Origin of the sequence: Serratia sp. MF1(2023) (assembly GCF_030954545.1) — a bacterium.
GTDB lineage: Bacteria > Pseudomonadota > Gammaproteobacteria > Enterobacterales > Enterobacteriaceae > Serratia > Serratia sarumanii.
The window spans coordinates 172,076-229,746 of the sequence record NZ_JAVHUX010000008.1; the positions used below are offsets into that span (position 1 = coordinate 172,076).

A 57,671-nucleotide genomic window follows, 5' to 3' on the forward strand; every position below is an offset into this window, starting at 1 on the left:
CAAATCGTTCCTGGGCCACTACCTGGGCGCGCGTGAAGGCTTCAACGGCCTGGTTGCCAAGTCGATGAAGAGCCGCGGCAAAACCGTCAGCACCGCCAAGCTGAACCGCATGACCGCTATCTTCATGCTGGTGACCACCTGGATCGTCGCCACCCTGAACCCAAGCATCCTGGGCATGATCGAAACCCTGGGCGGCCCAATCATCGCCATGCTGCTGTTCCTGATGCCGATGTATGCCATCCGTAAAGTGCCTGCCATGCGCAAGTACAGCGGCCACATCAGCAACGTGTTCGTGGTTGTGATGGGTCTGATCGCCATCTCTGCTATCGTGTTCAGCCTGCTCGGCTAATCACGTCCGGCCGGCGCCGCTGCGCGCCGGCCCTCCCGCACTCCCCCATTTCCCGTATTCACCGCCTGAAACCTGAAGAAGGAGGCGAGACCATGGTCAGCGTTTTCGATATTTTCAAAATTGGCATCGGCCCATCCAGTTCCCACACCGTTGGCCCGATGAAAGCCGGCAAACAGTTCGTCGACGATCTGATCGCCCACCAGCAGTTGCAGGACACCACCCGCGTGGTGGTCGACGTGTACGGTTCGCTGTCGTTGACCGGTAAAGGCCACCACACCGATATCGCCATCATCATGGGCCTGGCCGGCAACCTGCCGCACGACGTGGACATCGACAGCATTCACGGCTTTATCCGCGACGTCGAACAGCGCGGCCGCCTGCCGCTGGCCAACGGCCATCATGAGGTGGATTTCCCGCAGCACGGCGGCATGAATTTCCACAGCGACAACCTGCCGCTGCACGAAAACGGCATGCGCATCCGCGCCTTCGCCGGTGAGCGCCTGCTGCACAGCAAAACCTATTACTCGATCGGCGGCGGTTTCATCGTCGACGAAGAGCACTTCGGCCAGTCTGCCGAGGGCGCCACGCCGGTGCCCTACCCGTTCAAATCGGCGCACGATCTGCAGCAGCATTGCAAAGACACCGGGCTGTCGCTGTCCGGCCTGGTGATGCAGAACGAGCTGGCGCTGCGCAGCAAGGCCGATATCGACGCGCACTTCGCCGACGTCTGGCAGGTGATGAGCGCCGGTATCGAGCGCGGCATTAACACCGAAGGCTTGCTGCCCGGCCCGATGAAGGTGCCGCGCCGCGCCGCCGCGCTGCGCCGCATTCTGGTGACCGGAGACAAGAACAATATCGACCCGATGAACGTGGTCGATTGGATCAACATGTTCGCGCTGGCGGTCAACGAAGAGAACGCCGCCGGTGGCCGCGTGGTCACCGCGCCGACCAACGGCGCCTGCGGCATCATTCCTGCGGTGCTGGCTTACTACGACAAGTTCATCCGTCCGGTAAACGCCAACTCCTACACCCGTTACTTCCTGGCGTCCGGCGTGATTGGCGCGCTGTACAAGATGAACGCCTCGATCTCCGGCGCCGAAGTGGGCTGCCAGGGGGAAGTGGGCGTGGCCTGTTCGATGGCGGCGGCCGGGTTGACCGAGCTGCTGGGCGGCAGCCCGGCGCAGGTGTGCATCGCGGCGGAGATCGCCATGGAGCACCATTTGGGGCTGACCTGCGATCCGCTCGCCGGCCAGGTTCAGGTGCCCTGCATCGAGCGTAACGCCATTTCCGCCGTCAAGGCGGTCAACGCCGCGCGCATGGCGATGCGCCGCACCAGCGAACCGCGAGTTTGTCTGGATAAGGTGATCGAAACCATGTACGAAACCGGCAAAGACATGAACGCCAAATACCGCGAAACCTCACAGGGCGGGCTGGCGATCAAGGTCGTAGCCTGCAACTGACCGCCACGGCGAGGCACTTAAGGCGCCGGCCGCTCCGATTGGGCCGGCGCTGTCTCAGTGCTGCACCTTCCCTGCCGCAACGCCAGGCTGAATGCCGGCTCGCGCCCCCACGGCGCCGGGACGGGCGCTGTGCCGCAGCCAGCCGTAAAGTTCGGCATTACGCCGGAACCCCATCTTGCGCATAACGCTCATCTTGTGATTGCTGACGGTTTTCACGCTGATGTCCAGCATCCGTGCGATTTGCGTCACTCCCATCTCCCGCGTCATGCAGCGCATGATCTCCTGTTCGCGCAGCGTCAGGCCTCGGTGCTGGCATACGCAGTTCATGCCACAACTCGGCCTGCCCGGCCATTTGCTGCGCCGCTCCAACTCGGCGTTCACCTGATACAGCGCCGATACCAGCGGCGTATCGTGGTAGATGACGCCGGCCTCCAGCGCGCAGCGGGTGCCGGCGGTGCGTTTATGCCGCCCCTCCGGCGTTCGCAACGAGAAATACAGCGTTTGGCGCCCCGCAGCCTGCGCCTCAAAGAAGTGACAAAAACAGCTTTGCACGCCGGGAGGAAAATAGCAGAACACCAGATCGGCTTCGTGAACCTGCTGCGCATCCAGTAACAGCGTGCGCTTGCCGTAAGTGCTGAAGTGCAGCGCCAGGGCCTCCTGCCAACCAGCGCTGAAGTAACGGTTTTCATCAAATAGCGCGATTTTTATCATGGTGTTCATCCCTGCCCTCCCGCCGTGTCGGCTTCCCGTTTAACCGCCTTGGCACCCTTTGCCGGTGCCTGGCTGTTGTCGATGCGTAATTCATAAACCATGGTGGCGTTGGGCGGCACCTTCGGCGGATAGCCGGTTTCGCCGTAGGCCAGCGCCGGCGGCACGACCATCGTCAGCGAACCGTGGTTATGCAGATGGCTTATCGCCTCCCGAAACAGCGGCGGATATTCGGACAGCGGTTGCGACAGCACCTTGCCGCTCAGTTCCATATCCTGGATCACCGTGCCGTCGGTCAGTTTCTCCTTCACCACCACATCGACCACCGCCGTTGGCGCCAACGCCCCCTCCCCGGCGTAATCCACCCGATACCAGAAGCCCATCGCCGACGGCTTAACGCCCTTTTGTTGACGGAACTGCGCCAGGTAATCTTCGTCACGCCGCCGCTGTTCGTTAACGCGTTTCTCACGCGCGGCCACGGCGGCGGCATCCGCCTGCGCCGTCAGCGCATTCAGTTCATCCGGCGACAGCTGCAAACGCCCCGACACGCTATCGATGACGCCCGCCAACAGGCTGTCGCGATCCACCGGTACGCCCCAGCTTTGACGCTCCGCCACTACCCCCTGAATGTCGCGCCCCAGCGCACTGCCCGCCGCGTAGGACAAACGCTTGCGTTCATCCTTCAACTGCTCCGGCGTCATCTCCCATTGCAGCCGCTGATGCAGCGCCAACAGCGCCTCGCGCGCCTGCTGGGTCGCCTTCTGCTCAGCGGCTCGCTTCTGCTCACTCGCTTCCAACGCGGCGCGCAGAGCGTGCAGCGCCTCCTGGTGCTCGCGCTGGCGTTGTGCAAGCGTCTGTGCCGAGGCCTGTGCGGCGGACTCCAGCTCGCTGGCGCGCCGTTCGGCCTGCATCGCCGCCGCTTTGGTTTTGGCGGTTTCCTGCGTCGCCTGACGCAGCAGCGCCTCGGCACGCTGGGCATCGGGCGAACCGCGCCAGGCGGCGCCCAGCCCGGCGATCCACTGTTGCAGCGTTGACGAGTCCGGCAACGTCGCGACGGGTGGCGCCGCTTTCTCCGCCCGCAGCGCGGCAAGTTCCTGGCGCAACATCGTCAGTTCCATTCGCTGGCGCGCCAGCTGTTGGTCACGCGCCAATAATGCCTGGCTCAGCGTAAAAGCTTTGGCCGGTGAAGCCGGCTGTTGGGTGTCCGACGGGCGCTTCGCCGGCTCACGCTTTTTTTGCCCCGACGCACGGTCGGCGGGCGCCGCGTTTTCGCTCTTCGGCCCGGTGCTCTGCCGTTGATACTGCTCGGCAAACTGCAGCAGCGCCGGCACGCCGTCGTCCGCCTGCGCGACGCCGGTGAACAACAGAGCGACACAGCCGAGCAGACGCAGCCTCATTTAATCTGCTCTCCGCGATCCGCCAGCCCGGTCAACACCGCCTGATTCACCCCGGCGCACAGATAGTTGACCTTGTAGCGATACAGCGCATCCACCGTCTCCTGCGTGTCGCCGTTTACCCGCGCGCGCAGATTGGCGTACTGCGAAGCGCCGCTCATCAGGCTGTCGAAGGCCTGTTTATAGCGCTGATACTGCTTCTCGTTGATGGTGCGCAATGCGCCCAGTTGCTGCTGGCACTGCTGCAGCTGCTCGGCCTCACGCTGCTTGCGCAAAGCCTCTTCTGACGGCGCTTGCACAGCCTGATTTTGGGTGTTCACGGCGGGTTTGCCCGATTTTTGGTTTTGACAGGCGGCGGCGCTCAACGCCAACAGGCACAGCAGACCCATGCGCAGGGTGCGATTGAGGGGCTTTATCATCATTGCGTTTTTTGTCCTTGTAGACGCTTATTCGTATTCCAGCGTAAAAGTGGCCACCGCGCTGAAGGTGCCGCGGCCGATGGTCTTCGTTTGGATAGCCTCCGGTTCCCCCTGCACATAGGCCTGCAGCGTGAGCGTGGTGTTGCCGGCATTCAGGCGGAATTTATCGCTGGCGCGATTGAGCGGCAGCGCCTTGCCGCTGCTGTCCTCCAGCCCGATGCCGATCCCCGAGGCCAGGCTGCCGGCATCCAGCGCCAGCAGGCCGGGCAGTTTGGCGTTCTCGGTGCCGGTAAACGTAATGGCCACCGTATTGCCCAGGCTGAGATCGCACTCGGTCAGGTGCAACGCGAAGGTTTGGCTATGGGTGCGGGTGTTCAGATACAGGTATTTGTCGACGATGGTGCCGAAATCCAGTTGGATATCCTCATCTCCCGGCTGAATGACGCACGGCTCGGCCACCAGCGTCCCGTGAAAGCGCATGTTTTCCGCCGCGTCCGCCGGCTGCGCCATCATGCCAGCCACCATGACCATGCCTGCCCCCAACAGCGCGCTCCGGCGCCGGTTCGTCTCTGTCGCGCGCATGACGCCACTCCCTTTGGTTAGGCTTGCGCCGGCTCGGCGCAAGCGGCGTATTAGTCGTAATAAAGGCGGAAATCGATCGCCGCACGGTAGGCGCCGGCGCTCAGCGTCGCCGGGGTGCGCACCGGCGTCACCGTATACGTCAGGGTGTTTTGTCCCGGCGTCAGCAAGATCGGTTTGTTACGCGCGCCGAGGCGCACCGGCAGGCCGCTGGCATCCGCCAACTGCAGCCCCAAGCCGGTGACGCCGGCGACCCTGACCAGGCTCGGCGCGTCGTCATCCGTCGGCGCGGCAAACGCCACGGACACCGCAGGCTGGCTGCCGCTCCAGGCCAGCACCCCGGTCCAGGCGTCGCGGTTGCTCGCCGGCGCCCGCAGGCAGTCTTTCAGCGTCAGCTCGAACGCCACCGGCGTGCCGCGATCGCCCGGGCGCTGAAAATGCGCCGTTCCCGTCTCCCCCAGCCACACTTCCTGACGCGCGGTGGTCATTTCCAGACTGCAGGCGCTTTCCGTCAACGCGCCGTAGACGTGGAGCGTGCCGTTCGCGCCCTCCACCTCCCAGTTGTCCACCGCGCGGGCCGACGGCATCAGCATCAGCATCGTGCCCGCCGTCAGCGGCACCATCAGCGCGGCCAACACCGTCAGGCCGATAGTGCGTCGCTGATGACGTTCATAGGCTTTTCCCAACAACATGGGGATCTTTCGTTGCATGATTCGTTCACTCCGCTGTGTTCACTCTGTCTTCCCTGCTGGCGCGCGGCTCGTCATTTGGCGACCGGCACGACCTGGCAGACATTGCCGGCGCAGCGGAAGTTCAACTGCGGCCGCCCACCGTAATCGTTGATGTACGCCAGCGACGGCCCGTTGCCGAGGCTCGCGGCGGAGACGTTCAGCGGGGCGCTGGCCTTCGGCGCCACCATCAGCGGTTCAAAGCCCGCCGCCCCTTTCCCGCCCTTGCCGGCGCTCGCCTCAACGATCGTCACGTAATACGGGGTCGGGTTGTTCACCACGTACTTGTCGCCCTGCCGGGTCAGCGTCAGCTGCTCCTGCCACGGTGCGGCATTCTTTTTCGGAGCGAGCGCCGCCGGGCGATAAAACATTTTGATGCGCGTCTGCAGCGCTATCTGCAGCGTGTTCGGCTTATTGCTGCGCGGCGGGATCTCACGCAGGTTGAAGTAATACAGCGTCTCCCTGTCCTGCGGCAGCTGACGCGCCGCCGGCAGCGACTGGATCTTCACCTGGCTCGGTTTGCCCGGTTCCACCCGCTGCACCGGCGGCAGCACGGTGAAAGGGCTTTGGATCTTGTTGCCGCGATCGTCTTCGATCCATCCCTGCGCCAGATACGGCAACTGTTTGTTCTGGTTACTGATGTTGAGACTGACCGTTTTCAGGTCGCCGTCGAAAATCACGCGCGTCCGATCCAGCGCGATGGCCGCATGAGCGGGCAGGCTGACCGCGCCGATCGTCAACGCGGCGGCGAGCGGGCCCACAAGGAAAACGGTCTTTCTGGTCATAGTCAGATTCATCATGTCTTCACGGTTCCAGTCGGCCGGAAGCGGACGAGCCCGCCCCGGCGGTTTAGCGGCGGAGCGCACTCCGCCGGGTGTATGTCAGTTGGCGTCGGCCGCCGGCTTGTCGCCGGCAAGAGGACGGCAAGGCAGCAGCAACGTGTTCATCAACATTTCGGCCGGCAGCGGCGCCGGCAGCTGGATTTCACACTGCGCCGCGCCGTTCCAGTGCACGCTCATGCGCTCGCCGGGATTGAGGCCGGACAGGTAAACGCTGCCGCCGTCATTGATGATGCCGGTCTCCTGTTTGCGGGCATTCAGCACCGTGGCGCCGAACGGCGGCTCGCTGCCGTCCGCCAGCTTGACGATCGCCATCGCCTTCTCGCCGGCAATCACCTCAAACTTGCGGTAGCCGATGGCCCCCTCGGTCAACGTGGCCTGCACCACCGAACGCGTCGCCTCGACGTTGTCGCTCAGGCTGTTGAGATCGATACTGGCCTTATTGCGGTAGTAGCTGTTTACATCCGCCACCACCGCCTTGCCGTAACGGTTGGTCAGCACCGTACTGCCGTAGCCACGCACCGGCACACCGGCGACGCCTTCGGTATCGAGCAGCAAACGCGTGCCGCCCGGCGTATTGACGCGGTGCAGCACCGCCCCTTCCGCCGCCATCGTCAGGCCACCCTGCGCGCCAATGCCGACGGCGCTGTAGCGGCCGGCCTGGTAGCTGGCGTTGGCGTTGATCTGCGCCATGTCGCCCTGATGGCTGTAATAACCGCTGGCCGTTGCTCCGCTGCGTGCGGCGCCGGCGCTGATCTGATAGTTGTTGTGTTCATCGACCCGGTTGTAGTACCCGACCCGGTGGGCGTTCTCTTCGCGATCGAGCGTCATGTTGTAACTGAGCGTGCCCGCGCTGCCCCAGGGCAGCGACAGCGACAGATACATCCCGTCGTCGTTGCGCTCGTTGTAACGGTTGCGATAGGCCGACAGTGACACGCTGACGTTCTTGAAATCGCCGATGTCGAAGTAGCGCGACACCATCAGGTTGTAACGATCGTTCGGTGCCCGATCCCAGTAGGTTTGGTGGCTGTAGTTGAGATAGGTGCTCAGCCCCAGATCGCGGAACTGTTTGTTGAAGGTGATGGTGTACATCTCCTTGCTCTTGCCGCTGCGCCCCCCTTCGTAACGCGCATCCAGGTAGTCCCCCATGCTCATGAAGTCTTCCTGAGAGAAGCGGTAACCGGCGAAGGTGACCTGGCTGTCGTATTCATCGAAGTTCTTCGAATAGCTCAGCCGGTACGAACCGCCGGTCAGCGTGCCATCCTGCGGCAAACGCGCACGCGACTGCGTGGCATCGAACGACAGCGCCCCCAGCGCCATCAGATCGCGCCCGATCCCCAGCGACAGCGCGTTGTAATCGCCGCCGGCGATGCCCCCGCCGTACAGCGACCAGCCGTTGCTGATCCCCCAGGAGAACTCGCCGGTGCCGAACATCGGCCCGCGCAGATGGTGCCCCCACTCCGACGGCTTGCCCGTCGCCAGCTTGTAACGCACCGTACCCGGCCGCGTCAGATAAGGGATGTTGGCGGTGTTCATCTTGAACTCCTGCACGCTGCCGTCCTGCTCTTCGACGCGCACGTCCAGCTCGCCGGAAACCGCATCGTTGATGTCCTGAATGCGGAACGGCCCCGCCGCCACCTGCGTTTCATACAGCACGCGCCCCTGCTGGCTGACCACCACCTTGGCGTTGGTTTTCGCCACGCCGGTCACTTCCGGCGCATAGCCGCGCAGGTTGGGCGGCAACATGCTGTCGTCGGATCGCAGACTGACGCCGGTAAAGCGCAGGCTGTCGAAAATGTCGGAGTTCAGGTAATCCTCACCCATTGTCAACCGCGAACGCAGCGCCGGGATCGCCCGGTAGGCGTAATAGCGGCTCCAGTCGAACTGTTTGTCGGTCGGCTGAGAAGAACCGGTCTGATGGTTGAGGTTGGCCTGCCAGTCGGCGCGCAGACGCCAGGCGCCCAGGTTGGCGCCGCCGGTGCCGTTGCCGCTCAGGCTGTAACTGCTGCCGCCCTTCTGATGTTTTTGCGTTTGGGCGTTGACGTTATAGTCAAACAGCAGCCCAGGAATACCGTCATCCCAGCGCGAAGGCGGGTCCCAGTTTTCCGAGCTGTATTCCAGATAAGCCTGAGGAATGTTGAGATACAGCGAAGAGCTGGCAAGATCGCCGCGGGCTTCCATCCCCGCCAGGCTGGAGGCGTCAAGGCAACGGCCGCCGTGCGTCCAGTTCAGCGTGCTTAACAGTTTTTCTTTCAGCCCCAGTTGGTTGACCAACTCCGGCGAAAGACAGGCTTCGCTGCCTTTAGGATCGTTCTCGGGCGCCATAAACGTCACCGGCTGTTCCGGCAGATCGTTCTTATTGACGTGCACCACCATGGTATAAACGCCCGGCATGATGTAGCCGCTGCGCGTGAATTGGCTCAGATCGATATTTTTGCGATCGTTGATGTCCAATACGTCGGTATTGAATTGAATCACGTCGGCGGCATAGACCAACGCGATTGGATTTCCCAGAGAAAGGGCAACGCAAAGCCCCAAGGCCTGAAGACGAAATAACTTCCCTGCCGGTGAAAGCATAATAAAGTCCTTTCAATAACGAATTAACCGTCAGTACGAGAAAAAATCAAAAATAATCCAGCTTAAAACGCACTGTGGAAAAATACGCTCCCACCTTCAACGGCTGGTGATTCGGCATCAACGTCATGGAATAATTCAGCACTCGGTTCCCCGGTATTATTCCCTCCATCGGCAAAGGTTTCCCTGGAATAACCGCCGTGCCGCTGCTGTCTTTTATCTCCAATGCAACGCCGCGCGCATCGCCCTGTACGCCAAACAGAGCGCCTTCCGCATAACCATCAAACGTGACCTGAAAGAATTTCCAGTCAGGCTTGTTTTCCGGCCTTTCCAAAATGCAATTGACCAATTCGATACTGAAAGGTTTGGTCATCCCTTGGCCGTCACGAATGATCTGCCCGAGAGGAATAGTGTCCATATCGATCGTCTGATCGCGGCTGCCGGCGGCAATGGCGCAGGCGGTGTCGATAATGGCGCCGTGCATGTTGACTTTGCCCCACCCCTGCGCGGCGGAAGTTGCATGGCCGGGCGCAAACGCCAACGACGCCAAAAGAACGGCACCCGCTCGATTCCTTGGTAAAAACATCGCGACATTCCTTTGACAGGGAGATTCACCAGGCATGCGGCGAACCCCATGCCTGGTTGATTAAGCCTTCGGGCTCACTTACTGATAAGCCAGGGTGAAATCGGCTACGGCAGTGAAATCGCCCGGAACGATGGCGGCGGAAGCGCCTTCGCCCTGCAGGTAGGCGGCGAAATGCAGGGTGTTGTTGCCGGTATTCAGGGTCTGCGCGGTAGTCGCTTCACCCAGTTTGATCGGCTGGCCATTGTAAGAGATGGCTACGCCGGCGCCGCTGGCGGTGCCCGCGATACCCAACAGATCCTTGTCGGTGGACGATGCGACGCCGCTGAAGGTGGTTTTAACGGTTTTCAGCGTGGTGATGTCGCACTGCTCCAGTTTGATTTCAAACGGACGCGGGTTGGATTTGCCGCCGTTTTTCAACGCCACGTTGGAAACCTGGCCCAGATCTACGGTCTGATCGATCGACTCGGGCGCAATAGAGCATGGCGCATCAATAATAGAGCCCGTGAAGGTGACCTTACCGTGTCCCTGATCGGCTGCCTGTGCAAAAGAACTTGCGCCAAATGCAATCACTGCAGCCATCATGATTTTGTTAAGTTTCATAGAACCTATATTCCTTATAAGAAAAAATGCATATTCCAATCAAGAAAAAGAGCAACAGGAAACCTGCTCGCGCTTATATGTGCGCAGCCCTGATTCTTTAGCATCTTGCTGGTTGGTTAACTGCCAAAACCCAAAGGCATCGACAATAAATACGTCGATAACGGCAAGTCTGCAGCGGCCCACCCATTAATGAATCCGTCATATAAAAATAAACGAAATCACAACAAGCAGAGGCCAATACTTTCTAATCCGTCCTTCTTGTCCGGCGATGAATATTCTGGCAAATGCCTCTCAGCAAAAAAAGGCTTTTTTTGATCAAGGCGAACATTCGCAATTTATTTCCTAATTGAAGTTAATTTACTGTTATTTTTAGCCTCATAGATCGTAAAAGATGCTTTTATAGAGCAATATCCTGTTTTTCTTTGATTCCCAAGTAATCAGATCGCAAAGTGGCGCTTTGTGAATATAATAAACCAAAATTTTAGGTTTCAGCGTGACGCCACCCCTGCCTAAGCACAGGTAAAAACGGGGCGGGCAACGCCTTTTTTTTCAATCCTGATAAATAGATAGGAATTTTCTTTGTTCGCGTTTTACCTCGTTGTTGGTAGGCAGCGAAAGTTTGTTTTTTCTTAGGAATACGGCAATCGGAATACAGAGGAAGTGCTATGGAAGCGTTATCTCCGAAACAAAAGGAAATACGGCAATTGCAGCACGATCTGCTGCAAACATTATTCGCGCAGTCGCCCCGTAAGTGCCCTATCGGCGGGTTGCCGCCACAGCAGCAATGGCTATCGACGCGGCAACTGGCCAATGCCGTCAACGTCGGTGTTTACCGGGCGCGGCGGCTATTGTTGGATCTTGTCTCCCGGAAAAAAGTGATTGTGACGGACGGCTCTATTAACAACTCATTGAGGTGGTATCCCACCGCGTTGCTGAACGGTGATAACGACGGCATCTCCAACAGCGATGCCCCTCACTCCCCTTTAACGGAATAAATATGGCCAGCCGGCCTGATTGGCAATATTTCATTGCGGAGTAACGCCGCACACTATTTATATATATTGGGATATTATCGTGAGAAAAACAGCCCTGCTATTTTTACGTTGCTGCCTGGCATTATCTTTCTTCATGCTGTTTGGCAACGCCAACGCGTTTACCTGCCGCACGTCCGATGGCGGACTGATTCCACCCGGGGGCTCGACCACGCCGGTTGACGTCCGGGTACGCATCGGGCCACAGCTTTCTTATGGCAAAAACGAAATCGTCAACGTCAGCCAGGTCACCTGTAAAAACGACGTCGCGAGCTGGTATGACTATCTCAAAACCGACAGCCCGGCGCTGTCGATGAACAGTGCGATTTTTGGCGCCATCGGCAGCGGCACCACCATCAACGGCAGCGATTACAACTCCCCGGTGCCATCAGGCATCAGCGTACTCAGCCTTACCGGCCTGCAAACCCAGTCGGTCGCCATCCGGGTTTATATCGTGTTGAACCGTTTCCCAACGCCGGACATCAAGGTGAACAAAGGCGACGTCATCGGCCAAATCAACTTTATTCAGACCAACGATCAGCCGGGTTGCCCACAGTGCGGCGTTTATCGCTGGCGCCTGATCGCCGACAACGACGCTTACTTCGTCACCACCAGTTGCACCATCAACAACGGCCAGCAGATTAACGTCGACTTCGGCCAGATCCGTCAGGACTTTCTGACCCAGAGCGCCAATGATGCCCAGATAAAACAGGACAAAGCGCTCAGCTACCAATGCGACGACCAGAGCGCGACGCAGGATATTCTGATCCGCATGGTCAGCGATGCCAGCGGCTTCTCCAGCGATTTTATCAAGACCACCAATCCTAACGTTGGCGTGGCGATGATGTACAACGGCGCGGTGGTGAAGCCGAACAATGCCTTCAGAACGCGCATCGTCAACGGCCTGGGCAACGATACCGTGACCTTTGTACCGGTAAAGAACAATGTCCCTTACACCAGCATCGCCACCGGCCCGCTGTCGGGTTCGGCCACGCTGATCTTCAGCGCACCTTGAGACGGGAGCCAGAATGAACATGACGAGTAAAACGCGCTGCGCTCTGCTGTGGGTGCTGAGCCTGATTAGCGCCGCGGCTCAGGCCGCCGACCAGGGTACCAAGGTCAACATCACCGCCACCGTGGTGGCGCCTCCGCCTTGCGTGATCAACGACGGGCGCACCATCGATATCGACTTCGGCAAGGTCGGCATCAAGCGCATCGATGGCAATCGCTATATGCAACGCATCGATTACAGCATCAAATGCGAGTTTCTGGATAACAGCCGCCAGCTGAAAATGAAGATCATGGGCAGCGCGGCGGCCTTCGACGGCAGCGTGTTAACCAGCAGCGTCAATGGATTGGGCATCAAACTGTTGGCCAACGGTAAGGCCTTCGCCATCAATACGCCGCTGAACATCGACTACGCCAATCCGCCGACGCTTGATGCGGTGCCGGTGAAAAACAGCGCCGTCACCCTGGCGGAAGGCGATTTCACCAGCGGCGCCACCATGCTGGTGGACTACTTTTAATCACCGCGCCCAAAAAATCGCGAAAAAAAGCCGCAACCTCGCAGTTGCGGCCTGGTCGAGGATCGTGCGCCCGGGGCGCGCTCCTCACATCAGGGTATTCAGCCGAAGATCCCGCCGAACCACTGGCTCAGCTTCATCATCACCATATCCCAGATGCGGCTGAAGAAGTTGCCCTCTTTCACCTCTTGCATCACCACCAGCGGGTGCTGTTCGATGGTCTTGCCGTCCAGCTGGAAATCGATGGTGCCGACCACCTGGTTTTTCGCCAACGGCGCTTCCAGCGTCGGTTGGGTCAGCTTGTAGCTGGCCTTCAGGTTTTTCATCTGCCCTTTCGGAATGGTGACCGAGGCGTCTTTCGCCACGCCGAGCGGCACTTCGCTGACGTCGCCGAACCACACTTTCTGGGTGACGAACGGCTTATCGGCCTTGATCGGCGTCGCGGTTTCAAAGAAGCGGAAGCCCCAGGTCAGCAGTTTTTCGCTTTCGCTAAAGCGCACGCGATCGCTCGGCGCGCCCAGCACCACCGAGATCAGACGCATCGGGCCGTCGGTGGCCGACGCCACCAGGTTGTGGCCGGCGCCGCTGGTGTAACCGGTCTTGATGCCGTCGACGTTCAGGTTGCTGCTCCACAGCAGGCGGTTGCGGTTAACCTGGCGGATCTTGTTAAAGGTGAATTCTTTCTCTTTATGCAGCGCGTATTCGTCCGGCACGTCGCGGATCAGCGCCTGGCTCAGCAGCGCCATGTCGCGCGCGGTGCTGTACTGCCCTTCCGCATCCAGGCCGTGCACCGTCAGGAAGTGGGTGTTCTGCAGCCCCAAAGATTTGGCGTAATTGTTCATCAGGCCGACGAACGAATCCTGGCTGCCCGCCACGTAGTCCGCCAGCGCGATGCTGGCGTCGTTGCCCGACTGGATCACGATGCCTTTATTCAGCTCCAGCACCGGCACCTGATCGCCCGGCTTGATGAACATCAGCGAAGAACCGCGCAGCGCCGGGTTGCCGGGCGCCCAGGCGTCTTTGCCGACGGTGACCATGTCTTCCGGCTTGATCTTGCCGGCCTTGATCGCCTGCCCAATCACGTAGCTGGACATGATCTTGGTCAGACTGGCGGGATCGAGGCGGGTGTCAGCATTGCCTTCGGTCAACACCTTGCCGCTGTTGTAATCCATCAGAATGAAGGCCTTGGCGTCTACCTGCGGCGGCGCCGGCGGCTCGGCCGCATGCACGGCCGGGGCGGCCAGCAACAGGATGCCTACGCTGAAGGTCAGTTTTTTCAGGGAAGTGGATAAGTTTTTTTTCATCATGACGTCGCCAGAGTGTCCATTCAAATCATTGAAATAGCGTTAACTTTCAAACATGTTCACGTTTTAAGCCAACCAGCGAGAGTGGCCCGGTGCGCGCGTGCCGGCCGCAACCCCCTGCGGCGCCCGTAGCGGGTAACGCAGCGCACCGAAAATGCCCTTGCTGTGAGTTTATGTGATTTATCTTATTTTTGCAGGGTTTAGCGTGAATTTTCAGCATTTTTACATAACTGTACGCAGCCCCCCGCTTATCGTTCAAAAAAGCATCGTGACGCGCATTTTTGCACCCACCCACGGCTACACGGCCAAGCATCTGCACCGCTAAACATCTGCGCATCCATACGTCTAAAAAAGATTAATATATTCCATAATGGCATATATAACCGTTATTTGTTCTTTTTAAAGCGCTTATTCTCAGCGCTATCATCCACATAACGACTTTTATACCGAATAATCCTGGAGATGAGTCATGGCGATCCCCCATTCCGTCATCGAGATGATTGGCAATACCCCGATGCTGGAACTGACCCGGTTCGATACCGGCCCGTGCCGGCTGTTCGTCAAGCTGGAGAATCAAAACCCCGGCGGTTCGATCAAAGACCGCGTGGCGCTGTCGATGATCGAACAGGCCGAGCGCGACGGCAAGCTGCAGCCGGGCGGCACCATCATCGAAGCCACCGCCGGCAATACCGGCCTGGGGCTGGCGCTGGTGGCGGCGCTGAAAGGCTATAAGCTGCTGCTGGTGGTGCCGGACAAGATGAGCCGCGAGAAGATCTTCCACCTGCGCGCGCTGGGCGTGGAAGTGCTGCTGACCCGCTCGGACGTCGGCAAGGGGCATCCGGCTTACTATCAGGATTACGCCAAACGCCTGGCCGGGGAGATCCCCGGCGCCTTTTATATCGATCAGTTCAACAACCCGGCCAATCCGGCGGCCCATACCACCACCACCGCGCCCGAACTGTGGCGGCAGATGGAGCATGACGTGGACGCTATCGTGGTTGGCGTCGGCTCCGGCGGCACGCTGGGCGGGTTGAGCCGCTATTTCGCCGAGGTTTCGCCGCAGACGGAATTCGTGCTGGCCGACCCTGCCGGCTCTATCCTGGCGGACTACCTCGACAGCGGCCACATCGGCGAAGCGGGCAGCTGGCTGGTGGAAGGCATCGGCGAAGACTTCGTCCCGCCGCTCAGCGACTTTGACCAGGTCCGCCACGCTTATCGCATCGGCGACGCCGAAGCCTTCGCCACCGCGCGCGATCTGCTGCGCAAGGAAGGCGTGCTGGCGGGATCGTCCACCGGCACCCTGCTGGCCGCCGCGCTGCGTTACTGCCGCGCACAGACCGAACCCAAGCGGGTGGTGACCTTTGTCTGCGACAGCGGCAACAAATACCTGTCTAAAATGTATAACGACCACTGGATGCTGGAACAGGGCCTGCTGAGCAAGCCGCAGCACGGCGATCTGCGCGATCTGATCGCCTACCGCCACGACGAAGGTGCCGCCGTCTCCGCCGCGCCGGACGACACGCTGGCGATCGTGCACGCCCGCATGCGGCTGTACGACATCTCGCAGCTGCCGGTGCTGGAAGGCGATCGGGTGGTCGGCCTGATCGATGAGTGGGATCTGCTGAACGCCGTCCAGGCCGACGCCGCCCACTTCAGCCTGCCGGCCGGCAGCGCGATGACCAAGCAAGTCCAGACGCTGCAAAAGGAAGCCGGCTACGACGAATTGCAGGCCACCTTCAACCATGGCCACGTCGCGGTGGTGCTCGACGGCGAGCGCTTCCTCGGCCTGATTACCCGCACAGACGTGCTTAACGCCTGGCGCCAAAAATTACGTTAATAAGGATCCATTATGGCCAAGTTTGATACGTTGACCGTTCACGCCGGTTACACCCCGGACGCCACCGGCGCCGTGATGCCGGCAATTTACGCCACCTCCACCTACGCCCAACCGGCGCCGGGCGAGCATACCGGCTATGAATACTCCCGCAGCGCCAACCCGACGCGCACCGCGCTGGAAAGCGCCATCGCCGAACTGGAGGGCGGCAGCCGCGGCTACGCCTTCGCCTCCGGCCTGGCGGCCTGCTCCACGGTGCTGGAGCTGCTCGATAAGGACAGCCACCTGATCGCAGTAGACGATCTGTACGGCGGCACCTATCGCCTGCTGGAAAAAGTGCGCAGCCGCACCGCCGGCCTGCGCGTCACCTACGTGTCGCCGGCGGATCTCGCCGGGCTGGAGCAGGCGATCGAGCCGGACACCAAAATGATCTGGGTAGAAACCCCGACCAACCCGCTGCTGAAGCTGGCGGATCTGAGCGCCATTGCCGCGATCGCCAAAAAGCATGGGCTCATCAGCGTGGCGGACAATACCTTCGCCTCGCCGTATCTGCAGCGCCCGCTGGATCTGGGCTTTGACGTGGTGGTGCACTCCGCCACCAAATACCTCAACGGCCACTCCGACGTGGTGGCCGGCGTCGCGGCGGTGGGGGATAACCCGGCGCTGGCGGAACAGCTCGGTTTCCTGCAAAACGCGGTCGGCGGCATTCTCGATCCGTTCAGCAGCTTCCTGACGCTGCGCGGCATCCGCACCCTGGCACTGCGCATGCAGCGCCACAGCGACAGCGCGCTGCGCATTGCCCAGTGGCTGGAGAGCCAGTCGCAGGTGGAAAACGTCTACTATCCCGGCCTGCCTAGCCATCCGCAGCACGCGCTGGCGGCACGCCAGATGACGCGCTTCGGCGGCATGATCTCGGTGCGGCTGAAAGGCGACGACGCCTATGCGCGCCGGGTCATCAAGCGCTCGCGCCTGTTCACCCTGGCGGAAAGCCTGGGCGGCGTGGAAAGCCTGATCAGCCAGCCGTTCAGCATGACGCACGCCTCCATTCCGCTGGAACAGCGCCTGGCAACCGGCATCACGCCGCAGCTGGTGCGCCTGTCGGTGGGGATTGAGGATGTGGAAGATCTGATCGCCGATCTGCAGCAAGCGCTGGCGGAATAATCGCCCGCATCAAACGCCATCAGCCCGGCCGGCGCGCCGGGCTTTTTTGTGCCCGCTATTCAGACGCCGATGACGTCCCGATAAAAGCGCTGCGCCACATCGGGGTGGGAACGGATGCGGCCTTTCAGGTAGTTATACCCCACGTCGCGCAGCAGCGGGTTGAGCGGATCGCTGGCCGGGCCGCGCGCCTGCGCCGCCAGCGGCGGCGGCAGTTGATACAGCGGCACCACCGCGTCCAAGCGCGCGCCGAGGAAAAAAGCGATCGACAGCCTGTCGCGCCCCGCCGGCGGCGCTTCCACCCGGTGCACCGTGGCGCGCAGATAGCCGTTGGTCGCCAGTTCCAGCAGCTCGCCGATGTTCACCACGAAGGTGTCTTCACGCGGCTGGACGTCAAGCCACTGCCCTTCGCTCACCTCCACCTGCAACCCTTTTTGCTCGTCCTGTAGCAGGAAGCTGAGAAACCCAGAATCCTTGTGCGCGCCGACGCCCTGTGCGCTGGCGGTAGCGTCCCGCCCCGGATAGCGAATCAGTTTGATGTGCTCGTTGGGCTTATCGCCATACAAGCGATCGAAAGCCTGCTCCGGCAACGACAGCGCCAAAGCGAAAGCGCGCAGCAGCCGCAGCGACATGGCGGTCATCGCCTGTTGCCACTGCAGCAGCAGCGGTTTCAGCGTCGGCAGCGCCGCCGGCCACTGGTTTGGCCCCTGCAGGCGCGCCCAGCGCGAGGTGTCGTCAGATAGCGTCAGCGCCGGGCGTTCGGCACCGATATCGAACTGCTCGCGCCAGTCCGGCTGGCCGCGCGTGAGCTCTGCCGCCGCCCGGTTGTAACCGCGAAAGTGCGGCGAATGCACCATCTGCACCGCCAGCTTGTCGGCTTCCGGCAGCGCGAAAAATTGCCGCGCGCCCTGCTGCAGCCGCGCATTCAGCGCGCCGTCCACGCCGTGCCCGCGCAGATAGAAAAAACCGACGTCGCGGGCCGCCGCGCGCAGATCGTCGAGAAAGGCGCGCCGCTGACGCGCATCGCCGTCAAGCAGCGAAAGATCCAGCAGCGGCAGCGTCTTCAGCGTCGTCAGGTGCGTCATCATGCGGTTCCTCTTCTTCCCCGATCGCGATCGGGCTGCCGTACAGGCGAATAATCAACATTGTCTCTCCCCGGCGGGTGGTTGCGTTTTCCTCATAGTTACCACCGCGCTCGCCGGGGCGGCCAATATTGTTGCGTTCTAAGTTATGCAAACGTTCAACAAACTGTCGCAAAACCGTCATCAATGTTTCTTATGCTCTGCGCAATTTCGCCGACGCCGCTGGCTGGCGATGGGCGCTATCCGCTATCCTGTAAACGACCACATACCCTGCCTGCCGGAGAAATACTGATGGATTTAGCCTTATTCGACCTGGATGAAACCCTGATTGACGATGACAGCGCCAGCCTGTGGATCCGCTGGCTGGTCGGCCAGGGATTCGCGCCGGCGGAGCTGGAACTGCAAGAGCAGCAGCTGATGCAGCTCTATTATCAGGGCAAGCTGTCGATGGAGGACTATATGCAGGCCACGCTGGCGCCGCTGTCCGGCCTGAGCGTGCAAACCGTAGCCGGCTGGGTGCAACGCTACATTCGCCGCGATATCCTGCCGCGCGTCTACCCCGCCGCCCGTGAACGCCTGCAGTGGCACCGCGAGCGCGGCGACTGCATCCTGGTGATCTCCGCCACCGGCGAGCACCTGGTGGCGCCGATCGCCGAACAGCTCGGCGCCGACGATGCGCTGGCGATCGGCGTGGAAATCAGCGACGGCCGCTTCACCGGCAACACCTACGGCACCATGACCTACCAACAGGGCAAGGTGATCCGCCTGCAACACTGGCTGGCGCAGCATCCGCACCTGAAATTCGAACACAGCCACGGCTACAGCGACTCTCTCAACGATAAGGCGATGCTGCAATTCGTCGACAGCGCTACGGTGATCAACCCCGACAGCGAGTTGAGCGCGCTGGCGGCGGAGCACGGCTGGGAAGTATGCCGCTGGGAGCGCTGATCGGCAGGCAAAAAGTGCCCTGTGGTGTGACAAAAAGCGCGTTGTGGCGTAGGTATTAAGGGTCTTTAATCCGCTAACGGAGTTATCCCATGCTGACCATTTGGGGTCGTGAAAATTCGAACAACGTCAGGAAGGTGCTGTGGTGCGCCGCCGAACTGGGGCTGAGCTATACCCACATCAACGCCGGCGGCGCATTCGGCAAGGTGAACGAAGAGAGTTACCGCGCGCTGAACCCGAACGGCCTGGTGCCGCTGCTGCAGGACGATGACTTCGTGCTGTGGGAATCCAACACCATCGTGCGCTACCTGGCGGCGAAATTCGGCGACGCGACGTTCTATCCGCAAGATCTGCAGGCACGCGCCGCCGCCGAGAAGTGGATGGACTGGACTACCTCGACCATCGTCCCGGCCTTCACCATCGTCTTTTGGGGCCTGATCCGCACCGCGCCGGAATTGCGCGACATGGCGAAAATCGAAGCGGCGATCGCCACGCTGGAAAAACACTTCGACGTCATTGAACAGACGCTGGCACGCCAGCCTTACCTCTCCGGCGATGCATTCGGCTTTGGCGATATTCCGCTCGGCAGCTTCGCCTACGCCTGGTTCGAGATGCCGATCGCCCGCCGTTCGCGGCCGAACATGGAGCGCTGGTATCAGCAGCTGCGCGCTCGCCCCGCCTACCAGCGCGGCGTGATGAGCGAACTCACCTGATCGCTGCGGGGCGTTACGACGCCCCGACTTTCAGCAGCTTGCCGTCCCGCTCGTCCGTCAGCAGATACAGGTAGCCATCCGGTCCGCTGCGTACCTCGCGAATGCGCTCGCCGCGATCGCCCAGCAACCGCTCTTCCGCCACCACCTTGTCGCCTTCCAGCGTCAGGCGAATCAGCTCCTTTTGCGCCAGCGCGCCGATGAACAGCGAGTGCCGCCAGGCGGGGAAGCGCTGCCCGTCATAAAACGCCATGCCGCTGAGGCCGGGCGAAACCCGCCAATAGTGCAGCGGCTGTTCGGTGCCGGGCCCCCGTTCCCCCCTGGCCTCCGGGATCGGCTGGCCGGAATAATTGATGCCGTAGGTGGCCAGCGGCCAGCCGTAGTTTTTACCCGGCTGCGGGAGGTTGAGCTCATCGCCGCCGCGCGGGCCGTGCTCGTGTTCCCAGATCGCGCCACTCCACGGGTTCAACGCCAGCCCTTGCGGATTGCGGTGGCCATAGGACCAAACTTCCGGCCGTTTGCCGGCCTGGCCGACCCAGGGGTTGTCCGGCGGCACTGCGCCTTCGGCGGTCAGCCGCACCAGCTTGCCCTGCAGCTTGTCGGTCTCCTGCGCCGTCGGCCGCTGGTTGTTTTCGCCCAGCGCGATAAACAGGTAGCCCTGCCGGTCGAACGCCAGCTTGCCGCCGAAGTGATTGCCGACCGACAGCTTGGGCAGCTGGCGGAAGATCACCTTGAAGTTTTCCAGCCGCGCGCCGTCTTCGCTCAAACGGCCGTAGCCGACCGCCGTGCCGGCTTTGCCGCCCTCGCCCGGTTCGGCGAAGCTGAGGTACACCCGGCGGCTGGCGGCGAAGTCGGGGGCCGGCAACACCTCCAGCAGGCCGCCCTGCCCCTCGGCGTAAACCTGCGGCACGCCGGCGATCGGCGGCGACAGGCCTTTGCCCTGCTGCCACAGCCGCAGCCGGCCGGGCCGCTCGGTGATAAGCAGGCCTTGTTCCGCCGGCAAAAAGGCCAGCGACCACGGGTGTTCCAGGCCGTCCTGCAGTTGGCTGACCGTCGGCGCGGCGTGCAGCAGGCCGCTGCACAGCAGCAAACCGGCCAGCAAAGTCAATCGGGGCATGGCATCCTCCTGGGGGTGAAATGACCCGTTTAGTGTAGCCCACTCAGCGGGCGCGGTCGTTTGCATTACATTTCAACAGGTTGCCTTTTAGCCGCAGTGTGCTTAAGTTAACCCATCACCCAGGAGGAATCATGGACATTACCGTTACCGACGCGATTGACGAAGACACCCTCGATGCGATCAGGCAAGGCCTGCGCGCTTACAACCTGCCGCATATCGATGCCCGTCACCGCAAGCCGCTCAGCGTCTATGCGCGAGACGAGGCCGGCACGGTGATCGGCGGGCTGACCGCCGAAACCTGGGGCAACTGGCTGAGCGTCGAGTGGCTGTGGGTGGCGGATTCCCAGCGCGGCAGCGGCCTCGGCGGCCGGTTGATGCGCGCCGCCGAACGCGAGGCGCAGGCGCGCGGCTGCCGCTACGCTCGCCTGGATACCTTCAGCTTCCAGGCGCGGCCGTTCTACGAAAAGCTCGGCTATCAGCTGCAAATGACGCTGAAAGAGTATCCGGTGGAACATGAGTGTTATTTTCTTACCAAAACCCTGACTGATTAATGGATGGACGGATGGACAGCAAAAGCATGGTGGTGAACTGTGTGGCGTACAAAGCCGGCCAACGGCTGGGCGAAGTGACCATCGACGATATCAGCGAGGTGGTCAAACAGCCGGATACCTTCATCTGGCTGGGGCTGCGGCAGCCGGAGCCGGCGTTTATGCGCAAGGTGCAGGAAGAGTTCGGCCTGCACGATCTGGCGATCGAAGACGCGCTGTGCGCGCACCAGCGGCCGAAGCTGGAAACCTACGGCGACTCGCTGTTCATCGTGGTGAAAACCGCGCAGTGGGGCGAGAACGACGAAATCGAATACGGCGAAACCCATTTCTTCGTCGGCAAAAACTTTCTGGTGACGGTGCGCCACGGCGCCTCGCCCAGCTACGCGCCGATCCGCGCCAAGGCGGAGGAGAACCGCAAGCAGATGTGCCGCGGGCCGGGCTTCGCCCTCTATTCGGTGCTGGACTTCGTGGTGGACAACTACCGCAGCGTGGTGACGCGCTTCGAGAGCACCATCGAGAATATCGAAGCCAACATGTTTCAGTCGGAGTTCGATCAGGCGGCGATCGAGAACGTCTATACCCTGCGCCGCCACCTGTTGGCGCTGCGCAACGCCGCGTTGCCGATGGATGAAATCTGCAACCAGCTGATCCGCCTGCACGAAGAGGTGATCCCGAAAGAGCTGCGCGCCTATGTGCGTGATGTGCAGGATCACGCGCATCAGGTGGTCAGCAATATCGACGACATGCGCGAAATGCTGACCAACGCCATGCACGTCAACCTGGCGCTGGTGACGGTCAAGCAGAACGAAGTGGTGAAACGGCTGGCGGGCTGGGGGGCGATTTTGGCCATCCCGACGGTGGTCTTCAGCCTGTACGGCATGAACTTCGCCGACATGCCGGAGCTAAAGTTCCCCTGGGCCTACCACGCCACGCTGGGGGTGACCGCCGTCGGCTGCATTTTCCTGTATCAGAAGCTGAAGAAATCGGGCTGGCTGTAAGCGCCAAAACGGCGGGTTTTCCCGCCGGAAAAACGATCTGCGGAGCGGCCCGCCACGCCGCTTCAATACAGCATCGGTCGCCGATCGCGATGCACGTGATTGTGGCGGCCGATATGCTTATCATCGGCCGCGCCGATATCCATCGATGCCAGCACCATGCCTTCGCCTGCCAGGCTCTGCGTCAATGGATAGCCGTCGGCGTCGACGATCACCGAGCCGCCGATCCACGCAACGCCGCGCTCCGTTTCGCAACGATCGCACACCGCGATGAACAGCCGATTGACGGCGGCGTTGGCCTGCGCCTTCACCATCTCCGCCGGCCGTTCGCCCTGCGGGCGCGGCGCCAGCGGCCAGTTGACCGGCGCGCACAGCAGCTGAGCGCCGGCCAGCGCCGGTAGCCGTACCCACTCAGGGAATTCGAGATCGTAACAGATCATCATCGCCAACCGGCCGAAGCGGGTCTCGATGACCGGCGGCGGCCGATCGCCGGCGGTAAAGATGGTGCTCTCTTCGTGCCACAGGTGCGCTTTGCGATAAATCGCCCTCACCCCCTGCGCATCGATCAATGCCGCGCTGTTGGCCACCTCGCCATCGGGCAGGCGCTCGCAGAAACCGGCGACGATCGCCACATCCAACTCGCGCGCCAGGGCTCCCCACAGGCTGAGGCTAGGCCCGTCTTCAGCCTCGGCCAACGCCCGCGCCTCCGCCTTATCGCGCAGCACGTAGCCGCTGTTCACCAGCTCCGGCAGCACGATAACGTTGGCACCGTGCTGCGCCGCCCGGCGGATAGCCTGGGCGGACAGCGCCCGATTATGTTCCGCTTCCCCGACCCGCAACGCTAACTGGCAGCATGCGACGCTGATTTTTTCCTTCACTCCCAATCTCCTTACGACCGCCGTTAAACCCATTTGGGAGCCGTGCACCCCGCCCTCCAGTAAAGCAGCAAAGGCGCCGCGATAAAAGCTCAGTGCGTTTCAGCGCTCGGTTTGGGTCTGCAGCTGCGCTGCCGGGCGGCTCAACAGGCTGCCCAGCACGAAGGCGACGCCGCCGCCCAGCAGGCCGCCGTAGATTGGGCTGTTGGCGTCGATGCCGTGCCAGACCATCAGCCCCACCACGCACAGGCTGCCGGTCAGCATGCTGGCGATGGCGCCGGCGCTGGTGGCGCGCGGCCAGAAGATCGCCCCCACCAGCGGGATCAGCATGCCGCCCACCAACAGGTTGTAAGCCAGGGTCAGCGCCGCCAGCACGTCGCGCACCACGAATGCCAGCCCCAGCATGACCGCGCCCATGAGGAGAGTGGTGAAGCGCCCGGCGGCCAACCCGCCGGAAGGTTTGCGCCGGATGGCCGGCAATACGTCCTCCAGCGCGATGGTGGAAGAGGCCAGCAGGCAGGCGCTGGCGGTGGACATCAGCGCCGCCAACGCCGCGGCGGCCACCAGCCCGCTGACGCCGACCGGCAACACCGCCTGCGCGATAGCGGCGAAGGCGCCGTCGGTGTTGCTGAGCGACGGCAGCACGATCTTGCCGGCCATGCCGATCAGCGCGCCGGTCACGCCGTACAGCACGCAGTAGACGCCCGCCCCCAGCCCGGCGAAGCGCGCCACGTTGGCGCTGCGGGCGGTAAATACCCGCTGCCAGATGTCCTGGCCGATCAGAATGCCGAAGAAATAGATCAGGAAAAATACCAGAATGGTGTCCAGCCCGATCGACGACAGCTGGTAGTAACCGGCGGGCAGCAGGCTGGTGAACGCCTCCCAGCCGCCGGCCTTGACGATGCTCATCGGCATCAGCACCAGCATCATGCCGACGGTCATGATGATGAACTGAATGATGTCGGTCAGCGTCAGCGACCACATGCCCCCCAGCGTCGAATACAGCACCACCAGCCCGCCGCCGAGCAGGATAGACGCGCTGAACGACAGGCCGAACATCACCTGCATCACGCTGCCGATGGCGATGATCGAAGTCACCGCCACCATCAGATCATACGCCAGCATGATCGCGCCGCTGGTAACCCGCGCCGCCGGATGATAGCGCCGCGACAACACCTGGCTGACGGTATACAGCTTCAGCTTGAGCAGCGGCTTGGCCAGCACCAGGCTCAACACCACGATGCCCAGCCCCAGCGCGCCGCACAGCCAGACGCCGGAGATGCCGTAGGTGTAGCCGAGCTTGACGCTGCCGATGGTCGACGCGCCGCCGAGCACCACCGCCGACAGCGTGCCCAGATACAGCCCCGGCCCCAGGTTGCGCCCGGCGACCAGATACGCCTCTTTGGAATTGGCGCGGCGAATGCCCATCCACCCCACCGCGCCTATCACCAGAAAGTAAAACACCACGACCAGCAGATCGAGATTCATGGGTACCTCCACTCCGTTGTTATTGTTATCAGGGGCCCCGACGCAACCGCTCCGCCGGTAGGGTCAGTGCGCCGCCTCAGCGGGCCGGCAGCACGCACAACATTTCAAACAGCAGGTTGGCCGCCAGCAGCGCCGTGTTGCCGGAGCGATCGTAAGGCGGCGACACCTCCACCACGTCGCCGCCCACCAGGTTCAGCCCATGGCAGCCGCGCACGATCTCCAGCCCCTGCCAAACCGACAGCCCGCCGACCTCCGGCGTGCCGGTGCCCGGCGCGAAGGCCGGATCCAGTCCGTCGATATCGAAGCTGAGGTAAACCGGCGCATCGCCCATCTGTTCGCGGATCTCCGCCATCAGCGGCGTCAGCGATCGGTGCCAGCAGGCCTCGGCCGGCACCACGCGGAAGCCCTGGCGGCGTGACCAGTCGAAGTCGTCCGCCGCATAGCCGCTGCCGCGCAGGCCGATCTGCACCACTTTTTCCGGCGCCAGCAACCCTTCCTCGAACGCGCGGCGGAAGGTGGTGCCGTGCGCCAGCTGTTCACCGAACATCTCTTCGTTGGTGTCGGAATGCGCATCGACGTGGATCAGCCCGACCGGGCCATGTCGACGGGCGACGGCGCGCAGCACCGGCAGCGTCAGCGTGTGGTCGCCGCCGAGCGTCAACGGCATGCAGCCGTGCGCCAGGATCTCGTGGTAAGCCGCCTCGATGCGCTGCACGCTATCCGCCAGGCTGTAAGGGTTGATGGCGACATCCCCCAGATCGGCCACCTGCAGCCGTTCGAACGGGGCGGAGCCGGTGCCCATGTTGTAGGGGCGGATCATCACCGATTCCTGGCGGATCTGGCGCGGGCCATAGCGGGTGCCGCTGCGGTTGGAGGTGCCGATATCCAGCGGAATGCCGACAAAGGCGGCGTCCAGACCGCGCGCCTGTTCGGCGGCGGGCAGGCGCATCATGGTGGGGATACCGGCAAAGCGCGGCATATCGTTACCGCTTTGGGGTTGGTTCAGCATGGCGTTTCCTTGTCTTGATCTGCGATGAATTGAAACATTTGAGCAACATTCGCAGACTACCCCGCTGGCCACCCCGGCTACCATTCCCGCTTTTGCATGTAAACATCGAAAAACGCGATGTAACTAACCTATTGAAGTATTGATTTTTATTTCAACTTCATGCCATAAGGGAGGCCATATCTTCAGCGCCGCACCTATTTTCTCGATGTTAAAAATGGGTTAACCGGCCGACGTTCTGCGGAGGGGACGATGCTCACCAACCTAAGCGATATCGATCTGAAACTGCTGCGGGTATTCGTCGCGGTGGCGGAAGCTCAGGGCGTCAGCGCCGCGCAGGAAGCGCTGCTGATGAACCAGTCCACCATCAGCACTCACCTGGCCTCGCTGGAAACCCGGCTGGGTTTTCGCCTGTGCCAGCGCGGACGCTCCGGCTTCCGGCTGACGCCCAAGGGCGAACGCATGCTGATCGCCTGCCGCTCGCTGTTCAACGCCGCCCGCGACTTCACCCGAGTCAGCCAGTCGCTGAACGGCCTGCTGACCGGCGATCTGCAGATCGGTCTGGTGGATAATCTGGTTTCGCTGCCGGGCAATCCGTTCAGCCAGGCCATCAAACACTTCCAGCGCCGCCACCAGGACGTGCAATTGCAGTGCCGCATCTGTTCGCCGAACGAGATTGAGCAAGGGCTGCTGCACCGGCAGCTCGATCTGGGCATCGGCTACTTTGGCCAGCAGTTGGAGGCGTTGCGTTATCAGCCGTGGCTGGAGGAGACGCAGGCGATCTACTGCAGCGCGGATCACCCGCTGTTCACGGTGGAAGAACCGGAGCGCGAGCAGATTGAAAACGCGCGCTGGGTCAAGCGCGGCTACCTGCTGGCGCAGCAGCTGTGCCCGATCGCGCCGCCTCACCTGGCGGCGGTGGCCCACCATATGGAAAGCGTCGCCCATCTGGTGCTGAGCGGCACCTGTCTCGGCTATCTGCCCACCCACTACGCGGCGCGCTGGGTGGAACAGGGGCTGCTGCGGCAGCTGGGCGGCACGGCGCTCTCTTACCGCGCCACGCTTAGCCTGGTCAGCCGCCCCGTCCAGCCCGACGAGGCGTTGAACGCGCTGCTGGAGGATTTGGCGCGCGCCGGCGAAAAAAAAGCCCCGCATGCGCGGGGCCTGACGGACGTTAGCTGACCGGCATGCGCGCCGGATCGGGATACTGATACTCAAAACCCAGCTCGTTGCAGATGCGGTTGCCGTCCACCAGCCGCTCATCCTGCTCCGCTTCGTCGGCGAACTGCGGCGGCTCCAGGTGCAGCTGTTCGGCCAGCGCCGGATAAAATTCGCGTTTGGCCGGATGACGCGGCGCGCATAGGTTGTATACGTGGCCGCCCTTCGGCAGCTTCAGCAGCAGTTGGATGGCGGCGATGACGTCGTCCTGATGCACCAGATTCACCCCCTGCGAACCGCCCTTCACGTCGAGTTTGCCCGCCAGGAAGCGGCCGGGGTGGCGATCGGCGCCCACCAGCCCCGCCAACCGCAGAATGTCCACTGAGGTATTCGGCAATTCATGCAGCCAGCCCTCCAGCTCGGCCAGCACCCGGCCCGACGGCGAGACCGGCCGCAGCGGCGACTCTTCGCGCAGCGTGCCGGCGGTTTCGCCGTACACCGAGGTGGAACTGGTGAAGATCACGCGCGGCACGCCGAAGGCCATCGCGCTGTCCACCAGCATGCGCACCGCATTGAAATAGTTCTCGCTGCCTTCGACGGTGCGGCGCGCGGGCAGCGTCACCACCAGCGCATCCACGCGCAGCAGTGATTCCAGATCGTCCGGATCGCACACCAGCTCCGGCGTCAGCTCCAGTTGATAGCATTCGATGCCGCTCATGCGCGCGGCCTCGACGCCGTCCGGCGTGGTTTTGCTGCCGACCACGTCATACCCGCGGCCCATCAGCGATAACGCCAACGGCATGCCCAGCCAACCCAAACCAATAATGGCTACCTTTTTCATCCTCTTCCTCTCCTGAAGATCGCAGCGCCCTGCCCCTAAGGCTACGCCACTGTGCACGGCGATACAATCTGCCCGGCTTAAGGTTAGGTAAAGCCGTGTGTGGCTAATAACCTAACCTGTTTCAATAAATTAAATTTATGACGTTAAAAAAGGGTTGCGCGGTGGACAGCGGATAGTTTAGCTTAATCGGCATACGGTTTTTACCGGCTTTTGATTAGAGAAAAACACCATGACACGCGTTCAGTTCAACCACCATCATCACCATCACCCTGACTAGTCTTTCAGGCGATGTGTGCTGGAAGACGGTTTGTTAATCTTCCAGTGGCGCGCAGAACGCAAGAGAGAGCCCTCGGAAGATTTCTTCCGAGGGTTTTTTTTTGGCTTCGGACAGACAGAAAGAATATTTTTACAACAAATTCATAAAATTACAGATTAAACAGAGGTTACCATGCTGGACAAGACACGTTTACGGATCGCAATGCAGAAGTCGGGCCGCCTGAGCGAGGAATCCCAGGAACTGCTGGCGCGCTGCGGCATCAAGATCAACCTGCAGCAGCAGCGCCTGATCGCCTTCGCGGAAAACATGCCGATCGATATCCTGCGCGTGCGCGATGACGACATTCCGGGCCTGGTGATGGACGGCGTGGTCGATCTGGGCATCATCGGCGAAAACGTGCTGGAAGAAGAGCTGCTCAGCCGCCGCGCTCAGGGCGAAGACCCGCGTTACTTCACCCTGCGCCGCCTCGATTTCGGCGGCTGCCGCCTGTCGCTGGCCACCCCGCTCGACGCCGAATACACCGGCCCGCAAAGCCTGCAGGACGCCCGCATCGCCACCTCTTACCCGCACCTGCTGAAGCAATACCTCGACAAGCAGGGCGTGCGCTTCAAATCTTGCCTGCTGAACGGTTCGGTGGAAGTGGCGCCGCGCGCCGGCCTGGCCGACGCCATCTGCGATCTGGTCTCTACCGGCGCCACGCTGGAGGCCAACGGCCTGCGCGAGGTGGAGGTGATCTACCGCTCCAAGGCCTGCCTGATCCAGCGCGACGGCGAAATGCCGGAAGCCAAACAGCAGCTGATCGACCGCCTGATGACCCGCATTCAGGGCGTGATCCAGGCGCGTGAATCCAAATACATCATGCTGCACGCGCCGAGCGAGAAGCTGGACGAGATCGTCGCGCTGCTGCCGGGCGCCGAACGCCCGACCATTCTGCCGCTGGCCGGCGCGCAGAACCGCGTGGCGATGCACATGGTGAGCAGCGAAACCCTGTTCTGGGAAACCATGGAAAAACTGAAAGCGCTCGGCGCCAGCTCGATTCTGGTGCTGCCGATTGAAAAGATGATGGAGTAACGCCATGTCGACCTTCAACACGCCGATCGACTGGGCAACGTGCAGCGCCGAACGCCAGGCCGAGCTGCTGATGCGCCCGGCAATCGCCGCTTCCGACAGCATCACCCGCACGGTGAGCGAGATCCTCGACAACGTGAAGGCCAACGGCGATCGGGCGCTGCGCGACTATAGCGCCCGCTTCGACAAGGCGGAAGTCGCCGCGCTGCGCGTCAGCGCCGAGCAGATCGCCGCCGCCTGCGCGCGACTGGGCGATGACATCAAACAGGCGATGGCGGTGGCCGTCGCCAACGTGGACACCTTCCACAACGCGCAGCGACTGCCGGCGGTGGACGTCGAAACGCAGCCGGGCGTGCGCTGCCAGCAGGTGACCCGCCCAATCGACTCGGTGGGCCTGTATATTCCCGGCGGGTCGGCGCCGCTGTTCTCCACCGTGCTGATGCTGGCGACGCCGGCGCGCATCGCCGGTTGCCGCCGGGTGGTGCTGTGCTCACCGCCGCCGATCGCCGATGAGATCCTGTATGCGGCACAGCTGTGCGGCGTGCAGGAAGTGTTTCAGGTCGGGGGCGCGCAGGCGATCGCCGCCCTGGCGTTCGGCACCGAAAGCGTGCCGCGCGTGGCGAAGATCTTCGGGCCGGGCAACGCCTTCGTGACCGAAGCCAAGCGGCAGGTCAGCCAGCGTCTCGACGGCGCGGCTATCGACATGCCGGCCGGCCCTTCGGAGGTGCTGGTGATCGCCGATGCCGGCGCCACCCCGGCATTCGTCGCTTCCGATCTGCTGTCGCAGGCCGAACACGGCCCGGATTCGCAGGTGATCCTGCTGACGCCGGACGCGGCGATGGCGCAGGCGGTGGCCGAAGCGGTGGAAAGCCAGCTGGCCGAGCTGCCGCGCGCCGAGACCGCCCGCCAGGCGCTGGCGAGCAGCCGCCTGATCGTGGCGCGCGATCTGCCTGAGTGCGTGGCCATCAGCAACCGCTACGGCCCGGAGCACCTGATCATTCAGACCCGCAATGCGCGCGAGCTGGTGGACGGCATCACCAGCGCCGGCTCAGTGTTCCTCGGCGACTGGTCGCCGGAGTCCGCCGGCGATTACGCCTCCGGCACCAACCACGTGCTGCCGACCTACGGTTACACCGCCACCTGCTCCAGCCTGGGGCTGGCCGATTTTCAAAAACGCATGACGGTGCAGGAGCTGACGCCGCAGGGCTTCAGCAACCTGGCCGCCACCATCGAGACCCTGGCCGCCGCCGAGCAGCTGATCGCCCACAAGAACGCCGTGACCCTGCGCGTCGCCGCCCTGAAGGAGCAAGCATGAGCATCGAAAAACTGGCGCGCGCCAACGTTCGCGAGCTGACCCCTTATCAATCGGCGCGCCGCCTCGGCGGTAAGGGCGACGTGTGGCTGAACGCCAACGAATACCCGATCGCGCCCGAGTTCCAGCTGACCGCGCAAACCTTCAACCGCTATCCGGAGTGCCAGCCGGCGCAGGTAATCGAACGCTACGCCGCCTACGCCGGGGTGAAGAAAGAGCAGGTGCTGGTCAGCCGCGGCGCCGATGAAGGCATCGAACTGCTGATCCGCGCCTTCTGCGAGCCGGGCAAAGACGCCATTCTGTTCTGCCCGCCGACCTACGGCATGTACGCCGTCAGCGCCGAAACTTTCGGCGTGGAGCGCCGCACCGTGGCCGCCAAAGAGGACTGGCAGCTGGATCTGCCGGCCATCGCAGACAGCATGGACAACGTGAAGCTGATCTACGTCTGCAGCCCGAACAACCCGACCGGCAACCTGATCGACCCGGACTCGCTGCGCAACCTGCTGGAGCTGGCCAAAGGCAAGGCGATCGTCGCGGTGGACGAAGCCTATATCGAGTTTTGCCCGCAGGCCTCGGTGGCCGGGTGGCTGAGCGACTATCCGCACCTGGCTATCCTGCGCACGCTGTCGAAGGCCTTTGCGCTGGCCGGCCTGCGCTGCGGCTTTACGCTCGCCAACGAAGATCTGATCGCCCTGCTGCTGAAGGTGATCGCGCCTTACCCGCTCTCGACGCCGGTGGCGGATATCGCCGCGCAGGCGCTGAGCGAAGAAGGTATCCGCACCATGCGTCAGCGCGTCACCGACATCGCCGCCACCCGCAGCTGGCTGCAGCAACAGCTGGAAAAATGCGCCTGCGTCGAGCAGGTTTTCGCCAGCGACAGCAATTACCTGCTGGCCCGCTTCACCGCCTCAAGTAATGTGTTTAAAAGCTTGTGGGATCAGGGCATTATCTTACGAGACCAAAACAAACAGCCCGGGTTGTCCGGCTGCCTGCGCATCACCATAGGCACCCGCGACGAATGTCAACGCGTGGTGGACGCCTTGTCCGCCCTGCCCGGCGCCAACCAGACTCGCCAGGAGCCAATGTGAGCCAAAAAATCCTCTTTATCGATCGTGACGGCACGCTGATCGCCGAGCCACCGGAAGATTTCCAGGTTGACCGCCTGGACAAGCTGGCGCTCGAGCCGGACGTGATCCCTTCCCTGCTGGCGCTGCAACAGGCGGGGTATCAGCTGGTGATGATCACCAATCAGGATGGGCTCGGCACCGCCAGTTTCCCGCAGGAAACCTTCGATCCGCCGCACAACCTGATGATGCAGATCCTCAGCTCACAGGGCATTCAGTTCGCCGATGTGCTGATCTGCCCGCACCTGCCGGCGGACAACTGCGACTGCCGCAAACCGAAAACCGCGCTGGTGAAGGGTTACCTCGAACCCGGCGTGCTGAATGCCGCCCACAGCTACGTGATCGGCGATCGGCCGACCGACGTGCAGCTGGCGGAAAACATGGGCATCCAGGGGCTGCGCTACCAGCGCGGCGTGCTGGGCTGGAAAGAGATCGTGCGCCAGCTGACGCTGCGCGATCGCCACGCGCGGGTTAATCGCGTGACCAAAGAGACGCAGATCGACGTCAACGTCTGGCTGGATCGCGAAGGCGGCAGCAAGATCAAAACCGGCGTCGGCTTCTTCGATCACATGCTGGATCAGATCGCCACCCACGGCGGCTTCCGCATGGAGATCGACGTCAAAGGCGATCTGTATATCGACGATCACCACACGGTGGAAGACACCGGCCTGGCGCTGGGTGAAGCGCTGAACAAGGCGCTCGGCGACAAGCGCGGCATCGCCCGCTTCGGCTTCGTGTTGCCGATGGACGAATGCCTGGCGCGCTGCGCGCTGGATATCTCCGGCCGCCCGCACCTGGAGTACAAGGCCGAGTTCAACTATCAGCGCGTCGGCGATCTCAGCACCGAAATGGTCGAGCACTTCTTCCGTTCGCTCTCTTACACCATGGGCTGCACGCTGCACCTGAAGACCAAGGGCAAAAACGACCACCACCGGGTCGAGAGCCTGTTCAAAGTGTTTGGCCGCACGCTGCGCCAGGCGATCCGCGTCGAGGGCAATACCCTGCCGAGCTCGAAAGGAGTGCTGTGATGAACGTGGTGATTTTGGATACCGGCTGCGCCAACCTGGCCTCCGTCACCTACGCGGTGCGGCGCCTGGGCTATCAGCCGGAGGTGAGCCGCGATCCGGAGATCGTGCTGCGCGCCGACAAGCTGTTCCTGCCGGGCGTCGGCACCGCACAGGCGGCGATGGATCAACTGCGCGAGCGCGATCTGATCGAACTGATCAAGGCCTGCACGCAGCCGGTGCTGGGCATCTGCCTCGGCATGCAGCTGCTGGCGGCCAGCAGCGAAGAGAACGGCGGCGTGACCACGCTCGGCCTCATCGATACGCCGGTCAAGCAGATGACCGACTTTGGCCTGCCGTTGCCGCACATGGGCTGGAATCAGGTGTCCGCGCAGGCGGGCCACCATCTGTTCCGCGGCATCGATGACGGCGCCTACTTCTATTTCGTTCACAGCTATGCGATGCCGATATGCCCCAGCACCATCGCCCAGGCGAACTACGGCGAGCCCTTCACCGCCGCCGTGCAAAAAGACAACTTCTTCGGCGTGCAGTTTCATCCAGAACGTTCTGGAGCGGCCGGCGCACAACTGTTGAAAAACTTTCTGGAGATGTAGGCAGCATGATTATTCCGGCTTTGGATTTGATCGACGGCAAGGTGGTGCGTTTGCATCAGGGCGATTACGGCCAACAGCGCGACTACGGCAACGATCCGCTGTTACGCCTGCAGGACTATCAACAACAGGGCGCGCAGGTGCTGCACCTGGTCGATCTGACCGGCGCCAAGGATCCGGCGGCGCGCCAGATCCCGCTGCTGCGCAAACTGCTGGCGGGGGTTAATGTGCCGGTGCAGGTCGGCGGCGGCATCCGCAACGAGCAAGACGTCAGCGCCCTGCTGGAGGCCGGTGCCACGCGCGTGGTGATCGGCTCCACCGCGGTGAAACAGCCGCAACTGGTGCAGAGCTGGTTCGAGCGCTACGGCGCCGACGCGCTGGTGCTGGCGCTGGACGTGCGCATCGACGCGCAGGGCGTGAAACGCGTGGCCATCAGCGGCTGGCAGGAGGATTCCGACGCCACGCTGGAACAGGTGGTGGAGCAGTTCCTGCCCTACGGGCTGAAGCACGTGCTGTGCACCGACATTTCGCGCGACGGCACGCTGGCCGGTTCCAACGTGGCGCTGTATCAGGCGATCAGCCGCCGCTATCCGCAGGTGGCCTTCCAGGCCTCGGGCGGCATCGGCAATCTGGACGACATCGCCCAGCTGCGCGGCAGCGGCGTTGCCGGCGTGATCGTGGGGCGCGCCCTGCTCGAAGGTAAATTTAGCGTTGAGGAGGCGATCGCATGCTGGCAAAACGGATAATCCCGTGCCTGGATGTTAAAGACGGGCAAGTGGTGAAAGGCGTGCAGTTCCGCAACCACGAAATCATCGGCGACATCGTGCCGCTGGCGCAGCGCTATGCGCAAGAAGGTGCGGACGAGCTGGTGTTTTACGATATCACCGCCTCGAGCGACGGCCGGGTGGTGGACAAAAGCTGGGTATCGCGCGTGGCGGAGGTGATTGATATTCCGTTCTGCGTCGCCGGCGGCATTAAAAGCGCCGAGGACGCCAGCCAGATCCTGTCTTTCGGCGCCGACAAGATTTCGATCAACTCGCCGGCGCTGGCCGATCCCGAGCTGATTAGCCGCCTGGCGGAACGCTTCGGCGTGCAGTGCATCGTCGTGGGCATCGACACCTGGTTCGACAGTGAAACCGGCAAGTATCACGTCAACCAATATACCGGCGACGAGAGCCGCACCCGCATCACCCAGTGGGAAACCCTCGACTGGGTACAGGAAGTGCAGCGCCGCGGCGCCGGTGAGATCGTGCTGAACATGATGAACCAGGACGGCGTGCGCAACGGTTACGATCTGCAGCAGCTGCGCCGGGTGCGCGAGGCCTGCAAGGTGCCACTGATCGCCTCGGGCGGCGCGGGCACCATGGAGCACTTCCTGGAAGCGTTCCACGATGCGGACGTCGACGGCGCGCTGGCGGCGTCGGTGTTCCACAAACAAATCATCAATATCGGCGAGCTGAAAAGGTTCCTGGTTGAACAAGGCGTGGAGATTCGCGTGTGCTGACAGAACAACAGAACAACCAGCTGGACTGGGAAAAAACCGACGGCCTGATGCCGGCCATCGTGCAGCACGCCGTTTCCGGCGAAGTGCTGATGCTGGGTTACATGACGCCGGAAGCGCTGACGGCCACCGAGCAGAGCGGCAACGTCACCTTCTTCTCGCGCACCAAGCAGCGCCTGTGGACCAAGGGTGAAAGCTCCGGCCACTTCCTCAAGGTGGTCAGCATCACGCCGGACTGCGATAACGACACGCTGCTGGTATTGGCCAACCCGATCGGCCCGACCTGCCACCTCGGCAACAGCAGTTGCTTCCACCCGGCCGCCAGCGACTGGACGTTCCTCTATCAGCTGGAGCAGCTGTTGGCGGAGCGCAAGCACGCCAGCCCGGACAGCTCGTACACTGCCAGCCTGTATGCCAGCGGCACCAAGCGCATTGCGCAGAAGGTCGGGGAGGAAGGCGTGGAAACCGCGCTGGCCGCCACGGTCAACGATCGCGAAGAGCTGACCAACGAAGCCTCGGATCTGATCTATCACCTGCTGGTGCTGCTGCAGGACCAGGATCTGGACCTGAGCGCGGTGATCGGCCGGCTGCGCGAACGGCATCAGAAAAAAGCGTGACGCTAACTCGCGCCCAATAAAAAAGCCGCCGGGCGTTAACCTCGGCGGCTTTTTTTATCGCTCAACGGGCGGACTTATTCCATCCATTCGGTATGGAACACGCCTTCCTTGTCGATGCGTTTATAGGTGTGCGCACCGAAGTAGTCGCGCTGCGCCTGGATCAGGTTCGCCGGCAGCACCGCGGAGCGGTAGCTGTCGTAGTAGGCGATCGCAGCGGAGAAGGTCGGCGTAGGAATACCGTTCTGCACGGCATAGGCCACCACGTCACGCAGCGCCTGCTGGTACTCGTCGGCGATTTGCTTGAAGTATGGCGCCAGCAGCAGGTTGGCGATATCGGCATCCGCCGCGTAAGCGTCGGTGATCTTCTGCAGGAACTGGGCGCGGATGATGCAGCCGGCGCGGAAGATCTTGGCGATTTCGCCGTAGTGCAGATCCCAGTTGTTTTCTTTAGACGCGGCTTTCAGCTGAGAGAAGCCCTGCGCGTAGGATACGATCTTGCCCAGATACAGCGCGCGACGCACTTTCTCGATGAACTCGGCTTTGTCGCCGGTGAACGGCGCCACTTTCGGGCCGGTCAGCACTTTAGACGCGGCAACGCGCTGGTCTTTCAGCGAGGACAGGTAGCGCGCAAACACCGACTCGGTGATCAGCGACAGCGGTTCGCCCAGATCCAGCGAGCTCTGGCTGGTCCACTTGCCGGTGCCTTTGTTGGCGGCTTCGTCCAGGATCACATCGACCAGGTATTTACCCTCTTCGTCTTTCTTAGTGAAGATGTCTTTGGTGATGTCGATCAGGTAGCTGTTCAGTTCGCCCTTGTTCCACTCGGCGAAGGTTTCGGCCAGTTGCTCGTTGCTCAGGTTCAGCGCCTGCTTCAGCAGAGAATAGGCTTCGGCAATCAGCTGCATATCGCCGTATTCGATGCCGTTGTGCACCATTTTCACATAGTGGCCGGCGCCGTCTGCGCCGATGTAGGTCACGCAAGGCTCGCCTTCGGCAACCGCAGCGATTTTCTCCAGGATCGGCGCCACCAGCTCGTAAGCTTCTTTCTGGCCGCCAGGCATGATGGAAGGCCCTTTCAGCGCGCCCTCTTCACCGCCGGAAACGCCGGTACCGATGAAGTTGAAGCCCTGGTCGGACAGTTCGCGGTTACGACGGATGGTGTCCTGATAGTAGGTGTTGCCGCCGTCGATCAGGATATCGCCCTTGTCCAGGTGCGGAGTCAGCGAGGCAATGGTTTTATCCGTTGCTTCGCCCGCTTTCACCATCAGCAGGATGCGGCGCGGTTTTTCCAGCGATTCGACAAACTCTTCAACGGTGTAATACGGCGCCAGATTCTTGCCCGGGTTCTCAGCGATCACTTCGTCAGTTTTGTCGCCAGAACGGTTGAAAATGGAAACGGTGTAACCACGGCTCTCGATGTTCAGCGCGAGGTTGCGGCCCATTACCGCCATGCCGACAACGCCGATTTGTTGCTTGGACATTTAGGAACTCCTGTCTTTGAATGACACAGACCTGAAGCGTCTGTTATTTATCTACTGTTAGAGGATAGTAACCGAAGTTTTGGCATGTAGGGTAGCAATAGGTGTGATAGGCATGAAAAATCAATTACTGATTACAATACCATCAAAAACCACATTTTTATTATAGTTACCGTATTTTCCAGCCATACTTATTAAAAAATTTAACCATCGAATGACAGAAAAATAGAATATGTTTGATTCCTTTTTTTGATACATTTCCGCCATGATGGATGATTTTCACGCTAGGCACATAGGCAACATGCGTAATGTTGCTGGCTCGAAAACTGAGGTCTGTATCTTCAAAATACAAGAAAAACTGAGGGTCAAATCCTGCGAGTTGCTGCAAAACATCACTACGGAATAGCATAAAACAACCACTGACAATTTGAGGATTCCAGTAGTTATCTGTCTCATTAATAACGTCCACCATATTATAGTGGTCGAGTCTGAACTTAAAAAATTTCTTTACTATCGCAGGAGCAAATGCCCGCAACAGCAAAGTGAATACTGATGGATAGCGTTTGCACAAAAACTGTCGCTCACCATTTCGCCACCGGGCCAATGGCGTCAATAATCCGCACTGAGGGTTATCGTTCATAAACCGCATAGCTACGGCCAGTGTATCTTCGTACAGAATAATATCGGGATTTAAAATAAGATGGTAATCATAGTCATGACTTAATGTCAGATTGTGCGCACGGCCATAACCGATATTTTCACCCGAAATGACTACTCGACAGCAGGGATATTGCTCCTCAAGGAAATGGTGGAGATCCGTTTTCTGTTTGAAACCATTCTCGACGACAGTCACGTCCACTTGAATATTTGGGCAGGCTCGTTCAGCTTTCACGATGGAATCCATCAAAGTAAAGATGTCATCATTAATGTAAAAAGACACAACTGAAATTTGCACACGGATTTTGGCACACTGCCCTGAAATTATATCATTATCAATATGTGTATAATTCATTGTAATGGACACTTACCTGATTTACTCGTAATACCATGAATACCCCCTTGTACAATTGCTTTTAAGTTCTGCAACCGCTGACCAGAAAAAAGTAACAAAAAAGTCAATTTCAAGACAAGCTTGTACGTGTCGACCAATTTCCAATTCAAAGGAATATAATCTTTCTTATACAAAAGTATGGCATTCCTAACGAGGTAATAATGACGAAGGGGGCTATGTATTGCAATGTGCCTTCCGGCAAACTCAATGCGTCCGTCTCCCAGGCTATGATGCATTTGCGCGGAAAAAACACCATATGACAACAACCCTTTTGCCCGAGCACGCAGTGCCCACTCTATGTCGACATAATCGATAAAGAGGGATTCATCCATTAGCCCCACCCGTTCGAAAACAGCAACAGGAATCAACGACCCGGATGCAATAAGATGATCAACCTCAACGATATTATCGCAGGAACTTGATGACATTTTGATAATACGAATCCCTTCAACGCGAATAAACCGAGCCCTGACGCTTTGATCTGCGTCAATAAAACAGGGGCCAACGGCGGCTAATCCATTCTTGTGCTTAGCCGCCGTCAAAAGTTCTTCAACCATATTATCTGCCGGGAGACTATCCTGATCCATTAACAACACATAGTCGAACCCTTGCTCTTTTGCCATTCGGATACCGCGATTCTGAGCTGCAGCTATCCCTTCATTTTCGGCCAAACACATTAACGTTAATTGCCCAGAAAACTCGGCCAAGGCAATTGTCAGCTGTTCAGAATTGGTTGAATTATTGTCAACAACAACTACAGCAACCTGGCTTGCCAACAGTACCTTAATCTGTCGTTTAAGGCTGGGGATATTAGGATTATAACTTACCGTAATTGCGATTATTTTCCTATTCACACTAGTTTTCCCTAAGAAAAAAAGGGCCTCTCGGCCCTTTTCTTAGTGAGTAGAAAGGTAGATCTCTGCCAGTTCTTCATACTGTTCATCAAAAGAACGAATATGAGAGTGAGGCATGACAGGCAAACGTCCATCTGGCATTTGGCGGAAATATTGTATCGTTGCCTCAACAGCAGCCAGCAACTTCATGGCATCGTTATCAAATGGAATAACAATACCATTTTCTCCATCAATAATATCTTCAGGAGCTCCCCCCGCATCAGAGGTAATCACCCAAACATTGCGGATTAAGGCTTCGCGAACCGTCAAGCCAAAGCTTTCTTTAGATTGCGTCGGATAGAGCAGAACATCAATACTGCCATAAAATTCATCCATATTTTGCTGAGTAAATGCGGGAACAACTTCATAATTATTCAACCCGTCTAGGTCACTGTCATGAAAAGTTCTAAAGCCAAGATTCAACGTATTATCAACAATCACAACCTTGGCATCTTCAGCAGCAATATTTCTGAAAGCTTCCTTGATTAAATGATATCCCTTAATGTTGGTGTTTCCACCAACATAACCAAAGGTTATCACTTTTGAAACCTCTCTATCTTTAGTCAACTGCGGATAATTTACACCATTTTTATTCAGATGAACATTACCGAAGCCTTCACTAGCATAAAGTTGACGAGTAAATGCACTTGGCGCAAGAATTTTACTCGCCAACATCAGCGCCTTGCGTTTCTTCAGGACATAATAACTGACCGTATCTTTATCCTTCAGTTTTTCCGATTCGTGACCCTCGAAAACACCACGCAACTTGTGCTTATCGTCGAAGCTGAGAATAAACTGATGGTCATATAACCACCAATAATCATGCGCAGTGACAATTATTGGGATATCTCTTTCAGCACAGACCTCCAACATAGAAATGCCTAGGCCTTGAATAGAGTGAAAATGAACACAGTCCGGTTTGACAACATCGAGAATCTGCTTAAATGCAGGATCAATATTGTGATTCAGTATTTGTTCTTCTTCACGCAAGAAGTGAGGCAACCCAATGCCATAACAATCATGACCAAAAGCACCATAACGCCGTATATGGTATGGCATTACATAATCTTCAGAGAGGGATGTCACAACATGAATATTAATATCTCCATTGGAATCGAAACGCTTATTAAGCTCCTCTGCAACAACGGTCGCCCCACCAAATGAACGAGGGTTATAATAACAATTAACCGAGAGTATATTTTTCTGCTTAGCTGCTTTATTGCGTCTAATAAATTTATCAGCAATAACAGAAACTTGTTCTTTAGCTATATTATCCGGCGAATAATGATGCAGCACCGTCGTCTGAGCATGCGATCCAATTTCGCTTCTTAACTCAGCAGATTGAACCAACTGGAGCAGCGTCGCCTCCCACTCCACAGGGGTTTTACATAGGTAACCATTCACACCATGCTCTATAACTCGACTAAAGGTCGGCAGTGGTGAGCAAATGCTTGGTATACCAAGAATAGAGGCCTCAATAAACTTGATGTTGCTTTTGGAATAATTAAATACGTAATCTTCCAGCGGAGCCAAACTGATGTCACATTCTGCCAAAACCTTAAGATAGTCTTTATAAGGGCAAAGTTCAACGCGTTCAATCTGCGATTTCACCGCATCAAACGATGGCGGAAGTTCTAAAACCCCAATTAAACGAAAACGTACATTTTCATTATTTTTCAATACATTAAGAATAGCACTGGCTGCTTCCTGAAAATCAACATTATGTGTACTGGTTCCAGAGCCATAAACAATTCGAACAATCCCATCGGTTTCACTCGTGCGCGAAACTGGCAGGTTTTGAGCCGTAATAATAGTTTCAGGATCCAGCGCATTCTCTATCACGTAGGCGTATTTCGCGCCCGCATCGATCATTGCCTCGGCCAGATGTTGCGTGGAAGCAATCGTCCCCCGACATTTCAGCATTGCTCGCTTATAAAGGCTGGCACCTTCAAGAAGCCCATTAAATGTATTTTTATCTAGTTCATTCAAGGTCTTGCTATTAGCCAGCACGTCCCTATCAAAAATAAGATCGTCAACTTCCCAGAGAGTGGTCAGATTCAAACGTTCACATTCATCGAAAATACGATCCATACTTTCAAAAGCGGGAACGCGATAAAAGATAACTATTGAATGCGTTTGCAACGCTTCCATACACTCATTTTGCTGAGTCCAGCTTAATGCAGTGGCTTCAATCCCAAGCTTTTTGAAAAGCTCTACCTTTTGGTCAACACGATATTTGCGGCATTGGGGAATAGACATTTCAGCAATAATCAGCACTTTAGGCATCAAAACCGCTTCGGCCACAACGCCAACAGTGGCCAATTCCTTGCGTTCTATAACGTGAGAGGCAACGTGCTGTTGATTTATCAAACGTAGCCTGTCAATCACACCACGCATACCAAACTGCTTATACACTGCCATAGCCTTTTTCAGGCTATATTGAAGACCGTGTATTTTGATAACATTCTTAGAAACGACTACGCCGCGTTTTAATTTACGCAGATTCGCTACACCCGTTCGCATTGGCTGTGTGACTTTCCAACTTGTCGATGTTAATAGCGCATGGTTGTCGTGTGACAAAGAGTGCACCAACCGATCTTTCTCGGCCATACTTTGTCGGTTTACATCAACCTCTTGGCGAAGAACCTCTTCGACACTCTTGTAATAGATAATATCGCGGTTTAGCTTCTCTATTTTCGCCAGTGCTTGTTTTTTTTCCTCGAGTTGACTTTTGTTATTTTCAGTTAAGCTTTGCCATTCCATCTCAGGGAACGTCGGTAGATCGCCCCAAGGATTTTTATCCTGCGCGGGGGCAACATTCAAACTACCATCAACTTTTAGGTTCCCTTTAACTACCGCTTCTTCGTCTCCGATAATAACTCGAGGACCAAGGATATTTTCTTGGGGCGATTTTTTCTTGATAATACAGAGCGAGTTGATAAATTGAACAGAATGTATATGGCTATAGTCAACCGAATCCAATGCTTCACAATTGTAATACTGATAAAAAGGTTTTAGGTAATCATGCTCAGATTTTTCAACTCCCCAATGTTCATGGTTAGGAATATCCGCAAGTTTTTTAAGGAATGCCATTGAAGAATATGGATCATATAAACCACCTTCAAAAGCCTGCCAATAGCTACAGTGCAAATCTTCAATAATATAGTAGCCACCATCTTCCACCAGCGGAAAATAGAGAAGGAATGACTTAATAATATCAGAGGAATCATGTGAACCATCGTCAATAGCGATAGTGATTGTAGGTGTTATAGACTCTATTTTTTCTTTTACTTCTACAGTCGAAGAATTTCCGATGACAACCTGTATTTTTTTCTCTTCATACTTCAGCTGAGCGCAATTAGCATCAATGTCACAGCCAATAATATTTTTTGCATTTGGAAAATATGTATTCCAGACCTCTAATGAGCCTCCATTTTGAACACCTATCTCCATAAAGTTAACAGGGTTAAACTTAAGATGAGACAATACTTCATGGTAAGAGGAAAGATATATAGACCATTTATCAGAAGATTTTCCATGATGCTCTTCATAGAGTTCAACTAATGTTTTCATTTAATTTCCAGCTTCACTTCATCAAATTTAATACCAACGAGCCCCCAACGGACCTCACTAGATGAAACGTTAATGATGACAGCGTCATGCATCCAATGGTGCTGAACATGGTTATTTATATCACCATTTGCCAACGATACCATCATTGCGTATTCTCCATTTGGCAGCATCGGCAATGTGAACACATAATGCGCGGAGAAAATCTCTCCTGCACTAATTTTTTTTGGCTCACTCTGTGTAAATGGCAGAGTGTTTTCTCCAAATAATACCTGCCCCAAGCGGTCTTTTACCAAAAAACCGATTATAGGTGCATCAAAAAACTCATGTGCAACAGCTTCAATAGTCAGCTTGACTTTTTCTCCGCCTTTAAAGACATGTAGCGTATTGCCACTTGTCAATTCTGAAAATGAAACAGAAAGGATTTCGCCGGCCCCTGTTTTCCAACCTTCAGCCTCGGACAAATTTTCTCCCATGCCATACTGAGAGTTGTAATTAATGATAGATTTATCAGCAGTAACTTCTACCGTTTGAGGTTTGTCATCGACATCCCCAATTGTTTCTTTTTTAAGGCTATCCAACTTCGTTTCGTCGCCATAAACTTCCTGGAGAGTATACTGCAAATACTTTTCAGCTATACTCTTTGCTTTACCTGAAGTGACCATTTCTCCTTGATGAAGCCAGATAGCTTTATCACAAAGATTAATAACGGAGTTGGTATCATGGCTAACGAAAAGCAGTGTCCCATTCTCTTTAAACTTACGGATGAAACGCATGCATTTTTGCGTAAAGACAGCGTCGCCAACCGCTAAGGCTTCATCCACTACAAGAATATCGGCATCAACATGAGCAATTACAGCGAAAGCAAGACGGACATACATACCACTGGAGTATGTTTTTACCGGCTGATCAATATGTTCGCCAATGTCGGCAAAGGCCAGAATACTTTCATAACGCTCGCGGATCTGCTCATTGCTCAAACCATACAGTGATGCCGCCATAAAGATATTTTCATGCCCTGTGAACTCAGGGTTGAACCCGGCACCCAGCTCCAGTAGAGCCGCTATTTTTCCGTTAACTTTAACCGTACCATCTGTCGGTGTCAGAGTGCCGCAGATCATTTGAAGTAACGTTGATTTACCTGAACCATTACGACCAATAATGCCTACCGTTTCACCTTTTTTTAAGCTAAATGAGACATTCTTCAACGCCCAAAACTCACGAAATAGTTTTTTGCTTCCGCGAAAAAACATCTGCAGTAAGCGATCCTTCGGTGAGTCATAAATCTGGTAACATTTACTGAGGCCTTCTACTTCAATAATATTATCAGATGACATCAGCAAACCCCTTTCGTGTTCTTTGGAACCAGAAAAAACCAAACCATGCAATTAAAGAGCCGGAAACCAACGCTTTTACCCACGAATAAAAGTCAGGGATGCGCCCCCAATACATAACATCTCGCGCTTGCTCAATAAAAACCGCCAACGGATTGAGCGAAAGAAGCGGTTTTATTTCAGCAGGCAATGCTGAAATGGGGAAAAAGATCGGAGACAGGAACATTAATACCATGGTAATTATACCAACTAGTTGACCCACATCTCGCAAATACACGCCTAATGAAGATAAAATCCAACTAAGCCCCATAACCATTAAAACCAATGGTAAGAGAATGAATGGAAGTAACAAAATCGTAGCATGTGGAACACCCACTTCAAAAATATAGAAAACCAACCAAACAGAACAACTAATAAAGAAGTGAAATAGCGCAGCCCCCATATTCACCCATGGTAATATTTCTAACGGAAATATAACTTTTTTTACATAATTGGAATTAGCAAGGATCGTAGTCGGTGCACGATTAACACACTCAGAGAAAAGATTAAATATGATAAGGCCGGAGAATAGCACTAATGCAAAAGCCGACTTAGACGTTTGTCCCTCACTCCACTTAGCCTGAAAGACAACACTAAATACAAAAGTATAAACAACTAGCATTAAAATAGGCGTAAAAAACGACCACAATAGGCCAAACACAGAACCACGGTACCGGCTGATAACTTCCCGTTTAGTTAGCGTATAGATTAAACGCTTATTTTTAAAGGTTGTGCCGAAAAGGTCTAACGTCGTTTTTACTATTGTTTTCATTCAAAAACCTCTGCATCAATAAATCGTGAGGCAGATAAATCTTTATCAGAAAGCAGGCAATTATTGGTTTCCCAACCAATATTGATATCTTTATCATTCCAAAGAATACTTCTCTCGCTTTCTTTAGCATAATAATTAGTAGTTTTATAAACGAATTCCGCAGTGTCACTCAGCGTCAAGAAACCATGGGCAAAACCTTCTGGTATCCAAAGCTGACGTTTATTCTCAGCGCTTAACTTAACACCTACCCATTGCCCGAAGGTTTTAGAATGACGTCTAATATCAACCGCGACATCGAAAACCTCACCTTCAACGCAGCGTACCAGTTTTGCTTGAGCATGAGGATTCAGTTGATAATGGAGGCCGCGTAAAACTCCTTTCGTCGATTTTGAGTGGTTATCTTGCACAAAATCGACATGACGCCCAACCGCCTCATCAAAAACTCTTTGACTGAAACTCTCAAAAAAGAACCCACGCGGATCACCGAAAACTGTCGGCTCAAAAATCAAAACATCTGACAGCGCTGTAGCAATCACTTTCATTACACTTTCCTTCCGTTTACATCAACAGAAATTTAACAAAACCAGAAAACATAGGCGCTTCATATAGGAACAATGGAGTGCCACTTATCCAGGCCTTCACTGACGATAACCACTACTACGGATGAAGAAATATACCGATATTTTTTCACAAGCATGCATTACGGTATGAAATTATTAGTGAGTTATCGTTTAATGTTAAGCCGACGACTGAGATTTAGCCGTCGATAATCTTTCAGAACAACTTTCTGCCAAGGCTTCATATGATAAATATTGCCTTTGTACTATCGCAATATTTCGTCAAGCATCCGCTTCACACCAAGCTCCCAATGCGGCAATGTCAGGCCAAATGTTTGTTGGAATTTTTCTGTACACAAACGAGAATTTAATGGACGTACAGCTGGCGTCGGGAAGGCAGTTGTCGGTACTGCAGTAATATTGGAAACCTTAAACTCAACACCTTTTGTTCTGGCATAATCTATGACCAACGAAGCATATGCATGCCAGGTTGTTTCGCCAGAAGCTATCAGATGATACACCCCACTCACTTCAGGGCGAAGCATGGCGGTTTTAATCGCATGTGCGGTGCAGTCGGCCAGCAACTCTGCTCCCGTTGGAGCCCCAAATTGATCGTTGATCACCGAAAGAGAATCACGTTCTTGCGCCAGACGAATCATCGTACGCGCAAAGTTATTGCCTTTTGCGGCATAGACCCAGCTGGTGCGGAAAATCAGGTAGCGTGACGCATATTTCTGAATCGCCTGCTCCCCACTCAACTTTGTTTGCCCATAAATATTCAGCGGCGATGTTGGGTCGTTTTCCGTCCAAGCCGATTCGCCGCGGCCGTTGAATACATAATCAGTAGAATAATGAACCAGCAGCGCTCCGACTTCTTCTGCAGCTTTAGCTAAAGCTGCGACTGATGTCGAATTAATGAGCTCTGCCAACTCCGTTTCATTTTCAGCCTTATCCACCGCGGTATGAGCGGCGGCATTAACAATAACATGCGGCTTTACACGCCGAACCGTTTCGGCGATCCCTTTCGGATTAGTGAAATCACCGCAATATTCTGTAGTATTGTAGTCGAGCACCACCACCTGTCCCAATGGCGCCAAGGCACGCTGTAATTCCCAACCAACTTGCCCATTTTTACCAAACAGTAAAATATTCATTTGCGCGATATCTCATCGTTGTTTAGCGCAGAAGCTGCACTAAACATTTCAAAAAATTAGCATTACTCACTATCCGTCAACGCTGTGGCATTCAGCCGCATCACAGCCATCCTACTTACAACAGTTAAGAAGAGTCATTTTTCGCCAAAAATTGTACATTCAAAGGTCAAAAAGCTCATTTAGCCACTGATTTATCGTACAGCCGGGAGTAGAATGTGTTGATGATTAGTGGGTATATCAAAAACTAAATTTCCGCGGCATTCGTCTAGTGCCTAGGAGGACAAACAATAGCAAATTTTGCTTATGTTTTTACTTTACCTAGCTATCATCCTGCCAAACGCCTACGGAACGGGGATTTCTCTTAACCCCTAAAAAAGCACGCTACCGCCCCTAGGTTTCAGCTCCCAGAGTGCTACGTGCCCGTTTATCTTCATCATTCAGCGTTCCCGCCTTCAGCTCACGCTGATTAAAGAAAAACAAAAAACCTCTTTTTAAACATAATGTTAATCATCCCACCCCCCTAGAAAACGGGATTTTCTATGATAAATTGTACCATTTGAACCTTTCAAACACGAACTAAATACCCACAAAAAACCTTCACAAGATTAAATATTGACCACTTGATGACGTTTGGCATTAGCGCTGAGAAACCGCAAAAAAAGCAATCAGACTTCGATGAAAGCAAAGCGATTTCTTATCGAAACAACTGTTCCCTTAAGATGAAAAGACGAATAATTCACTGCAAGTCGGAACCAATCGTCCCCTTTTATCGCGATCACAGAGAGGTGTAAGTAAGCCCTTAGGAGAGATAAAAAGTTCATGCTAGGCTCTCTAAGATGTTCCAAGCAGTGCCTGCGTCTTTGCCAACCGACCATTTATTGACATGAGAAGGGAGTGTAAGTATCCCTGACCTACCCCCAGTATTAGATACAACCGTCAGTTAGCAATGTCGGCTTGTTTACTTTCACATTTTCCATTTCGCCACCGTGCTGCAAACTCTGATGGCATCTGATAATTCAGTGCCGAATGTGGACGACACTCGTTATAATCCTGCCGCCAGTCATTAATGATTTTCCTGACGTGAACGATATCGTTGAACCAGTGCTCATTCAGACATTCATCGCGAAATCGTCCGTTAAAGCTCTCAATAAATCCGTTCTGCGCTGGCCTGCCTGGCTGGATTAAGCGCAACTCAACACCATGCTCAAAGGCCCATTGATCTAGTGCGCGGCAAGTAAACTCTGGTCCCTGGTCAGTTCTTATCGTCGCCGGATAGCCCTGAAACAGTGCAATGCTTTCCAGAATACGCGTTACCTGAACGCCTGAAATCCCGAATGCGGGGGTAATTGTCAGACACTCCTTCGTGAACTCGTCCACACAGGCCAGGCACTTTATCCTGCGACCGGTGGCCAGTGCGTCCATGACGAAATCAATCGACCAGGTCAGGTTGGGCGCTGCCGGGCGGAGCAGCGGCAGACGTTCCGTTGCCAGTCCTTTACGACGTCGTCTGCGTTTTACGCCCAGCCCGCTGTGATGCTAAAGGCGGTACACGCGCTTGTGATTAACCTGAAGGCCTTCACGGCGCAGTAACTGCCTGATGCGGCGGTAGCCAAAACGCCTGCGCTCCAGTGCCAGCTCAATAATGCGCCCCGATAAATGCGCGTCAGTCGCCGGACGCTGAGCTTCGTAGCGGCAGGTCGACAGAGACAAACCTGTAAGCCTGCTGGCACGACGTTGCGACAGACCGGTCGCATCACACATAAACTCAACGGTTCCCGCTTCTGGCCTGTCGTCAGTACTTTCGCCCCAGAGCCACCTGAAGCGCCTCCTTATCCAGCATGGCTTCGACAAGCAGCTTCTTGAGTCTGGCGTTCTCTTCCTCAAGCGACTTCAGGCGCTTAACCTCGGGCACCTCCATACCGCCATACTTCTTACGCCAGGTGTAAAAGGTGGCGTAAGAAGTATGGCGTGCTTACGGCATAGCTCCCGGGCAGAAACCCCGGCTTCAGCCTCGCGGAGGATACTGATGATCTGTTCGTCGGAAAAACTGTAGTGGTCAAGTAATATTGGCCACGGTTTTACAGTAAGAACGGTATCTGTTCTCTGATTCTTCTGGCGTCAGTCCACCGTTATAATGATGTGGTCTGACGCTATTGTAGTAATTCAATATATAGCGATTGATTTGCCGCCGGGCTTCGTCTTTTCCCACGTAGCCATTCGCTGGCACCCATTCTGTTTTCAGGCTGCGGAAGAAGCGTTCCATCGGGCTGTTATCCCAGCAGTTTCCCCGCCGACTGACGCTTTGCTTTATTCTGTAACGCCAGAGAAGTTGCTGATATTTCAGGCCTGTATACTGGCTTCCCTGATCGCTATGGAACATGACATCACGCGGTTGGCTACGCGTCTCATATGCCATCCGCAGAGCGTTGCTTATCAATGCTGTATCGGCATTCGCTGACAGACTCCAGCCGATAACTCTGCGGGCAAAAAGATCCATTACGACCGCCAGATAGCACCAGCGATTTCCTGCCCAGATATAAGTAATATCTCCGCACCATACCCGGTCTGGCTCCGGTACAGCGAACTGGCGCTCGAGCAGATTTGGCAGGCATGTATGCTCCTGACGGGCATTTTTGTACTGATATTTTCCGGGCTGACAACTGCTCAGGCTCAGGGACTTCATCAGACGCCCGGCACGGTAACGGCTCATCGGAATGCCGTTTTGGGTCAGCATTTCAGCCAGAGTGCGCGCGCCAGCAGAGCCACGGCTCTGGTTCCATGCCCGGCGTATCTCGCTGTACAACCTGACTCGCGCCGGATTAACAGTATCGCATCGTTTCTGCCAGTACCGGTAACTGCTACGGTGTACTCCCAGAGCGGAACAAAGTCTGACTACCGTGTGGCTGTCGCTCAGCCTGGCAATTATCGTGAACCGTTCAGTGAGTCGGACATCAAGAGCGCGGTAGCCTTTTTTAATATCGTATTCTGCTCCTCCAGGCGGCGAACCTGCTTTTCCAGCTCGCGGATACGCTGCTGCTCTGGGGTAATGGGGGTGGCAGAAGGCGTAATACCCTGGCGCTCTCGTCTGAGCTGGCGTACCCAAGATTCAAGCGTGGTAGAACCAACATTAACCGCTTCACTGGCTTGTCGATATGAGTAACCCTTATCAACGATCAACTGTGCACATTCCAGCCTGAACTCAGGGGTAAAAGTACGCTTAGTTTTCTTGTTCATTAAGTCACCTATTTTATGTTGAGGTGAGAATATCACCTTTAATCAGGTGGCCAAATTCACTGTGCCACTACAAACGCTTCTTCTGGGGATGTCCTCATGTGGCTTATGAAGACATTACTAACATCGCGGTGTATTAATCAACGGGGAGCAGGTCACACTTCATGTATATAATAATAAAACCCCAGGTAAAATATGAGAGCCATGTCAGGCCCTTATAAAAAATCTCTATAGGGGCTAGGAATTCTACATGCCCCATCGTTTTTCGTTTTATGCTTAATTAGTCTTTCATGCCTATTTATCACTATCAAGACATATCAATCAAGGTTAGCGATAACCATGTGGATTTTTGCTTTGCCAGTTCCAGGTATCGCGCATCATGCCATCGATACCCCGACTGACTTTCCAACCCAACTCCTGATAAGCCAGATCGGCGTTCGCCCAGAAAGCAGGCAAATCGCCATCGCGGCGAGGTAATATTTGGTAAGGGATCGTTACGCCGGACGCTTTTTCAAACGCCTGAACCATCGCCAGCACCGAGTGCCCTACGCCAGCCCCCAGGTTATAAGCCTTAAATCCGTTGATCTTCGGCAAATGATCCATGGCTTTCAGGTGGCCTTCAGCCAAATCCATGACATGGATGTAATCGCGCTCTCCCGTGCCGTCCTTCGTCGGATAATCTCCGCCGAAAATGCCCAGCTTTTCCAACTTGCCGATAGCCACCTGTGAGATGTAAGGCAGCAAGTTGTTGGGAATACCGTTAGGATCTTCGCCAATCAGGCCAGACTCGTGAGCCCCCACCGGATTGAAGTAACGCAAGGCAATAATCGAAAATTGCGGTTCAGCCTTAGCGAAATCTTGCAGGATCTGCTCCACCATCAGCTTGGACGTGCCATACGGGCTGGTTGTCCCGCCGATCGGTGTCGTCTCCACATAGGGCACCGGCGAATTGGCGCCATAGACAGTGGCGGAGGAACTGAAGATGAAATCATGCACGCCGGCACGGCGCATGGCGTCAAGTAACACCAGCGTGCCGGTAACATTATTCTGGTAGTATTCCAGCGGCTTACGCGTAGATTCCCCAACGGCCTTAAGGCCGGCGAAGTGGATCACAGCGGTAATCGTGTGCGCTGCAAAGATGCGATGCAGGCATTCAGCATCCTGAACATCGCCTTGGTAAAACACGGCGGCTTTTCCCGTCAGTTTCTCTACGCGGTGTAAAGACTCCGCTGACGAGTTCGACAGATTGTCCAACACCACCACGTCGTCGCCACGTTCCAGCAGAGATAAAACGGTGTGAGATCCAATGTAACCGGCACCACCGGTAACTAATATTGTCATTTCAACCTCTTATACCTCGGTTGTACCGAAAGATATCTCTTCGTATTTTAAGAAAGCTACCTGCAAGTCGCCTAAACAGGCCTGGATCGCAACTCAAAGGTATCACAACAACCTCTAAGCGAGAGCGGTAAAAACCGCCCTCATCACTGACTTATCGCAAAACCTCAAACAAACATTACGACCCTGCGGCCAACAGCGCCAAAATCTCGTCTGTTTTCTCTTGCATCAGCGCAACATCGGCACGTGATTCGACATTAAGACGTACCACAGGTTCCGTATTGGAGGAACGCAGATTGAAACGCCAGCCTGCGAACGCCATGCTGATGCCATCTGTGTAGTCTACCTCATCGGCATGCGGTAAATAGCGTTGTTTAACGCTTTCAATGGATATGGCTGGCTGAGCCAGTTTGATATTGATCTCACCGGAAGATGGGTAGGCGGCAATGCGATCCTGTACCAGTTGCCCCAGCGTTTGCCCCTTCACACTGACCAGCTCAGCGACCAGCAGCCACGGGATCATGCCACTGTCACAATAAGCAAAATCACGGAAATAGTGGTGGGCACTCATCTCTCCGCCATAAATGGCGTCTTCCGCACGCATGCGTTCCTTAATGAAAGCATGGCCGGTTTTCGACATCACAGGTACGCCCCCGGCACCGGTAACCACATCGACGGTGTTCCAACTCAGACGTGGATCGTGGATGATCTTCGCGCCCGGCTGTTTCTGCAAGAAGGCCTCCGCCAGCAAGCCGACGATATAATAACCCTCAATAAAATCGCCTTTTTCATCGAACAGGAAGCAGCGGTCGAAATCGCCGTCGAACGCAATGCCCATATCAGCGCTATGCTCACGCACCGCATCGGCGGTATCCGCGCGACACTCAGGCAGCAATGGGTTGGGAATACCGTTAGGGAAAGTGCCGTCCGGTTGGTGATGCACCTTGATAAACTCCAGCGGCACGCCCCGCGCCTTCAGTTGCGCTTCAATAGCATCGATCACATGCCCCGCCGCACCGTTGCCCGAGTTGATCACCAGCTTCAATGGTTTGAAATTTTTCACGTCGACGTAGGACAGAATGTGTTCTACATAAGCCCCTAATACGTCCTGGCGAACATAGCTACCGCGCATTGCAGTCGGGGCCTGAAATTGGTTTTTCTCCGCCAGTTCTTGGATCGCCCGTAACCCGGTATCGCCGCTAATCGGCCGAGAGCCCTCACGCACCAACTTCATGCCGTTGTAATCGATCGGGTTGTGGCTGGCGGTGACTTCCACGCCACCATCCGTTTTTAAATAGGTTGTGGCGAAATAGATTTCTTCGGTACCGGTTAAGCCGATGTCTATCACATCAGTGCCCGCATCCTGCAAACCCTTCGCCAGCGCCAGTTTCAGGCTTTCACTGGTTAACCGAACATCGCTGCCCAACACGATATTTTTGGGCTTCAAAAACTCGCCGTAGGCGCGTCCAATACGATACGCGATGTCCTCATTCAGCTCTTCGCCCAGCTTTCCCCGAATGTCATAAGCTTTAAAACACGTCAATTTTTGCATTACCAAACCCTATTAAACTCTGCCATAGCGATCTTGCAAACGCTCAATATCATCTTCTTCCAGATAGTGCCCCGACCTGACCTCGATCATTTCCAAATCGATTTTTCCCGGGTTTTCTAACGTATGGACACTGCCCGCAGGAATGAAGGTAGACTGATTTTCCGACAAGAAGAACTCTTGATCATCAACGTTAACTCTTGCTGTCCCACTCACGACGACCCAATGTTCGGCACGGTGGAGATGGCGTTGTACCGACAGCCCCTCCCCTGGCCGCACAATGATTTTCTTCACCTGGAAGTGCGTGCCGCTGTCGATATCGCAAATCTTGCCCCAGGGACGATAGGCGGTGGAATGCTGGCGAAAATGATGAAGATTGCGTTTTTTAAGCTCATCAACCACTTTCTTCACATCCTGCACCTTGTCCTTGTGAGCGATTAGCAAGGCATCACTGGTGTTGACCACAACCAGGTTTTCCAACCCGATGGTCGCCACCAACGCGGACTCAGAGGAAATGTAGTTATCATTGGAATCGATTGAGATAATTTCACCCACGTTGACATTACCCAAATGATCCTTCTTTGACACTTCCCACAATGAGGACCAGGAACCGACGTCACTCCAGCCCGCATCAATAGGAATCACCACCGCGTCATGTGTCTTTTCCATCACCGCATAGTCGATGGAGTCACTAGGGCAGTGCTTGAAGATGTCTTGCTCAACCCGGATAAAATTCATGTCGCGTTGACTGTTGCTCACAGACTGCTGGGTTGTGCTGAAAATTTCAGGACTGAACTGCCGCAGTTCCTGCAGGAATTTGGCCGTCTTGAACATAAACATACCGCTATTCCAGCTGTAATCACCGCTGGCGAGGTATTCGACCGCTTTCTCCAAACGCGGCTTCTCAACGAACGAATCAACTTTGAAACATGCATTGGAAAGGTGCTCGCCACGCTTAATATAGCCATAGCCCGTTTCAGGGTGCTCAGGGATAATGCCAAACGTGACCAATTGGTTGTTTTCTGCAAACGAAATAGCCGTCTGAATAGCCGCGTGAAAATTATCCACTTTGGTGATCAGATGGTCCGCTGCCAGCACCAAAAGCATACTCTCTTCGTCTTCCTCTGCAGCAAGATGAGCGGCTAACGCCACTGCTGGGGCAGTATTACGCCCTACGGGCTCTAAAATAATATTGGTCGCTAATTGTCCAATTTCACGTAATTGTTCGGCAACTAAAAAACGGTGTTCCTCGTTGCAGATGACCAGAGGAGCAGCAACTTCGATACCGGTCAGACCCGACAAACGCTGTAACGTTTGTTGCAGCAGGCTCACCCCGCTGTCATCAATAGATAAAAACTGTTTAGGAAACGATTCTCGCGACATCGGCCACAGACGACTCCCAGTACCACCGGCCATAACCACAGGAATTAGTTTGGACATTATCTACCCTTTACTCAGCCATCGTTCTTACAAGGACGCCGCCGCACGTCAGCAGCATCACTCTAAAATTCGTACGGATATTAACCAATCGTTACACTTTGCGAAAAGCATGCATCCTTCTAACCTACCGTTCCTTAACAGAAAATTATGTATAAAAATAAACCAGGTAAGTATAAATACAGAAGGAACTACCAGCCAATAACATAACGTATTAACGCAAAAAAGAGCAGCATAGTGCTGCTCTTTCAGATTAATGCTCATAGTGAATATGTTGCTAGCGACTGCGGGCAAAATACTGCGCTACCCGCATAACATCTTTTTCATCCAACGTACCGGAGTCGCTCAGCAAGGTAATCCACGACTTGATGTAGGCGTACTTGGCGGAGGCCAGATCGCGCTGGGCGCTATAGAGCTGCTGTTCGGCGTTGAGCACGTCAACGTTGACACGTTGCCCGGCCAGCACGCTTTGCCGGGTCGCCGTCACCTGTGTGGTGGCCGATTGTACCGCCAGCTCATAGGCCGCCACCTTGGCGCGGCTGCTGATGCACAGATTGTACTGCTTGCGCAGATCGTTGAGCGTGGTGCCCGTCTGCGCATCCATCTCATACATCGCCTGGCCATAGCGCGCCGCCGCCTGCCGGGTCGACGCCGAAACGCCGCCGCCGGAATAAATAGGCATGCTGACCTGCACGCCGATGCTGTCGGTGCGGTATTTCTGGTTAACCGTGTTATCGCTGCTGGAGTCGTTTTCCGAATGCGAAGCATACAGCTGAACCTGCGGCATAAAGCCCGCCCGATTCCTTTCAACGTCATACTTGGCGGCATCCACGCCATGACGCGAGGCGGCCAGCACCGGGTTATTCTCCAGCGCGATCTTTTGCCACTCTTCAAACTTGGACGGGATCAGCGGCGCCACCTTGAACTTGCCCGGCCGCAACACCTGTAATTCATCCAGCTGGTTCAGCGGCATGCCGATAATCACTTCCAATTCGCGCTGCGCGGCATCCAGCGCATCGCGCGCTTCGATGACCTGCGCTTCGGCCAGGCTGTAGCGTGCCTGGGTTTCCGATACGTCGGTAATGGTGCCTTCACCGGCGCTCATCAGGCGATCGTTCAAGGTCAGCTGTTCCTTGTAAGCCGCCTTTTGCGCTTCGGCCAACGCGATTTGATCCTTGGAATAGGCCACTTCGACATAGGCGTTAATCACCCTAACCGCAAGATCCAGCAACTTACCGCGATAGCGCTCGTCCGACATCATCGTCTGCGCGACGCCGGCTTTGTAGCGCGCGTACGCTTCATAATCGAACAGCGGCTGCGTCAGCGTGATCGAACTGGAATAACTGCGATATTGCTGCCGCCGGGTGACCTCCGAAACATTGCCGAAAAAGTCGCTCTGCGGATATTTTTGCGTCTGCCAGTTGCGCGGCGAATTCTGATAGTTCAGCGACACTTTCGGCAGCAGCCCCGCCCTGCCGATGTTTTCGTTCTCATCTCCCGCTTCTTTCTCTTTTATAGCCGCCCGGAAAGTCGGGTCCTTTTCTAATGCCAGCGAATATGCGTCTAAAATCCCTATCGAATAAACCGGCGCAGATATCGCAAACAAAAGGGTGCCGATAACCAGACCGGCAGCCTGTCGTTTTGATTGAATCAAAATTATTCCTCGGTTAATGAAGTATGAGCGCGATCCAAAATAGGTTTAAACAGATAGCTCAGCAGCGAGCGTGACCCCGTTTTCACGAACACCTCCACCGGCATCCCCGGCTTGATGTCCTCGCCACTGAGCATCTTCATGCCCTCCGGCGAGACCGTGACCTGCATCTGGTAGTAAGGCTCGCCGTTGGCTTTGTCGACCAGGCGATCGGCGGAAACCAACGTGACCGTTCCCGGAATTTTCGGGGTTTTGTTTTGGTTGAAGGCGGTAAACATCAGATCCACCGGCAACCCGTTATACACCTTGTCGATCAGGTCGACTTTGAGGCGAGAATCCACCACCAATGTCGCCTGGCTGGGTACAACGTCCATCAGGTGGTCACCCGCTCCCACGACGCCCCCCTGAGTGAAGATATTCAATCCGACCACGGTGCCGTCCACCGGTGAGGTGATGGCAGTGTTGCCCAGATCGAAATCGGCCATTTGCAGCTTATTGCGAAACTCGCTGGCGTCCATTTGGGTTTGCGCCAGTTGCGTTCTGACCTCGCGCTGATAGTCGGCGAAACGCTGGTCGATACGCTGCTGAGATTCCTGCAGCTGCTTTTGCAGCTGGCCAATCCGCCCGACGGTTTCATCGATGCTGCTGTTCACCTCGGCAAACTGACGCTGCACTTCCAGGTAGCGGTTGCGCGGCAGGTAGCCGTCCGCCGCCAGTTGCTTCATGCTGTTCATCTGCTCACGCAGGCTGGAAAGTTGAATCTGCTTGTTGGCGCGCGAATCCTGCAGGCCTTTCAATTGGAAACGAATCCCGTCCATCGACTGCTTATAACCATCAATTTCACTTTGCAGCCCCTGGCGGCGGGAGGCGAACAGCTGCGTTTGCAACGCGATGATTTCAGCCACGCGCGGCTGAGTTTTGATCTGGGCAAAAATAGGGGAAAAAGTGACGTTGCTCAGACCGTCGCGCTCGGCGAGTAAACGCCCTTCGGTGGCCAGCGTGGTGTAGTACTGGTCGCGCAGGGAATCGACCTGCGCCTGTGCCTGCACCTGGCTCAACTGCACCAGGACTTCTCCGGCTTTCACCTTGTCGCCGTCTTTCACCGCGATATTCTTGATGATGCCGCTGGCCGGGGCCTGCACCGTTTTGCGGTTGCCGGAAACGGTTACCGATCCCGGCGATGCCACCCCTTTATCCAGAGGCGCGAACGCTGCCCAGGCCAAAAATCCGAACAGACCAATTCCCACCACCAGCCAGCCCATCCGGGTAAACCGCCGTTCATCCTGCGGGATCTCTTCAATATACGAGTCTTGCGGCTCGCCAATGTGCGTCGACATACCAACTCCTTTAAACTGCGGACGGCAATAAAGCCGTCAGGCAATTCACGGCTTAATTAATTTGCGTTTTCGGGATATTGCCTTCATCCGGCTCGGAATTTACCGCCCTCACCGCTTGCTGAGGCGGTTGCGCCTGCGCTTTTTGCGCATTGGCTAACGCCTGAAGCACTTGTTGAGTCGGGCCGAATGCGTTGACGTTGCCATTTACCAGGAGCAACAGCTTGCTGGTCATCGACAGCAAATTGGTGCGATGGGTAATCAGAACCACCGTTTTATTACGTTGCTTGAGGAACATAATGGCCTGGTTCAACGCTTTCTCGCCCGCATCATCCAGGTTGGAGTTAGGCTCATCCAATACCACCAGCGAAGGGTCGCCATACAATGCGCGCGCCAGGCCGATACGCTGTTTCTGTCCACCGGAAAGCCCAGCGCCACCGTTGCCGAGCACCGAATCGTAGCCGTTAGGGAAACGCAGGATCAGTTCGTGCACGCCGGCCAGCTTGGCGGCTTCAATGACTTTCTCTGAGTCAATATCGTTAAAGCGGGCGATATTCTCGGCGATAGTCCCGGCAAACAGCTCAATGTCCTGTGGCAGATAGCCGATATACGGCCCCAACTCATCCTTGTTCCACTGATAGATGTCGGCATTATCCAACCGAACAATCCCTTCGCTGACCGGCCAAATGCCGACCAGCAAACGCGCCAGCGTCGATTTCCCCGACGCGCTCGGGCCAATGATCCCCAGCACGTCACCGGGCTGGATGGCAAAACTCACGTTATGCAATACCGCATCGCCTTGGGATCCCGGCGGCGTGGCGGTGACGCCTTCTACGGCCAGCATCCCTTCCGGGCGCGGCAAGGACATGCCGGTACCCCGTTGCGGATGCGTTTCCAGCAGCTTGACCAACCGGCCAT

The 57,671-nt window shown here is 56.7% G+C and carries 54 protein-coding genes, 2 pseudogenes and 1 other annotated feature (2 of these 57 running past the window's edge); of the genes and pseudogenes, 21 read left to right on the forward strand and 35 right to left on the reverse strand.

The features are described 5' to 3' along the window. Both REA38_RS03695 and REA38_RS03700 read left to right on the forward strand, forming a co-directional pair. A protein-coding gene (locus REA38_RS03695; protein ID WP_004938697.1) for an HAAAP family serine/threonine permease crosses the window boundary here: on the forward strand, nt 1-349 show its 3' end. It extends 950 nt beyond the left edge of the window; the window shows 349 of its 1,299 coding nt (coding positions 951-1,299); the start codon falls outside the window, past its left edge; the stop codon is at nt 347-349. Between the two features lie 92 nt (nt 350-441). Continuing rightward, nucleotides 442-1,809 (forward strand): L-serine ammonia-lyase, encoded by a 1,368-nt coding sequence (locus tag REA38_RS03700; RefSeq protein WP_101455800.1) that lies wholly within the window; start codon nt 442-444, stop codon nt 1,807-1,809. Nucleotides 1,810-1,863: 54 nt separating this feature from the next. On the opposite strand, the gene REA38_RS03705 is transcribed toward REA38_RS03700, so the two are convergent. The 9 genes from REA38_RS03705 to REA38_RS03745 form a co-directional block, all read right to left on the reverse strand. Next, nucleotides 1,864-2,529 (reverse strand): helix-turn-helix transcriptional regulator, encoded by a 666-nt coding sequence (locus tag REA38_RS03705; protein WP_033654632.1) that lies wholly within the window; start codon nt 2,527-2,529, stop codon nt 1,864-1,866. Then, nucleotides 2,526-3,914: an FKBP-type peptidyl-prolyl cis-trans isomerase N-terminal domain-containing protein gene (locus REA38_RS03710; protein ID WP_308885028.1), complete on the reverse strand. Its 1,389-nt coding sequence runs from the start codon at nt 3,912-3,914 to the stop codon at nt 2,526-2,528. The genes REA38_RS03705 and REA38_RS03710 overlap by 4 nt, the downstream gene beginning before the upstream one ends. Further along, on the reverse strand, nt 3,911-4,333 hold the full coding sequence (locus REA38_RS03715; RefSeq protein WP_033637793.1) for a hypothetical protein: 423 nt from the start codon (nt 4,331-4,333) through the stop codon (nt 3,911-3,913). Before REA38_RS03715 ends, REA38_RS03710 begins: the two co-directional genes overlap by 4 nt. Nucleotides 4,334-4,357: 24 nt before the next feature. Beyond that, nucleotides 4,358-4,912, reverse strand: coding sequence for a fimbrial protein (locus REA38_RS03720; RefSeq protein WP_033646700.1), 555 nt, complete (start codon nt 4,910-4,912; stop codon nt 4,358-4,360). A 50-nt stretch (nt 4,913-4,962) separates the two neighbouring features. Continuing rightward, on the reverse strand, nt 4,963-5,601 hold the full coding sequence (locus REA38_RS03725; RefSeq protein ID WP_043147068.1) for a fimbrial protein: 639 nt from the start codon (nt 5,599-5,601) through the stop codon (nt 4,963-4,965). 71 nt (nt 5,602-5,672) lie between these two features. Next, the gene (locus REA38_RS03730; protein WP_060436876.1) at nt 5,673-6,437 is read right to left on the reverse strand and encodes a fimbria/pilus periplasmic chaperone; all 765 of its coding nucleotides are present in this window, start codon (nt 6,435-6,437) and stop codon (nt 5,673-5,675) included. A gap of 81 nt (nt 6,438-6,518) precedes the next feature. After that, entirely contained in the window at nt 6,519-9,053 is a 2,535-nt protein-coding gene (locus REA38_RS03735; protein WP_049234301.1) for an outer membrane usher protein, read from the reverse strand. A gap of 46 nt (nt 9,054-9,099) precedes the next feature. Then, the gene (locus tag REA38_RS03740) at nt 9,100-9,636 is read right to left on the reverse strand and encodes a fimbrial protein (protein WP_033654626.1); all 537 of its coding nucleotides are present in this window, start codon (nt 9,634-9,636) and stop codon (nt 9,100-9,102) included. 78 nt (nt 9,637-9,714) lie between these two features. Then, entirely contained in the window at nt 9,715-10,236 is a 522-nt protein-coding gene (locus REA38_RS03745; RefSeq protein ID WP_025302212.1) for a fimbrial protein, read from the reverse strand. Nucleotides 10,237-10,901: 665 nt separating this feature from the next. Between REA38_RS03745 and REA38_RS03750 the strand changes: the two genes are divergently transcribed. The 3 genes from REA38_RS03750 to REA38_RS03760 all read left to right on the forward strand — a co-directional run bounded on the left by REA38_RS03750 (nt 10,902) and on the right by REA38_RS03760 (nt 12,793). Continuing rightward, nucleotides 10,902-11,231 carry a hypothetical protein gene (locus REA38_RS03750; RefSeq protein WP_033646709.1) on the forward strand — a complete coding sequence of 110 codons (330 nt, stop codon included), beginning with the start codon at nt 10,902-10,904 and terminating at the stop codon, nt 11,229-11,231. Between the two features lie 133 nt (nt 11,232-11,364). Continuing rightward, nucleotides 11,365-12,282: a fimbrial protein gene (locus REA38_RS03755; RefSeq protein WP_308885272.1), complete on the forward strand. Its 918-nt coding sequence runs from the start codon at nt 11,365-11,367 to the stop codon at nt 12,280-12,282. 19 nt (nt 12,283-12,301) lie between these two features. Beyond that, nucleotides 12,302-12,793 (forward strand): fimbrial protein, encoded by a 492-nt coding sequence (locus tag REA38_RS03760; RefSeq protein WP_308885031.1) that lies wholly within the window; start codon nt 12,302-12,304, stop codon nt 12,791-12,793. A gap of 98 nt (nt 12,794-12,891) precedes the next feature. Here the strand turns inward: REA38_RS03760 and REA38_RS03765 are convergent, their stop codons facing one another. Beyond that, nucleotides 12,892-14,097 carry a serine hydrolase gene (locus REA38_RS03765; protein ID WP_308885033.1) on the reverse strand — a complete coding sequence of 402 codons (1,206 nt, stop codon included), beginning with the start codon at nt 14,095-14,097 and terminating at the stop codon, nt 12,892-12,894. Between the two features lie 466 nt (nt 14,098-14,563). Between REA38_RS03765 and REA38_RS03770 the strand changes: the two genes are divergently transcribed. Both REA38_RS03770 and REA38_RS03775 read left to right on the forward strand, forming a co-directional pair. Then, nucleotides 14,564-15,931: a cystathionine beta-synthase gene (locus REA38_RS03770; protein WP_197806611.1), complete on the forward strand. Its 1,368-nt coding sequence runs from the start codon at nt 14,564-14,566 to the stop codon at nt 15,929-15,931. Between the two features lie 12 nt (nt 15,932-15,943). Continuing rightward, nucleotides 15,944-17,089, forward strand: a complete 1,146-nt coding sequence (locus REA38_RS03775) for a PLP-dependent aspartate aminotransferase family protein (RefSeq protein ID WP_308885035.1) — start codon at nt 15,944-15,946, stop codon at nt 17,087-17,089. Nucleotides 17,090-17,148: 59 nt separating this feature from the next. On the opposite strand, the gene REA38_RS03780 is transcribed toward REA38_RS03775, so the two are convergent. Both REA38_RS03780 and REA38_RS03785 read right to left on the reverse strand, forming a co-directional pair. Then, a complete protein-coding gene (locus REA38_RS03780; protein WP_308885037.1) occupies nt 17,149-18,171 on the reverse strand; it encodes an isopenicillin N synthase family oxygenase in 1,023 nt (340 codons plus the stop codon). Then, nucleotides 18,116-18,352, reverse strand: a complete 237-nt coding sequence (locus REA38_RS03785; protein WP_193146052.1) for a hypothetical protein — start codon at nt 18,350-18,352, stop codon at nt 18,116-18,118. Before REA38_RS03785 ends, REA38_RS03780 begins: the two co-directional genes overlap by 56 nt. 107 nt (nt 18,353-18,459) lie before the next feature. Here REA38_RS03785 and REA38_RS03790 point away from each other — a divergent pair, with 107 nt between their 5' ends. Then, on the forward strand, nt 18,460-19,116 hold the full coding sequence (locus tag REA38_RS03790) for an HAD family hydrolase (protein WP_308885039.1): 657 nt from the start codon (nt 18,460-18,462) through the stop codon (nt 19,114-19,116). Nucleotides 19,117-19,205: 89 nt separating this feature from the next. After that, nucleotides 19,206-19,826, forward strand: a complete 621-nt coding sequence (locus REA38_RS03795; protein WP_049202237.1) for a glutathione S-transferase family protein — start codon at nt 19,206-19,208, stop codon at nt 19,824-19,826. 13 nt (nt 19,827-19,839) lie between these two features. On the opposite strand, the gene REA38_RS03800 is transcribed toward REA38_RS03795, so the two are convergent. Beyond that, a complete protein-coding gene (locus REA38_RS03800; RefSeq protein ID WP_308885040.1) occupies nt 19,840-20,940 on the reverse strand; it encodes a PQQ-dependent sugar dehydrogenase in 1,101 nt (366 codons plus the stop codon). A gap of 131 nt (nt 20,941-21,071) precedes the next feature. Between REA38_RS03800 and REA38_RS03805 the strand changes: the two genes are divergently transcribed. Both REA38_RS03805 and corA read left to right on the forward strand, forming a co-directional pair. Then, entirely contained in the window at nt 21,072-21,491 is a 420-nt protein-coding gene (locus REA38_RS03805; RefSeq protein WP_060419837.1) for a GNAT family N-acetyltransferase, read from the forward strand. A gap of 11 nt (nt 21,492-21,502) precedes the next feature. Beyond that, nucleotides 21,503-22,486: a magnesium/cobalt transporter CorA gene (gene corA, locus REA38_RS03810; protein ID WP_308885042.1), complete on the forward strand. Its 984-nt coding sequence runs from the start codon at nt 21,503-21,505 to the stop codon at nt 22,484-22,486. Nucleotides 22,487-22,548: 62 nt separating this feature from the next. On the opposite strand, the gene REA38_RS03815 is transcribed toward corA, so the two are convergent. The 3 genes from REA38_RS03815 to speB form a co-directional block, all read right to left on the reverse strand. Further along, nucleotides 22,549-23,361 carry a nitrilase-related carbon-nitrogen hydrolase gene (locus REA38_RS03815; protein ID WP_308885044.1) on the reverse strand — a complete coding sequence of 271 codons (813 nt, stop codon included), beginning with the start codon at nt 23,359-23,361 and terminating at the stop codon, nt 22,549-22,551. A 99-nt stretch (nt 23,362-23,460) separates the two neighbouring features. Further along, a complete protein-coding gene (locus REA38_RS03820) occupies nt 23,461-24,846 on the reverse strand; it encodes a sodium:solute symporter (protein ID WP_033646725.1) in 1,386 nt (461 codons plus the stop codon). Between the two features lie 76 nt (nt 24,847-24,922). Next, nucleotides 24,923-25,855: an agmatinase gene (speB, locus tag REA38_RS03825; RefSeq protein ID WP_060387490.1), complete on the reverse strand. Its 933-nt coding sequence runs from the start codon at nt 25,853-25,855 to the stop codon at nt 24,923-24,925. A gap of 249 nt (nt 25,856-26,104) precedes the next feature. Between speB and REA38_RS03830 the strand changes: the two genes are divergently transcribed. Continuing rightward, on the forward strand, nt 26,105-27,034 hold the full coding sequence (locus REA38_RS03830; protein WP_048321390.1) for a LysR family transcriptional regulator: 930 nt from the start codon (nt 26,105-26,107) through the stop codon (nt 27,032-27,034). Here the strand turns inward: REA38_RS03830 and REA38_RS03835 are convergent. Then, complete coding sequence (locus REA38_RS03835; RefSeq protein ID WP_033646730.1) at nt 27,027-27,851, reverse strand: SDR family oxidoreductase; 825 nt, start codon at nt 27,849-27,851, stop codon at nt 27,027-27,029. The genes REA38_RS03830 and REA38_RS03835 overlap by 8 nt on opposite strands. 229 nt (nt 27,852-28,080) lie before the next feature. On the opposite strand from REA38_RS03835, the gene hisL reads away from it, so the two are divergent. From hisL to hisIE, 9 genes are all read left to right on the forward strand, one after another. Then, nucleotides 28,081-28,128, forward strand: coding sequence for a his operon leader peptide (gene hisL, locus REA38_RS03840; RefSeq protein ID WP_100396937.1), 48 nt, complete (start codon nt 28,081-28,083; stop codon nt 28,126-28,128). After that, nucleotides 28,104-28,230: a sequence feature (His leader region), on the forward strand. It overlaps the preceding gene by 25 nt. Before the next feature lie 69 nt (nt 28,231-28,299). Continuing rightward, the gene (gene hisG, locus REA38_RS03845) at nt 28,300-29,199 is read left to right on the forward strand and encodes an ATP phosphoribosyltransferase (RefSeq protein WP_033646732.1); all 900 of its coding nucleotides are present in this window, start codon (nt 28,300-28,302) and stop codon (nt 29,197-29,199) included. A gap of 4 nt (nt 29,200-29,203) precedes the next feature. Then, on the forward strand, nt 29,204-30,511 hold the full coding sequence (hisD, locus tag REA38_RS03850; RefSeq protein ID WP_033646735.1) for a histidinol dehydrogenase: 1,308 nt from the start codon (nt 29,204-29,206) through the stop codon (nt 30,509-30,511). Continuing rightward, nucleotides 30,508-31,596 (forward strand): histidinol-phosphate transaminase, encoded by a 1,089-nt coding sequence (gene hisC / locus REA38_RS03855; protein WP_041034253.1) that lies wholly within the window; start codon nt 30,508-30,510, stop codon nt 31,594-31,596. The genes hisD and hisC overlap by 4 nt, the downstream gene beginning before the upstream one ends. Beyond that, a complete protein-coding gene (gene hisB, locus REA38_RS03860; protein ID WP_033637767.1) occupies nt 31,593-32,660 on the forward strand; it encodes a bifunctional histidinol-phosphatase/imidazoleglycerol-phosphate dehydratase HisB in 1,068 nt (355 codons plus the stop codon). The genes hisC and hisB overlap by 4 nt, the downstream gene beginning before the upstream one ends. Beyond that, nucleotides 32,660-33,250: an imidazole glycerol phosphate synthase subunit HisH gene (gene hisH / locus REA38_RS03865; RefSeq protein WP_033637766.1), complete on the forward strand. Its 591-nt coding sequence runs from the start codon at nt 32,660-32,662 to the stop codon at nt 33,248-33,250. The genes hisB and hisH overlap by 1 nt, the downstream gene beginning before the upstream one ends. A 5-nt stretch (nt 33,251-33,255) precedes the next feature. Next, complete coding sequence (hisA, locus tag REA38_RS03870) at nt 33,256-33,993, forward strand: 1-(5-phosphoribosyl)-5-[(5-phosphoribosylamino)methylideneamino]imidazole-4-carboxamide isomerase (protein WP_033637765.1); 738 nt, start codon at nt 33,256-33,258, stop codon at nt 33,991-33,993. Then, nucleotides 33,975-34,751 (forward strand): imidazole glycerol phosphate synthase subunit HisF, encoded by a 777-nt coding sequence (hisF, locus tag REA38_RS03875; protein ID WP_308885046.1) that lies wholly within the window; start codon nt 33,975-33,977, stop codon nt 34,749-34,751. The genes hisA and hisF overlap by 19 nt, the downstream gene beginning before the upstream one ends. Next, nucleotides 34,745-35,365, forward strand: a complete 621-nt coding sequence (hisIE, locus tag REA38_RS03880; RefSeq protein WP_060418367.1) for a bifunctional phosphoribosyl-AMP cyclohydrolase/phosphoribosyl-ATP diphosphatase HisIE — start codon at nt 34,745-34,747, stop codon at nt 35,363-35,365. The genes hisF and hisIE overlap by 7 nt, the downstream gene beginning before the upstream one ends. A 74-nt stretch (nt 35,366-35,439) precedes the next feature. Here hisIE and gndA read toward each other — a convergent pair whose 3' ends face one another. The 18 genes and pseudogenes from gndA to REA38_RS03965 all read right to left on the reverse strand — a co-directional run. Further along, on the reverse strand, nt 35,440-36,846 hold the full coding sequence (gene gndA, locus REA38_RS03885; protein ID WP_004938815.1) for an NADP-dependent phosphogluconate dehydrogenase: 1,407 nt from the start codon (nt 36,844-36,846) through the stop codon (nt 35,440-35,442). Nucleotides 36,847-37,012: 166 nt separating this feature from the next. Next, nucleotides 37,013-37,855: a glycosyltransferase gene (locus tag REA38_RS03890; RefSeq protein WP_308885048.1), complete on the reverse strand. Its 843-nt coding sequence runs from the start codon at nt 37,853-37,855 to the stop codon at nt 37,013-37,015. Beyond that, nucleotides 37,852-38,748: a glycosyltransferase family 2 protein gene (locus REA38_RS03895; RefSeq protein ID WP_170310392.1), complete on the reverse strand. Its 897-nt coding sequence runs from the start codon at nt 38,746-38,748 to the stop codon at nt 37,852-37,854. The genes REA38_RS03890 and REA38_RS03895 overlap by 4 nt, the downstream gene beginning before the upstream one ends. Nucleotides 38,749-38,790: 42 nt before the next feature. After that, nucleotides 38,791-41,208, reverse strand: a complete 2,418-nt coding sequence (locus REA38_RS03900; protein WP_374213771.1) for a glycosyltransferase — start codon at nt 41,206-41,208, stop codon at nt 38,791-38,793. Between the two features lie 741 nt (nt 41,209-41,949). Further along, nucleotides 41,950-42,360: pseudogene (locus tag REA38_RS24545) on the reverse strand (CmcI family methyltransferase); the annotation flags it as partial. Then, complete coding sequence (locus tag REA38_RS03905) at nt 42,357-43,694, reverse strand: ABC transporter ATP-binding protein (RefSeq protein ID WP_047568462.1); 1,338 nt, start codon at nt 43,692-43,694, stop codon at nt 42,357-42,359. The gene REA38_RS03905 and the pseudogene REA38_RS24545, both read right to left, overlap by 4 nt. Next, nucleotides 43,684-44,502 carry an ABC transporter permease gene (locus tag REA38_RS03910; RefSeq protein WP_072021573.1) on the reverse strand — a complete coding sequence of 273 codons (819 nt, stop codon included), beginning with the start codon at nt 44,500-44,502 and terminating at the stop codon, nt 43,684-43,686. Before REA38_RS03910 ends, REA38_RS03905 begins: the two co-directional genes overlap by 11 nt. Further along, nucleotides 44,499-45,044 (reverse strand): dTDP-4-dehydrorhamnose 3,5-epimerase, encoded by a 546-nt coding sequence (gene rfbC / locus REA38_RS03915; RefSeq protein ID WP_308885053.1) that lies wholly within the window; start codon nt 45,042-45,044, stop codon nt 44,499-44,501. Before rfbC ends, REA38_RS03910 begins: the two co-directional genes overlap by 4 nt. Nucleotides 45,045-45,325: 281 nt before the next feature. Beyond that, the gene (gene rfbD / locus REA38_RS03920) at nt 45,326-46,213 is read right to left on the reverse strand and encodes a dTDP-4-dehydrorhamnose reductase (RefSeq protein ID WP_164134078.1); all 888 of its coding nucleotides are present in this window, start codon (nt 46,211-46,213) and stop codon (nt 45,326-45,328) included. Nucleotides 46,214-47,149: 936 nt separating this feature from the next. Continuing rightward, nucleotides 47,150-48,280, reverse strand: a pseudogene (locus REA38_RS03925) (IS3 family transposase). Beyond that, nucleotides 48,270-49,016: an IS3 family transposase gene (locus tag REA38_RS03930; RefSeq protein ID WP_072265041.1), complete on the reverse strand. Its 747-nt coding sequence runs from the start codon at nt 49,014-49,016 to the stop codon at nt 48,270-48,272. Before REA38_RS03930 ends, REA38_RS03925 begins: the two are co-directional and overlap by 11 nt. A gap of 119 nt (nt 49,017-49,135) precedes the next feature. Then, nucleotides 49,136-49,447 carry an IS3 family transposase gene (locus REA38_RS03935; protein WP_060422833.1) on the reverse strand — a complete coding sequence of 104 codons (312 nt, stop codon included), beginning with the start codon at nt 49,445-49,447 and terminating at the stop codon, nt 49,136-49,138. A 324-nt stretch (nt 49,448-49,771) separates the two neighbouring features. Beyond that, entirely contained in the window at nt 49,772-50,785 is a 1,014-nt protein-coding gene (gene galE, locus REA38_RS03940; RefSeq protein ID WP_308885056.1) for a UDP-glucose 4-epimerase GalE, read from the reverse strand. A gap of 175 nt (nt 50,786-50,960) precedes the next feature. Further along, nucleotides 50,961-52,334 (reverse strand): phosphomannomutase CpsG, encoded by a 1,374-nt coding sequence (gene cpsG, locus REA38_RS03945; protein ID WP_308885058.1) that lies wholly within the window; start codon nt 52,332-52,334, stop codon nt 50,961-50,963. A gap of 12 nt (nt 52,335-52,346) precedes the next feature. Beyond that, nucleotides 52,347-53,771 carry a mannose-1-phosphate guanylyltransferase/mannose-6-phosphate isomerase gene (locus tag REA38_RS03950; RefSeq protein WP_164134076.1) on the reverse strand — a complete coding sequence of 475 codons (1,425 nt, stop codon included), beginning with the start codon at nt 53,769-53,771 and terminating at the stop codon, nt 52,347-52,349. Nucleotides 53,772-54,045: 274 nt separating this feature from the next. Continuing rightward, on the reverse strand, nt 54,046-55,422 hold the full coding sequence (locus REA38_RS03955; protein WP_016928415.1) for a TolC family outer membrane protein: 1,377 nt from the start codon (nt 55,420-55,422) through the stop codon (nt 54,046-54,048). 2 nt (nt 55,423-55,424) lie between these two features. Beyond that, nucleotides 55,425-56,756, reverse strand: a complete 1,332-nt coding sequence (locus REA38_RS03960; RefSeq protein WP_033637755.1) for an HlyD family type I secretion periplasmic adaptor subunit — start codon at nt 56,754-56,756, stop codon at nt 55,425-55,427. Nucleotides 56,757-56,808: 52 nt separating this feature from the next. Further along, nucleotides 56,809-57,671, reverse strand: the 3' portion of a protein-coding gene (locus REA38_RS03965) for a type I secretion system permease/ATPase (RefSeq protein WP_308885060.1). It continues 910 nt past the right edge of the window; 863 of the gene's 1,773 nt are visible here — the last part of the coding sequence; the start codon falls outside the window, past its right edge; its stop codon occupies nt 56,809-56,811.

Bases quoted from the DNA above. Each gene is read 5' to 3' on its own strand.
- REA38_RS03700 (WP_101455800.1), top strand. From the start codon at position 442: ATGGTCAGCGTTTTCGATATTTTCAAAATTGGCATCGGCCCATCCAGT.
- REA38_RS03705 (WP_033654632.1), bottom strand. From the start codon at position 2,529: ATGAACACCATGATAAAAATCGCGCTATTTGATGAAAACCGTTACTTC.
- REA38_RS03710 (WP_308885028.1), bottom strand. From the start codon at position 3,914: ATGAGGCTGCGTCTGCTCGGCTGTGTCGCTCTGTTGTTCACCGGCGTC.
- REA38_RS03715 (WP_033637793.1), bottom strand. From the start codon at position 4,333: ATGATGATAAAGCCCCTCAATCGCACCCTGCGCATGGGTCTGCTGTGC.
- REA38_RS03720 (WP_033646700.1), bottom strand. From the start codon at position 4,912: ATGCGCGCGACAGAGACGAACCGGCGCCGGAGCGCGCTGTTGGGGGCA.
- REA38_RS03725 (WP_043147068.1), bottom strand. From the start codon at position 5,601: ATGTTGTTGGGAAAAGCCTATGAACGTCATCAGCGACGCACTATCGGC.
- REA38_RS03730 (WP_060436876.1), bottom strand. From the start codon at position 6,437: ATGATGAATCTGACTATGACCAGAAAGACCGTTTTCCTTGTGGGCCCG.
- REA38_RS03735 (WP_049234301.1), bottom strand. From the start codon at position 9,053: ATGCTTTCACCGGCAGGGAAGTTATTTCGTCTTCAGGCCTTGGGGCTT.
- REA38_RS03740 (WP_033654626.1), bottom strand. From the start codon at position 9,636: ATGTTTTTACCAAGGAATCGAGCGGGTGCCGTTCTTTTGGCGTCGTTG.
- REA38_RS03745 (WP_025302212.1), bottom strand. From the start codon at position 10,236: ATGAAACTTAACAAAATCATGATGGCTGCAGTGATTGCATTTGGCGCA.
- REA38_RS03750 (WP_033646709.1), top strand. From the start codon at position 10,902: ATGGAAGCGTTATCTCCGAAACAAAAGGAAATACGGCAATTGCAGCAC.
- REA38_RS03755 (WP_308885272.1), top strand. From the start codon at position 11,365: ATGCTGTTTGGCAACGCCAACGCGTTTACCTGCCGCACGTCCGATGGC.
- REA38_RS03760 (WP_308885031.1), top strand. From the start codon at position 12,302: ATGACGAGTAAAACGCGCTGCGCTCTGCTGTGGGTGCTGAGCCTGATT.
- REA38_RS03765 (WP_308885033.1), bottom strand. From the start codon at position 14,097: ATGATGAAAAAAAACTTATCCACTTCCCTGAAAAAACTGACCTTCAGC.
- REA38_RS03770 (WP_197806611.1), top strand. From the start codon at position 14,564: ATGGCGATCCCCCATTCCGTCATCGAGATGATTGGCAATACCCCGATG.
- REA38_RS03775 (WP_308885035.1), top strand. From the start codon at position 15,944: ATGGCCAAGTTTGATACGTTGACCGTTCACGCCGGTTACACCCCGGAC.
- REA38_RS03780 (WP_308885037.1), bottom strand. From the start codon at position 18,171: ATGACGCACCTGACGACGCTGAAGACGCTGCCGCTGCTGGATCTTTCG.
- REA38_RS03785 (WP_193146052.1), bottom strand. From the start codon at position 18,352: ATGACGGTTTTGCGACAGTTTGTTGAACGTTTGCATAACTTAGAACGC.
- REA38_RS03790 (WP_308885039.1), top strand. From the start codon at position 18,460: ATGGATTTAGCCTTATTCGACCTGGATGAAACCCTGATTGACGATGAC.
- REA38_RS03795 (WP_049202237.1), top strand. From the start codon at position 19,206: ATGCTGACCATTTGGGGTCGTGAAAATTCGAACAACGTCAGGAAGGTG.
- REA38_RS03800 (WP_308885040.1), bottom strand. From the start codon at position 20,940: ATGCCCCGATTGACTTTGCTGGCCGGTTTGCTGCTGTGCAGCGGCCTG.
- REA38_RS03805 (WP_060419837.1), top strand. From the start codon at position 21,072: ATGGACATTACCGTTACCGACGCGATTGACGAAGACACCCTCGATGCG.
- corA (WP_308885042.1), top strand. From the start codon at position 21,503: ATGGACAGCAAAAGCATGGTGGTGAACTGTGTGGCGTACAAAGCCGGC.
- REA38_RS03820 (WP_033646725.1), bottom strand. From the start codon at position 24,846: ATGAATCTCGATCTGCTGGTCGTGGTGTTTTACTTTCTGGTGATAGGC.
- speB (WP_060387490.1), bottom strand. From the start codon at position 25,855: ATGCTGAACCAACCCCAAAGCGGTAACGATATGCCGCGCTTTGCCGGT.
- REA38_RS03830 (WP_048321390.1), top strand. From the start codon at position 26,105: ATGCTCACCAACCTAAGCGATATCGATCTGAAACTGCTGCGGGTATTC.
- REA38_RS03835 (WP_033646730.1), bottom strand. From the start codon at position 27,851: ATGAAAAAGGTAGCCATTATTGGTTTGGGTTGGCTGGGCATGCCGTTG.
- hisG (WP_033646732.1), top strand. From the start codon at position 28,300: ATGCTGGACAAGACACGTTTACGGATCGCAATGCAGAAGTCGGGCCGC.
- hisD (WP_033646735.1), top strand. From the start codon at position 29,204: ATGTCGACCTTCAACACGCCGATCGACTGGGCAACGTGCAGCGCCGAA.
- hisC (WP_041034253.1), top strand. From the start codon at position 30,508: ATGAGCATCGAAAAACTGGCGCGCGCCAACGTTCGCGAGCTGACCCCT.
- hisH (WP_033637766.1), top strand. From the start codon at position 32,660: ATGAACGTGGTGATTTTGGATACCGGCTGCGCCAACCTGGCCTCCGTC.
- hisA (WP_033637765.1), top strand. From the start codon at position 33,256: ATGATTATTCCGGCTTTGGATTTGATCGACGGCAAGGTGGTGCGTTTG.
- hisF (WP_308885046.1), top strand. From the start codon at position 33,975: ATGCTGGCAAAACGGATAATCCCGTGCCTGGATGTTAAAGACGGGCAA.
- gndA (WP_004938815.1), bottom strand. From the start codon at position 36,846: ATGTCCAAGCAACAAATCGGCGTTGTCGGCATGGCGGTAATGGGCCGC.
- REA38_RS03890 (WP_308885048.1), bottom strand. From the start codon at position 37,855: ATGAATTATACACATATTGATAATGATATAATTTCAGGGCAGTGTGCC.
- REA38_RS03900 (WP_374213771.1), bottom strand. From the start codon at position 41,208: ATGGCAGTGTATAAGCAGTTTGGTATGCGTGGTGTGATTGACAGGCTA.
- REA38_RS03905 (WP_047568462.1), bottom strand. From the start codon at position 43,694: ATGTCATCTGATAATATTATTGAAGTAGAAGGCCTCAGTAAATGTTAC.
- REA38_RS03910 (WP_072021573.1), bottom strand. From the start codon at position 44,502: ATGAAAACAATAGTAAAAACGACGTTAGACCTTTTCGGCACAACCTTT.
- rfbC (WP_308885053.1), bottom strand. From the start codon at position 45,044: ATGAAAGTGATTGCTACAGCGCTGTCAGATGTTTTGATTTTTGAGCCG.
- rfbD (WP_164134078.1), bottom strand. From the start codon at position 46,213: ATGAATATTTTACTGTTTGGTAAAAATGGGCAAGTTGGTTGGGAATTA.
- REA38_RS03935 (WP_060422833.1), bottom strand. From the start codon at position 49,447: ATGAACAAGAAAACTAAGCGTACTTTTACCCCTGAGTTCAGGCTGGAA.
- galE (WP_308885056.1), bottom strand. From the start codon at position 50,785: ATGACAATATTAGTTACCGGTGGTGCCGGTTACATTGGATCTCACACC.
- cpsG (WP_308885058.1), bottom strand. From the start codon at position 52,334: ATGCAAAAATTGACGTGTTTTAAAGCTTATGACATTCGGGGAAAGCTG.
- REA38_RS03950 (WP_164134076.1), bottom strand. From the start codon at position 53,771: ATGTCCAAACTAATTCCTGTGGTTATGGCCGGTGGTACTGGGAGTCGT.
- REA38_RS03960 (WP_033637755.1), bottom strand. From the start codon at position 56,756: ATGTCGACGCACATTGGCGAGCCGCAAGACTCGTATATTGAAGAGATC.